The organism is Coleofasciculus sp. F4-SAH-05 (assembly GCF_040222985.1).
In the GTDB taxonomy this organism is placed as follows: Bacteria; Cyanobacteriota; Cyanobacteriia; order Cyanobacteriales; family Coleofasciculaceae; genus Coleofasciculus; species Coleofasciculus chthonoplastes.
In genome coordinates, this window is the sequence record NZ_JAVKBY010000250.1 from 1 (window position 1) to 54,864 (window position 54,864).

General features: G+C 45.9%; 43 protein-coding genes, 1 rRNA gene and 1 pseudogene. 24 read left to right on the forward strand and 21 right to left on the reverse strand.

Translation table 11 applies throughout. The features are described from left to right. Positions 1-266: 266 nt before the first annotated feature. On the forward strand, positions 267-2,030 hold the full coding sequence (locus tag RIG27_RS30435) for an ABC transporter substrate-binding protein (RefSeq protein WP_446350873.1): 1,764 nt from the start codon (positions 267-269) through the stop codon (positions 2,028-2,030). 281 nt (positions 2,031-2,311) lie between these two features. On the opposite strand, the gene clpX is transcribed toward RIG27_RS30435, so the two are convergent. Together clpX and RIG27_RS30445 are read right to left on the reverse strand one after the other, a co-directional pair. Beyond that, entirely contained in the window at positions 2,312-3,652 is a 1,341-nt protein-coding gene (gene clpX / locus RIG27_RS30440) for an ATP-dependent Clp protease ATP-binding subunit ClpX (protein ID WP_446350837.1), read from the reverse strand. Positions 3,653-3,724: 72 nt separating this feature from the next. After that, positions 3,725-3,874, reverse strand: coding sequence for a hypothetical protein (locus RIG27_RS30445; RefSeq protein ID WP_446350838.1), 150 nt, complete (start codon positions 3,872-3,874; stop codon positions 3,725-3,727). Between the two features lie 76 nt (positions 3,875-3,950). Between RIG27_RS30445 and RIG27_RS30450 the strand changes: the two genes are divergently transcribed. Further along, positions 3,951-4,460 (forward strand): transcriptional repressor, encoded by a 510-nt coding sequence (locus RIG27_RS30450; RefSeq protein WP_446347474.1) that lies wholly within the window; start codon positions 3,951-3,953, stop codon positions 4,458-4,460. 154 nt (positions 4,461-4,614) lie between these two features. Here RIG27_RS30450 and RIG27_RS30455 read toward each other — a convergent pair whose 3' ends face one another. Further along, complete coding sequence (locus RIG27_RS30455; protein ID WP_446350839.1) at positions 4,615-4,974, reverse strand: hypothetical protein; 360 nt, start codon at positions 4,972-4,974, stop codon at positions 4,615-4,617. On the opposite strand from RIG27_RS30455, the gene dxs reads away from it, so the two are divergent. Beyond that, entirely contained in the window at positions 4,969-6,876 is a 1,908-nt protein-coding gene (dxs, locus tag RIG27_RS30460; protein ID WP_446350840.1) for a 1-deoxy-D-xylulose-5-phosphate synthase, read from the forward strand. The genes RIG27_RS30455 and dxs overlap by 6 nt on opposite strands. Here the strand turns inward: dxs and RIG27_RS30465 are convergent. Continuing rightward, complete coding sequence (locus tag RIG27_RS30465) at positions 6,848-7,678, reverse strand: DUF3598 family protein (RefSeq protein ID WP_446350841.1); 831 nt, start codon at positions 7,676-7,678, stop codon at positions 6,848-6,850. The genes dxs and RIG27_RS30465 overlap by 29 nt on opposite strands. Continuing rightward, positions 7,636-8,418: an ABC transporter permease gene (locus RIG27_RS30470; RefSeq protein WP_446350842.1), complete on the reverse strand. Its 783-nt coding sequence runs from the start codon at positions 8,416-8,418 to the stop codon at positions 7,636-7,638. Before RIG27_RS30470 ends, RIG27_RS30465 begins: the two co-directional genes overlap by 43 nt. Positions 8,419-8,518: 100 nt before the next feature. Here RIG27_RS30470 and RIG27_RS30475 point away from each other — a divergent pair, with 100 nt between their 5' ends. The 4 genes from RIG27_RS30475 (at position 8,519) to RIG27_RS30490 (ending at position 15,214) form a co-directional block, all read left to right on the forward strand. Then, positions 8,519-8,878 carry a response regulator gene (locus RIG27_RS30475; RefSeq protein ID WP_446350843.1) on the forward strand — a complete coding sequence of 120 codons (360 nt, stop codon included), beginning with the start codon at positions 8,519-8,521 and terminating at the stop codon, positions 8,876-8,878. A 202-nt stretch (positions 8,879-9,080) separates the two neighbouring features. After that, the gene (locus RIG27_RS30480; RefSeq protein WP_446347466.1) at positions 9,081-9,983 is read left to right on the forward strand and encodes a tetratricopeptide repeat protein; all 903 of its coding nucleotides are present in this window, start codon (positions 9,081-9,083) and stop codon (positions 9,981-9,983) included. Between the two features lie 79 nt (positions 9,984-10,062). Then, positions 10,063-11,991: a GTPase family protein gene (locus RIG27_RS30485; protein WP_446350844.1), complete on the forward strand. Its 1,929-nt coding sequence runs from the start codon at positions 10,063-10,065 to the stop codon at positions 11,989-11,991. Beyond that, complete coding sequence (locus RIG27_RS30490; protein ID WP_446350845.1) at positions 11,930-15,214, forward strand: patatin-like protein; 3,285 nt, start codon at positions 11,930-11,932, stop codon at positions 15,212-15,214. Before RIG27_RS30485 ends, RIG27_RS30490 begins: the two co-directional genes overlap by 62 nt. A 138-nt stretch (positions 15,215-15,352) precedes the next feature. Here the strand turns inward: RIG27_RS30490 and RIG27_RS30495 are convergent. Together RIG27_RS30495 and RIG27_RS30500 are read right to left on the reverse strand one after the other, a co-directional pair. Next, positions 15,353-15,571: pseudogene (locus RIG27_RS30495) on the reverse strand (transposase); the annotation flags it as partial. Positions 15,572-15,584: 13 nt separating this feature from the next. Beyond that, on the reverse strand, positions 15,585-16,229 hold the full coding sequence (locus tag RIG27_RS30500; protein ID WP_446347458.1) for a hypothetical protein: 645 nt from the start codon (positions 16,227-16,229) through the stop codon (positions 15,585-15,587). Between the two features lie 323 nt (positions 16,230-16,552). Here RIG27_RS30500 and RIG27_RS30505 point away from each other — a divergent pair, with 323 nt between their 5' ends. Genes RIG27_RS30505 through RIG27_RS30520 form a run of 4 tightly spaced genes read left to right on the forward strand, consistent with a single transcriptional unit; the run spans position 16,553 to position 19,427 of the window. Then, positions 16,553-16,810 carry an RRXRR domain-containing protein gene (locus tag RIG27_RS30505; protein WP_446350846.1) on the forward strand — a complete coding sequence of 86 codons (258 nt, stop codon included), beginning with the start codon at positions 16,553-16,555 and terminating at the stop codon, positions 16,808-16,810. 19 nt (positions 16,811-16,829) lie between these two features. Next, complete coding sequence (locus tag RIG27_RS30510; RefSeq protein WP_446350847.1) at positions 16,830-17,282, forward strand: hypothetical protein; 453 nt, start codon at positions 16,830-16,832, stop codon at positions 17,280-17,282. 49 nt (positions 17,283-17,331) lie between these two features. Further along, a complete protein-coding gene (locus tag RIG27_RS30515) occupies positions 17,332-18,540 on the forward strand; it encodes a MarR family transcriptional regulator (protein ID WP_446350848.1) in 1,209 nt (402 codons plus the stop codon). A 44-nt stretch (positions 18,541-18,584) separates the two neighbouring features. Beyond that, positions 18,585-19,427: a mechanosensitive ion channel family protein gene (locus tag RIG27_RS30520; protein ID WP_446350874.1), complete on the forward strand. Its 843-nt coding sequence runs from the start codon at positions 18,585-18,587 to the stop codon at positions 19,425-19,427. 69 nt (positions 19,428-19,496) lie between these two features. On the opposite strand, the gene RIG27_RS30525 is transcribed toward RIG27_RS30520, so the two are convergent. After that, a complete protein-coding gene (locus RIG27_RS30525) occupies positions 19,497-20,609 on the reverse strand; it encodes an N-acetylmuramoyl-L-alanine amidase-like domain-containing protein (protein ID WP_446350849.1) in 1,113 nt (370 codons plus the stop codon). Between the two features lie 362 nt (positions 20,610-20,971). Here RIG27_RS30525 and tpiA point away from each other — a divergent pair, with 362 nt between their 5' ends. Then, entirely contained in the window at positions 20,972-21,697 is a 726-nt protein-coding gene (gene tpiA, locus RIG27_RS30530) for a triose-phosphate isomerase (protein WP_446350850.1), read from the forward strand. Between the two features lie 15 nt (positions 21,698-21,712). Here tpiA and RIG27_RS30535 read toward each other — a convergent pair whose 3' ends face one another. Then, positions 21,713-21,907, reverse strand: a complete 195-nt coding sequence (locus RIG27_RS30535) for a hypothetical protein (protein WP_446350851.1) — start codon at positions 21,905-21,907, stop codon at positions 21,713-21,715. Here RIG27_RS30535 and folP point away from each other — a divergent pair. Further along, positions 21,887-22,735, forward strand: a complete 849-nt coding sequence (folP, locus tag RIG27_RS30540) for a dihydropteroate synthase (protein ID WP_446350852.1) — start codon at positions 21,887-21,889, stop codon at positions 22,733-22,735. The genes RIG27_RS30535 and folP overlap by 21 nt on opposite strands. Before the next feature lie 353 nt (positions 22,736-23,088). Beyond that, positions 23,089-23,499, forward strand: a complete 411-nt coding sequence (locus tag RIG27_RS30545) for a hypothetical protein (RefSeq protein ID WP_446350853.1) — start codon at positions 23,089-23,091, stop codon at positions 23,497-23,499. Positions 23,500-23,552: 53 nt separating this feature from the next. Here RIG27_RS30545 and RIG27_RS30550 read toward each other — a convergent pair whose 3' ends face one another. From RIG27_RS30550 to RIG27_RS30575, 6 genes are all read right to left on the reverse strand, one after another. Next, a complete protein-coding gene (locus tag RIG27_RS30550) occupies positions 23,553-24,665 on the reverse strand; it encodes a tetratricopeptide repeat protein (protein ID WP_446350875.1) in 1,113 nt (370 codons plus the stop codon). 63 nt (positions 24,666-24,728) lie between these two features. Then, on the reverse strand, positions 24,729-25,646 hold the full coding sequence (locus tag RIG27_RS30555) for an RsmE family RNA methyltransferase (RefSeq protein WP_446350854.1): 918 nt from the start codon (positions 25,644-25,646) through the stop codon (positions 24,729-24,731). Positions 25,647-25,850: 204 nt separating this feature from the next. Then, on the reverse strand, positions 25,851-28,136 hold the full coding sequence (locus RIG27_RS30560) for an amylo-alpha-1,6-glucosidase (RefSeq protein WP_446350855.1): 2,286 nt from the start codon (positions 28,134-28,136) through the stop codon (positions 25,851-25,853). Between the two features lie 484 nt (positions 28,137-28,620). Continuing rightward, positions 28,621-29,919 carry an RNA-guided endonuclease InsQ/TnpB family protein gene (locus tag RIG27_RS30565; protein WP_446350856.1) on the reverse strand — a complete coding sequence of 433 codons (1,299 nt, stop codon included), beginning with the start codon at positions 29,917-29,919 and terminating at the stop codon, positions 28,621-28,623. A 527-nt stretch (positions 29,920-30,446) separates the two neighbouring features. Further along, the gene (locus RIG27_RS30570) at positions 30,447-31,526 is read right to left on the reverse strand and encodes a glycosyltransferase family 4 protein (RefSeq protein WP_446350857.1); all 1,080 of its coding nucleotides are present in this window, start codon (positions 31,524-31,526) and stop codon (positions 30,447-30,449) included. 364 nt (positions 31,527-31,890) lie between these two features. Next, positions 31,891-37,536 (reverse strand): CHAT domain-containing protein, encoded by a 5,646-nt coding sequence (locus RIG27_RS30575; RefSeq protein ID WP_446350858.1) that lies wholly within the window; start codon positions 37,534-37,536, stop codon positions 31,891-31,893. 514 nt (positions 37,537-38,050) lie between these two features. Here RIG27_RS30575 and RIG27_RS30580 point away from each other — a divergent pair. After that, on the forward strand, positions 38,051-38,353 hold the full coding sequence (locus RIG27_RS30580) for a hypothetical protein (protein WP_446350859.1): 303 nt from the start codon (positions 38,051-38,053) through the stop codon (positions 38,351-38,353). A 40-nt stretch (positions 38,354-38,393) separates the two neighbouring features. Here the strand turns inward: RIG27_RS30580 and RIG27_RS30585 are convergent, their stop codons facing one another. Continuing rightward, entirely contained in the window at positions 38,394-39,956 is a 1,563-nt protein-coding gene (locus RIG27_RS30585; RefSeq protein ID WP_446350860.1) for a DUF1565 domain-containing protein, read from the reverse strand. A 361-nt stretch (positions 39,957-40,317) separates the two neighbouring features. Here RIG27_RS30585 and RIG27_RS30590 point away from each other — a divergent pair, with 361 nt between their 5' ends. The 3 genes from RIG27_RS30590 to RIG27_RS30600 are packed head-to-tail and all read left to right on the forward strand — an operon-like array spanning position 40,318 to position 41,772. Next, positions 40,318-41,397 carry a thiamine phosphate synthase gene (locus tag RIG27_RS30590; RefSeq protein ID WP_446350861.1) on the forward strand — a complete coding sequence of 360 codons (1,080 nt, stop codon included), beginning with the start codon at positions 40,318-40,320 and terminating at the stop codon, positions 41,395-41,397. After that, a complete protein-coding gene (gene thiS, locus RIG27_RS30595) occupies positions 41,394-41,615 on the forward strand; it encodes a sulfur carrier protein ThiS (RefSeq protein WP_446347428.1) in 222 nt (73 codons plus the stop codon). Before RIG27_RS30590 ends, thiS begins: the two co-directional genes overlap by 4 nt. Then, positions 41,599-41,772, forward strand: coding sequence for a hypothetical protein (locus RIG27_RS30600; protein WP_446350862.1), 174 nt, complete (start codon positions 41,599-41,601; stop codon positions 41,770-41,772). Before thiS ends, RIG27_RS30600 begins: the two co-directional genes overlap by 17 nt. Here the strand turns inward: RIG27_RS30600 and RIG27_RS30605 are convergent. Beyond that, positions 41,758-41,907 carry a hypothetical protein gene (locus RIG27_RS30605; RefSeq protein WP_446350863.1) on the reverse strand — a complete coding sequence of 50 codons (150 nt, stop codon included), beginning with the start codon at positions 41,905-41,907 and terminating at the stop codon, positions 41,758-41,760. The two genes, RIG27_RS30600 and RIG27_RS30605, sit on opposite strands and share 15 nt — an antisense overlap. A 47-nt stretch (positions 41,908-41,954) precedes the next feature. Here RIG27_RS30605 and RIG27_RS30610 point away from each other — a divergent pair, with 47 nt between their 5' ends. Further along, positions 41,955-42,899, forward strand: coding sequence for a DUF1517 domain-containing protein (locus RIG27_RS30610; protein ID WP_446350864.1), 945 nt, complete (start codon positions 41,955-41,957; stop codon positions 42,897-42,899). 247 nt (positions 42,900-43,146) lie between these two features. On the opposite strand, the gene RIG27_RS30615 is transcribed toward RIG27_RS30610, so the two are convergent. After that, positions 43,147-43,743: a TetR/AcrR family transcriptional regulator gene (locus tag RIG27_RS30615; RefSeq protein ID WP_446350865.1), complete on the reverse strand. Its 597-nt coding sequence runs from the start codon at positions 43,741-43,743 to the stop codon at positions 43,147-43,149. Positions 43,744-44,059: 316 nt separating this feature from the next. On the opposite strand from RIG27_RS30615, the gene RIG27_RS30620 reads away from it, so the two are divergent. The 3 genes from RIG27_RS30620 to RIG27_RS30630 all read left to right on the forward strand — a co-directional run bounded on the left by RIG27_RS30620 (position 44,060) and on the right by RIG27_RS30630 (position 47,304). Next, positions 44,060-45,283, forward strand: a complete 1,224-nt coding sequence (locus RIG27_RS30620; protein WP_446350866.1) for an NAD(P)/FAD-dependent oxidoreductase — start codon at positions 44,060-44,062, stop codon at positions 45,281-45,283. A 173-nt stretch (positions 45,284-45,456) separates the two neighbouring features. Beyond that, positions 45,457-46,512, forward strand: coding sequence for an S-methyl-5-thioribose-1-phosphate isomerase (mtnA, locus tag RIG27_RS30625; protein WP_446350867.1), 1,056 nt, complete (start codon positions 45,457-45,459; stop codon positions 46,510-46,512). A 189-nt stretch (positions 46,513-46,701) separates the two neighbouring features. After that, positions 46,702-47,304 carry a Uma2 family endonuclease gene (locus RIG27_RS30630; RefSeq protein WP_446350868.1) on the forward strand — a complete coding sequence of 201 codons (603 nt, stop codon included), beginning with the start codon at positions 46,702-46,704 and terminating at the stop codon, positions 47,302-47,304. A 301-nt stretch (positions 47,305-47,605) separates the two neighbouring features. Here RIG27_RS30630 and RIG27_RS30635 read toward each other — a convergent pair whose 3' ends face one another. Beyond that, positions 47,606-50,785: a right-handed parallel beta-helix repeat-containing protein gene (locus RIG27_RS30635; RefSeq protein WP_446350869.1), complete on the reverse strand. Its 3,180-nt coding sequence runs from the start codon at positions 50,783-50,785 to the stop codon at positions 47,606-47,608. A 630-nt stretch (positions 50,786-51,415) separates the two neighbouring features. Between RIG27_RS30635 and RIG27_RS30640 the strand changes: the two genes are divergently transcribed. Then, positions 51,416-51,616, forward strand: a complete 201-nt coding sequence (locus RIG27_RS30640; RefSeq protein ID WP_446350870.1) for a hypothetical protein — start codon at positions 51,416-51,418, stop codon at positions 51,614-51,616. Positions 51,617-51,682: 66 nt separating this feature from the next. On the opposite strand, the gene argS is transcribed toward RIG27_RS30640, so the two are convergent. Both argS and nadC read right to left on the reverse strand, forming a co-directional pair. After that, complete coding sequence (gene argS, locus RIG27_RS30645) at positions 51,683-53,440, reverse strand: arginine--tRNA ligase (RefSeq protein ID WP_446350871.1); 1,758 nt, start codon at positions 53,438-53,440, stop codon at positions 51,683-51,685. Between the two features lie 83 nt (positions 53,441-53,523). Beyond that, positions 53,524-54,393: a carboxylating nicotinate-nucleotide diphosphorylase gene (gene nadC, locus RIG27_RS30650; RefSeq protein ID WP_446350872.1), complete on the reverse strand. Its 870-nt coding sequence runs from the start codon at positions 54,391-54,393 to the stop codon at positions 53,524-53,526. A 351-nt stretch (positions 54,394-54,744) separates the two neighbouring features. Here nadC and RIG27_RS30655 point away from each other — a divergent pair. After that, positions 54,745-54,864: ribosomal RNA gene (locus RIG27_RS30655) — 16S ribosomal RNA — on the forward strand; the annotation flags it as partial.

Sequence of the window (54,864 nt, forward strand, 5' to 3'; positions counted from 1 at the left end):
TAACTACAGTTTCTCTTGCAATAAGCAAGAAGTGGGCTCTTGCGTATTCCCCACTATAAAACGCCGGAAGCGTCGTTCTGAAACGGAACCCCAAAGGAAGCCTACAACCGTACCCGTAGGGTCGGTGTAGGAGGACGTCACTTGTCCTTTGTGATGCAGATGGCTCAAGCCTAACAGTTGTAGAGACGCGCCATGGCGCGTCTCTACTATCGTCTCTACAATTAGGTTGTAAGCATTGAATCGGATTCGTGACTATCTTGGCAAACATTCCTCTGCGTCGCTGGTGTCTAAGTCTACTGACCTGTATCGTCGCAATCGCACTGTCCGCCTGTAACCCTGCACTCTTTACCTCGCAAGCCGCCCAGGGTTCCCAACTGGTGACCAGTATTCTCAGTGACCCCAAAACCTTTAACTACGCCCTCTCTCAGGAGTCGCCGAATATTTTTGGCTACACTTACGAAGGACTGGTGACGGAAAATGGTATCACTGGAGAAATTGAACCCTCTCTGGCTGAGTCTTGGGATATCTCCGATAACCAACAGCGGATTGTTTTTACCCTGCGAGAGGGATTAAAGTGGTCTGATGGAGAACCCTTAACCGTTGATGATATTGTCTTTACCTATAACGATATCTATCTCAACGAAGACATTCCCACCGATATTCGCGACATTCTCAGAATTGGCGAAACACGCGGCTTTCCCACTGTACGGAAACTCGATGAGAGGCGAATTGAATTTACCACACCCGAACCGTTTGCGCCCTTTCTCCGCACCACAGGACTGGCAATTTTACCCGCCCACGCCCTTAAGGATACGATAACTGAGAAAGACCAAGAAGGAAGACCCAAGTTTATGACCACTTGGGGTGTGGATACTGACCCGGATAAAATTGTGGTCAATGGTCCTTATCAGCTTGATCTTTACAATACCAATCAACGCTTAGTCTTTCGCCGCAATCCCTATTACTGGCGTAAAGGATCTCAAGGTCAACCCCAACCTTATATTAATCGGCTGTTCTGGGAAGTTGTTGAATCTACGGATACTGCCTTTTTGCAATTTCGTTCTGGTGGTTTAGATGCGATTAGTGTCTCACCGGATTTTTATTCTCTACTCAAGCGGGAAGAGGAACGCAGTAACTTTAACATTTACGTTGGCGGTCCCACGCTAAGTTCTAGTTTTATTTCATTTAATCTTAACAAAGGCAGTCGAGACGGCGAACCCTTAATTGAACCGATGAAATCCCGTTGGTTCAATACCTTGGAATTTAGACAGGCGGTGGCGTATGCGATTGACCGCAGAACGATGATTGATAACTCGTTTCGGGGATTGGGTGAACCTCAGTATTCCAACCTTCCGGTACAAAGTCCTTATTATTTGTCTCCAGAAGAGGGACTGCCAATTTACGAATATAATCTGGACAAAGCTAAAGAATTACTGTTAAACGCGGGTTTCCAGTATAACGATGAAGGACAACTCCTGGATGATCAAGGGAATCGCGTGCGTTTCACTTTAATTACCAATGCGGGGAATAAACTGCGCGAAGCCATGGGATCGCAAATTAAACGAGATTTGGCGAAAGTTGGTATGCAAGTGGATTTTAATCCGATTGCTTTTAGTACTTTGGTGGAACAACTCAGTAATAGCTTAGATTGGGAATGTCATCTTCTGGGTTTTTCGGGTGGTGGATTAGAACCAAATAATAGTGCCAATGTCTGGTCTACGGAAGGTGGATTGCACAGTTTTAATCAAAAACCAACGGTTGGTCAACCGGAGATTCAGGGGTGGGACGTTGCACCTTGGGAGCAAGGGATCAGTGATCTCTATATTAAAGGGTCTCAAGAGTTAGATGAAGAAAAGCGTAAAGCTATTTATGGTGAAGCCCAACGCCTGATTAAAGAACACTTACCTTTTATTTATTTGGTGAATCCCCTATCGATGACGGCTGTGCGCGATCGCGTCGAGGGGATTGAGTATTCGGCTTTAGGGGGTGCGTTCTGGAATATTCACGAGTTGAGGATTTCTGAGGAGTAGGGGTAAGGGAGAAGGTTCAGAGTTATGTTTTTTTAACGCAGAGGGGCGCAGAGGTTTACGCAGAGGGCGCAGAGGGGGTTAAGGGATAGGGAGGACAAGTTTAGAAAATTTGGAAATAAGTAGTCGGATAAAAGAAAACGGCACTGTATTAACTTTTGTAAATAGCCCTCAAACCTTTACTGTTCCCTGTTCCCTGTTCCCTAATCTCAACAAATTAAATCATAGCGTCAGCTTCTTTGTATGACGGACGACTGATTGCTTTTCCCAGGGAATGATTAAACTTATGCCGATTCAGGATTAAGTAACCAAGAGGGATGGACTAACAATTCCGCCGCTGATCGCTTTTCCACCATCTCGCGGGTAATGGCGCAACGGGTAATATCTTGGCGCGAGGGAACCTCGTACATAACTTCTAACATCACCTCTTCTAAAATCCCCCGCAGCGCCCTAGCCCCTGTTTTGCGGCGAAAGGCTTCTTGCGCGATCGCACGTAGGGCTTCTGGGTGAAAGTCGAGGCGCACGTTATCCATTTTCAGCAGTTTTTGGTACTGTTTTACTAAGGCGTTGCGGGGTTGGGTTAAGATTGCCACTAAGGAGTCTTCATCTAGGGGTTCCACAGCGGTAATCACTGGTAACCGCCCAATGATTTCCGGAATTACCCCAAATTTGATCAAGTCGTCCGGTTCTAAGTGTTTTGACAATTCCGAGGAAGACAATTGGGGCGATTGCGTCTCACTGGGTTGAATGAAGCCCACCGAACGTTTCCCTAAACGTTGCTCAATAATTTGCTCTAGCCCAACAAACGCCCCGCCACAAATAAATAGAATATTACTCGTATCCAGTTGAATGAACTCTTGATAAGGATGCTTGCGCCCTCCTTGTGGCGGTACATTAACCACAGTTCCTTCTAAAATCTTCAGCAAGGCTTGCTGAACGCCTTCACCGGAAACATCCCGCGTCATCGAGGACTTTTCACTCTTGCGAGTAATTTTATCAATTTCATCAATATAAACAATACCTTGCTCGGCGACTTCTATATTGAAGTCAGCCATCTGTAAAAGTCGCAGCAGGATATTCTCAACATCATCTCCGACATAACCCGCTTCTGTTAGCGTTGTCGCATCCGCGATCGCAAAGGGAACCTGTAACAGATTGGCGAGAGTTTGAGCTAAAAGGGTTTTACCACAACCCGTTGGACCAATCAATAGGATGTTAGACTTTTGCAGGGTGATGCTGTCATCGAGTCCACTAGCGTCATAATCATCTTGAGCCAGGTTAAGCCGCTTGTAATGATTATAAACCGCAACGGAGAGGACTTTTTTGGCTTGGTCTTGACCAATAACATACTTGTCTAGCGCTTGTTTAATTTCAACGGGCTTGAGCAAGTGATATTGGGGGCGACGGGGAGAATCGTCAGGTTGTTGGTAAGGGGGTTCAGCCGTTAAGGGGGGATAATTCGGGCTTTCTGAGTGAGAAGTCAGCAGTTCTTCCTCTAAAATTTGGTTGCACAGTTCCAAACATTCATCACAGATGTAGACGCTAGGACCCGCAATCAATTTACTAACCTGTTCTGAGGATTTACCACAAAAAGAACATCTTAAATAGGAATCGTATTTGGACATATCAAAATCCGCGCTGTTGGTTTCAGTGACAGCAATCTGGCTTAAGAGGAGAGTTCGGCTATCCAAACCGCTCTATTTTAATTGTAGTTTCCTGCGATCGCAAAAGGGGATCTTCAGGTGATGGGCAGCTAGGGGAGCTGGGGGAGCTGGGGGAGCAGAGGAGCCAACCAATGACGAATGACGAATGACGAATGACAAATGACGACTGACATTAATTTTCAATTAACAGATTTTCTTGCAAATAGGTGGGAGCAGTAATTATCATTGTCAATAATCGGGTTTTTTTGAGAGGGTGATTATGCCTCCGTATACAGCCGCTTCGCTGAAAGCTGAACTTAATTCCCGGGGTTGGCGGTTGACGCCGCAGCGAGAAACGATACTCCACGTTTTTCAGAATCTGCCCCGAGGGAACCATCTCAGTGCTGAGGAACTCTTCCATTTGCTGGATAAGCGGGGAGAGCCAATTAGCTTATCTACAATTTATCGCAGCGTCAAGTTGATGGCTCGCATGGGTATTCTGCGAGAATTGGAGTTAGCCGAAGGGCATAAACACTACGAACTGAATCAACCGTTCCCGAATCATCACCATCATCTAGTTTGCATTCAGTGTAACCAGACCATTGAATTTAAGAACGATTCGATACTAAAACAGGCAATGAAGCAGGTAGACAAGGAAGGCTTCCAGCTCATCGACTGTCAGCTTACCATACACAGTATTTGTCCCGAAGCTCTCCGGATGGGATGGCCCTGTGCACTTCCCAGTAATTGGCGCTGCACTCGAGCGATCGCGGCAGAAGATCCCCAATAGACACTCAGCTTTAACACGTCATCAGGAATTTGTCCAATGGTTGAACTAAGGACAACCAAGCGGTGACATTCGATGAGTAAAACTTCAATCTATTGTGATTAAAATCACTGATAACGGTTCGGTTGAGTGGTAGCTATAACCGCACGGATTTAGCTTATCCGGCGATAGGTTCCCCACGCTCTAATCTTCGATTGAGCGTGGGATGAATCGCCAGTTTATTTGCTTGTTGTAAGCTAATATTAAGGGTAAACTGTTTTTGTATTTCATTGACAAAGCTGTAAAAGCTGGTAAATTGACAGCAAAAACTAAATTCCCTAACTACAGTTTCTCTTGCGATAAGCAAAAAGTGGGGATGGGCGTATTCCCCACTATAAAACGCCGGAAGCGTCGTTCTGAAACGACGACAAAGGAAGCCTACAACCGTACCCGTAGGGTCGGTGTAGGAGGACGTCACACTATCAAACAGACGAATAATATCCAGTAGCGATTTAAAGAAGATTACGGCGGTATGCATATCAGCGAAATTACCCATCCGAACCAGCTACACGGTTTGTCGATCCGTCAACTGGAAGAAATTGCCCGTCAAATTCGGGAACGGCATCTGCAAACAGTAGCCAAAAGCGGTGGTCATTTAGGTCCAGGGTTAGGGGTTGTCGAACTGACTTTGGGATTGTATCAGACGCTCGACTTGGATCGGGATAAGGTGATTTGGGATGTCGGTCACCAAGCCTATCCCCATAAGATGATTACGGGACGCTATAATCACTTCCACACCCTACGCCAAAAGGACGGGGTGGCTGGTTACATAAAGCGTTGTGAGAATAAGTTTGATCACTTCGGTGCGGGTCATGCGTCTACCAGTATTTCAGCCGCCTTGGGAATGGCGCTGGCGCGTGATGCGAAAGGGGAAAACTTCAAGACTGTAGCGGTGATTGGTGATGGGGCATTAACCGGGGGTATGGCATTAGAAGCGATTAACCATGCTGGACATTTACCCCATACCCGGCTGTTGGTGGTACTGAATGATAATGAAATGTCCATTTCGCCCAACGTGGGCGCGATTTCCCGGTCTTTGAACCGGGTACGCCTGAGTAAGCCGATGCAGTTCCTGGCGGATAATTTAGAGGAACAGTTCAAGCATTTTCCCTTGTTCGGGGAATCCTTGACTCCCGAATTACAACGGGTGAAAGAGGGGATGAAGCGGTTAGCTGTACCCAAAGTTGGGGCGGTGTTGGAAGAACTGGGCTTCACCTACATGGGACCGGTAGATGGTCATAATTTAGAAGACTTGATTACCACGTTCAACGCCGCACATACCTATTCCGGTCCAGTCTTAGTGCATGTGGTAACGACTAAAGGAAAAGGGTACGCGATCGCAGAACAAGACCAAGTCGGTTATCATGCTCAAAGTCCCTTTGATTTAACCACTGGCAAAGCGATTCCCTCCAACAAGCCGAAACCCCCTGGCTATTCCAAAGTCTTTGCCCACACCTTGGTTAAATTAGCCGAAAACAATCCCAAAATCATCGGCATTACCGCAGCCATGGCGACGGGAACCGGGTTGACTAAACTCCAGGAAAAACTGCCCAAACAATACATTGATGTGGGAATTGCTGAACAGCACGCCGTTACCCTAGCCGCAGGGCTGGCTTGCGAAGGAATGCGACCTGTAGCAGCAATTTACTCGACTTTCCTGCAACGGGCGTATGACCAGATCATTCACGATGTCTGCATCCAAAACCTACCCGTGTTCTTTTGCTTAGATCGCGCCGGGATTGTTGGTGCCGATGGTCCGACGCACCAAGGGATGTATGATATTGCCTATCTGCGCTGCATTCCCAACATGGTGATCATGGCACCCAAGGATGAAGCGGAACTGCAACGGATGCTGGTAACAGGTGTGAATTACACCGATGGACCGATTGCCATGCGTTATCCACGGGGGAATGGGTACGGCGTTCCCTTAATGGAGGAAGGATGGGAAGAACTACCTATCGGTAAAGGCGAAATTCTCCGCAATGGCGATGATATCCTGCTGATTGGCTATGGTTCCATGGTGTATCCTGCGATGCAAACGGCGGAGATTTTGAGCGAACACGGAATTGAAGCCACTGTGGTTAATGCCCGTTTTGTCAAGCCTTTGGATACCGAGTTGATTTTGCCCCTAGCCCAGCGCATTGGTAAGGTGGTTACTTTAGAAGAAGGGTGCTTGATGGGCGGTTTTGGGTCAGCCGTGACGGAAGCGTTATCGGATCATAATGTTTTGGTACCCGTGAAGCGGTTTGGTGTACCGGATAAGTTAGTAGACCATGCTAAACCTGATGAGTCGAAAGGCGATTTAGGGTTAACACCGTCCCAAATGGCGGAACAAGTACGCGCAGCGTTCTTTAATAAACAACCGTCGGTGGTGAGTTAATTTTCAATTGTGTAGAGACGTAGCATGCTACGTCTCTACGGGAGCCATCAATCCTCGCACTAGAAGTTAGGGTGCGGACGGATTCACCGACGCCAAAGGTTAGGTGTTGGACGAGGCGATTACTGTCTGGGCGTTCAATCGTGAGTTTAGTGGAATAGGTCTCTGATCGCCAGTCGGGATAGAGGGTGACTGCTTCGCCTTGCCATTCTCCCAATAATCGATCAACGGTTAGGGGGGGACGTTCTGGGGTATCGGTTCCGGCGCGTTTTTCCCGAATTAAGGTTAACTGAGACAATTGGGCGTCCTTATCGTAGAGTTGCACTAACCGTAGGCGGCGATTTCCGGCAATTAAGCCTAATTCAGCCCCAAACTCGGAAAAAGTACCCCACTGCATTGAGCCTTGAGAGAATGCGTCCGTCTCAAAAAATAGCACACTTCTGGCTAAGGTACTGTATTCTAAGACTGTTTCCTCAACATCGCGATTCGGGGGATAGCGACGAATCACCTGACGTACCGTTTTATTTTGATTAAGTCCCTCCAAGCTGACAACCGTTGGTGTATCCGTCAACATCTCGACTTCGCTCGGTGTCAACGGTTTTCTTTGCGGCGAGAAGCGGGTAAACGAACCTTGCCATTCGCCTAAATTTTCTAGTAAACACTCCCATTGCGATCGCATTGTTTTTCCTGTTGCCTGTTGCCTGTTGCCTGTTGCCTGTTGCCTGTTGCCTGTTGCCTGTTGCCTGTTGCCTGTTCCCCTTGTTAACTCGACGCACTGGTATAAAACCGGAGGGCAAACTGCCAAAAGACACCGGACACTAACAGTAATCCTAATGCCAGAATCGCCGCACCCACCACCCAGACGAACTCACCGCGACCTAATATTACCTCGGCGGGTATCGTGGTTAAGAACGCCACAGGAACAACAAACGTAAAGAAAAATCGATAAACGGTGGGATAAGCCACCATCGGGAAACGCCCTGCTTCCAACAACCCGCGCAGCACTTCAGTCACATTATAAATTTTGACAAACCAAATACTCGTGGCTCCCAGTATAAACCAGAGACTGTAAAGGCTGATTAAACCGAACAGCAGGGGAACAGCGCCCAAAAGGTAATTAACCCCACTAATGTTAAGGCGTTCACCTGCATAGGCTAAGAGTATTCCAGAAAAAATCACATCGGGCAATCCCCAAGGCGACAGGGTGCGAGACGACAGCCAAAACTGAGAACTAATCGGCTTCAGTAAGATAAAGTCCAGCGTACCCTGTTGGACATGCTGGACAATGCGATTAAGATTCGGACTCAGCAGTGTCGCCGCAAACCCTTGGAGAAAGGTAAAAATCCCCAGAATCACTAAGGCTTCTTCCCAACTCCAGCCCTGAAAGGTATAGCCCGTGCGGTAAAACAAGAATAACCCAAATAAACTGCCCACTAAGTTTCCGAGACTGCTTAAGGCAGCAATCAGAAAGTTGAGGCGATACTCAAGTTCAGCGGCAAGGGCAGTCCTCCAGAACAACTGGAGTACGTTCAGATATCGTTTCATCTTGATTATCTTGATTAAAATAGCAGAAATCACCGCTGAGGATGGCAGTTAGGCAGAGCAAAATTGTGACAAAATGTAAATTAAACTGTGAGGATCTCCCATGAGAAAAATTTTAGTGATTGAAGACGAAAGCTTAATCCGGGATAATCTCATCGAACTGCTGGAAATTGAAGGATTTGATGCCATCGGAGCAGACAATGGTCAGGCTGGGGTGGAAATAGCCAAAGAGTTTCATCCGGATTTAATTTTGTGTGATGTGATGATGCCTAAACTGGATGGTTATGGCGTTTTAGAGGCATTGCGTCAAGATTCTAGCACGGCTGACACTAAATTTGTCTTTCTCACAGCCAGTGCCGATCAAATTAATCTAATGAAAATTAGGGGGTTAGGTATTGATCATATTCTCAAACCCTTTAATGTGGACAAATTCTTGACATTGCTGGAGCATCAAAATGGTTAAATGACTTAGCCGAAAAATAACTCTCAACTGGGATGATTTATTGCAGTCGATTGTGGCGTTCAGCCCCAGTATTTTCTAGTCCTTGTCTTCCTTGTCCTGTCCATCTCCATCTACTCCAGCAATATCCTCCCCAAAAATGCAACCGTTGGCGCAAAAGACGCCTTGGCGTTCATAATGATCAGTAGAGTTCAAGGAATTTTTTGTGTCTCAAAAACGCAGAGTTTGGGTTATAGTCGTGCTAGTGTTAGCTGTGCTGGCATTTGTAGGTATATCAACGATTCCGTTGTTGAGGAGTGTCGTCGAGAGCAATAGTCAGCCGTCTGCTGTCGCTACACCGAATGCCCAACCCAGCCTATCTGCCGAACAGCAAGAGCAACTCGAAGAACAAGCGAAAGGGTACGAACTGGTTTTACAGCGAGAACCAGAAAATCAAACCGCGTTGCGGGGACTATTAGAGACAAAATTACAGTTAAGGGATATTGAAGGCGCGATCGCACCGTTAGAAACCTTAGCTGAACTGAATCCCGACCAACCCAAATTTGCAGTATTGCTCGCTCAAGCCAGAGAACAAACTGGCGATCGCGAAGGTGCAGCCCAAGCCTACCGTCAAATTTTAGCCTCACAGCCCGGAGATATCAATGCCTTACAGGGATTAGTCGCTCTGTATATTCAGCAAAACCGTCCAGAAGCAGCGATTGGTTTATTGCAAGAGACGATTAAAGACGCTGGACAACAGAATCAGACTCAACCGGGTAGAGTGGATGTGAGTTCTGTCCAATTGTTGTTAGGAGAAGTCTACCTGAGTCAACAGCGGTTTACCGAAGCCCTCACCATTTATGATGAACTGATCGAAGAAAACCCCCAAGATTTTCGCCCCGTATTGGCTAAAGCCCTAATTCTCCGCCAACAAGGGAAAACCGCAGAAGCCAAGCCTCTATTTACCACAGCAGTTTCTCTCGCACCGCAGGAGTACAAAGATCAAGTCAAGCAACTTGCCACATTAAGCGAACAGCCTACACCTGCACCAACCGCATCCCCTGATAATAACGAGACACCTGATTTTCCCGAACCGCTTCCGGAAGGGGATGAAAATCCTGAACAGTAAGGTTTGGTAACCAAACCCCTACATTGGTTGTCAATTACGATAGGTATAACGGAGGCTTTTCTGTGGCAGGTATCAGACAATGGTGCGATTAAAACGGTGGCAGTGGATCGTATCGGCAATGCCGATCGCGTTCATCATTATCTTCTTACTCTTATCTGCGGGTTGGCAAATCCACGAGTGGGGAATTAATTGGATCTGGGGTATCTTTATCCTGATCTTCGCGGGTTGGCGTTGGTTGCTAGTAAAATGGACGCGGACAACAGTCGATCAGGTAGAAGCGGCGGTAGCGGAGGTTAGCGATCAACTCGACGCCACCACAGAGGAAACAACTGCCTTACCCGCCACAGATGAGGCGACTCAAAACGCCGAAGCCGCCCTGCAAACGGTGCTGAAAAAAGCACAGGATGATCCGCCCATCTGGGAAGACTGGCAAACCTTTTGGCAACGATGTCAGGAACTTGTTATTGCCATCGCCCATATCTATCAGCCGGCGGCGAAATATCCCTTACTCAATATCTACATTCCCCAAGCTTATGGGCTGATTCGGGGGACGGTGGATGACTTAGATCAGTGGATGCAGAAGTTATCGCCAGCGTTAAGTCAGGTGACAGTGGGACAGGGATTGCAAGCCTACGAAGTGTACCAGAAACTCGAACCCTCCGCCCGCAAACTCTGGCAAGCGTGGAGTTGGGCGCAGTGGATAGTCAATCCGGTGGCGGCGCTAGCCAAACAAGCGAGTAAGCGTTCGAGTAACCAAGCTACCCAGCAACTGTTGATGAATTTGGCACAGATGCTGCGCGAAGCGGCGTTAAAGAATTTATCTCGACAAGCGATCGCGCTTTATAGTGGAAGTACCCCACCGGGTTCAGCTACCGTCTCCCCACCCAAACCGCAACTCCCCCAGGTAAAAACCCAAACCCTGCGCGATATCCTCGAACAAGCTGAACCGGTAGAAGCGGTTGAACAAAAGCCTGTAAGTATTTTGCTGGTGGGGCGTACTGGATCGGGTAAAAGTAGCCTAATTAATACATTATTTCAGGCAGAACGAGCCGAAGTCGATGTCTTACCCAGTACCGAAACGATACAGAATTACCACTGGCAAACTCCAACTGGAGAAACGCTGACGCTGTGGGATACGCCGGGATATGAACAAGTCAACCGATCCGATTTGCGGGACTTAGTACTGGATTATGCCACGAACGCCGATTTACTGCTACTGGTAACCCCCGCCCTCGATCCGGCGCTACATATTGATGCGGAGTTTCTCAAGGAAATCCAAGCAGATATTGAAGACTTACCCGCCATTACAATAGTCACCCAAGTCGATCGCCTGCGCCCGATCCGGGAATGGCAACCTCCTTATGACTGGCAATGGGGTGAACTTACCAAAGAAAAAGCGATTCGGGAAGCGACAGAATATCGCGCCGAAAGTTTAGGGGAATGGTGCGATCGCGTGTTACCTGTGGTGACGGCGGATGGGAAAACCGGGCGCACCCCTTGGAATATCGAGGCGCTATCCTTCGCCTTAATCGACGCGATCGCACCTGCTAAACAACTGCGTCTTGCCCGCTTTTTGCGAAACCGAGAAGCCCGTACAGCGGAAGCGGCTAAAATTATTGACCACTATACGTTTCAGATGGCAACGACTCAGGGGTTGGCAGCGTTTCTGAAAAGTCCTGTGCTACAGTTTGTATCCACATTAACAACCGGATCTCCCACGTTAGCGTTTGCCCTGGCTGAACAAATTCCCGTCGAACAGTTACCCCTAGTCATTGGCAAATTACAGATGGCGTATGACTTATTCTCCTTGCTGAGTGCAGGGGATACTCAGATGCAATTCGACTTGCGATCGCTGTGGTCATTATTGCTGGACAATTCATCTTCACCTGATCGCAATGCTTGGGCATTTGGTCACGCTTTGGTAGAATATTGGACACAGAATATGAGTGTTCAACAATTACGCCAGACGTTTAAGTTTTATCTTAATTCAGCATCGCACGATGTCTAACCCCAGTCACCCCCTCGAAAAACCTGAATTTCGTCGCGAACATCGCTTAGGACTTGTCCTGTATGGTGGTGTTTCTCTCGCCATCTATATGAATGGCATCTGCCGCGAATTCTATAATGCTGTACGGGGTCGAGGTATCTATAAACTGATTAAAGCCCTAACAGATTCGGATATTGTTGTGGATATCCTCTCCGGAACCTCAGCCGGCGGTATTAATGGCGTGTTGCTGAGTTACGCTCTTGCCAATAGCACCAAAGACACAATTGTTGACTTTAAAGAATTTGCCCAAATTTGGCGTGAGAGTGGGAATATCCGCGAATTAATGCATCAACCCTCAACCCAGGAAACCCAACAGGAGTCGGTTTTGGATGGTGCAGGCTATTATCAAACTGCCCTAGCCGAAGCGTTTGAAAAAGGCATTTATAATCGCACGGATGCCCCAGATGGAGAGTGGGTATCTGAGTTGAATGAACTAGATTTATTTGTCACAGGAACTGACATCCTGGGACGAATTTATAAAGTATTTGATGATACAGGTCAAGTCATTGAAGTTAAAAATCACCGCCAGATTTTTCACCTCAAGCATCGTCAGGGACGTGACGAACCCTTTAATCCGGATAGTGACCCAGCGGATTTAAATCGAACGCCGGAACAAACCTATCAATCCCTGGCAAAACTATGCCGAATTACCTCATGCTTTCCGGTGGCATTTCCAGCGGTTAATGTTGGCTTAAAGGAAGATGCCAATCACATTGATCAGCGACTGATTCGATGGGGGCAAATGGAAAATCGTGATTTACCCAAACAACGACCGTCAGAAGGTTATCAACTCCATTTTATTGATGGTGGGGTGTTAGATAATCGACCATTTAGTTACACGATTAAAGATATCTATTTTCGCACCGCTAACCGTCCCATTGATCGCAAGCTGATTTATATTGATCCCAATCCCGATCGCTTGTTGAGAAATCCCAAATTTAATGCCATGGCGAAGCCTAGCACCTGGGATGTGCTTCAGGAGGCGTTAGTTGGACTCCCGACGTATGAAAGCATTAGCAACGATTTGGAGTTAATCCAAGCCCAAAACGATAAAATCAGCCGCTATAACAACATACTCGCTAGTGTGGAAACACCCGATCCATCAACTCCTGGTATTTCCCACAAAATTACCGTTAGTGAAGAGATTTACCTCCGCAGCCGCCTGATTGGTTTGCGCGATCGCATCCTCCCCCTGATTTTACGCATGGATCGAGAGCAAACCACGGCTTCAGGGACTGATAAAAAAGTCATTTTAGATAAAACCGGACAACGGTTAATTGCAGGTATCACCAGCCCGACCGACAGTCAAGATAAAGATATAATTCTTCAACAAGCTAGTCAGCATATTCGTAATCTGGATATAGACTATGCGTTGAGGAAGCATTTCTATATTACTGATAAGCTATTTCAGCAGCTTGAGCAAACAACCGATATCGTTGAATATAATAAGCAGCGATTACTTGTCAGTCGGTTAAATCGACAACTTAAACTGCTAGAAGTTATTCGCTTTACTTTAGATACATTACTAAGTCATCCGCAGGTTAGTGAATCCTTCTACAGTTTACTGGAGCAAAGTTTAGAAAATTCTGATGTGGAATTTCAACAGCAGTGGCGCAAGCAAGTTTATGAGCGTCTTTTGCGTTTGCACCGCTTCTTCTTTGATGCGGATGGTTTAAATGACCTCTCTCCATCTGGCTTAGACCAAAATCGCCTGGAGTTCGTTACCGCCAACTTTTTTAATACATTACCCACCGCTGCGGAACAGTTAGGAGTAGAGTTAAACCAGCTTCAAGACAAACAAAGTAACTGGTTACCGCAAAAACAGATTTCTAGTATTATTGCCCAATTCCAGCAAAAAATTCGCCAACTTGATGATGATCCATCACTGCTCGACCGTATTTGGTCGGAGCAAAAATACCAGGATAGTGATCCGGACAACTGTAGTCAACTGTTTTGCTCCATTCTCCATCAAATTAATCAGGCATCAGAACGGTTAATTCAAACCAGTAAACTCAACGATTATGATGATATTCTCAATCGTTACCAACAGTTTTGTGACTTAGATCAGGTACTCTATCCCTTTGAATATTTAACCAATCTTTCTGAAAAAGATATAATTGAGACAATTCGCTTTAGTCCAGATGATGCTCAGCTAGGGTTAGGGAAGGGAAAAACATTAGATGATAAATTGGCTGGGGATACCTTACAAGCTTTTGGCGGATTTTTTAAGAAATCCTGGCGTTCCAATGATATGTTGTGGGGGCGATTGGATGGACTCAATCGCATTGTTGAAGCCTTAGTTACTCGTGAATCGCTGCAAAATTTTCCAATTTTTTTGGCGCGACAAACCCAAGCACAAGGATGTACAGAAGATGAATACTTAGAACAACTGGTTCAAGACTGTTTCCCCGATACCACAACCAACACTCGTCAGAAACTCAAATCCCATCTTCGCTTATTAGCTGATCCAAATCTGTCTGATGCAGCGATGCATATTATTTTAGACGATCTGGTTTTAGAAGGTCATCGCTCAATTTTAATGACCGACTTAGAAACAGTGATTGAAGATGAAATCAGCGAACAACTAACCTGGAATCGCCAGCGGGTTAAACCCACTGATCCTAATGATGTGGAACGATTGCTGGCTCAACTTGGTGATGAACCACCCAACTATCAACCCGTTCCCGGTTATTTTGAGAAAACGGTGAATACTCTAGCGGCGGGTAAATTAGCCAAAGATGCTATTGGTAGGTTCTCTCCCCAAGCCAAAGAAGACTTCTTTCGCAATCAATACCGGATTGGTAAAGAAACCATTTTAAAAGATATTCCCGGAATTGTGCTGGCAAATCTTGCTACTCGTGCAGCTTTAATCCTGCGAGATATTATGATTACGACTCTAGGAAAAGAACGTGCAAAGAAACTTCAAGGGCTTTTAAGTTATCAATTTGTGAATAAGTCATTACAACTTGTTTATTGGTGGTTACAATTAAAAAGTCCCGCCGCGTTTCAGAGTCCCAATTTTATCGGTAAGCGACCGCTAATATTAGTTCTACAGGTACTCTTATTACTCATGGCGATTATCAGTGTTGTGATTACTGTCTCTAATTCGCCTATACCTACCGCCGTCGCCCTCATTGCTACAGTTTTGTTTTGGCTACTCGGCTATGCTTTCAAAAAGTCTTAGTCATTCGTCATTCGTCATTCGTCAACGTATCGCGGGAGTCCCCACCCTCCTGAGCCTGCGAAGGATCTGCTGAGGGTGGGGAGGGATAGCGGATTGCCGGAGGAACGAAGGCAATCAACCCTTCGACTTGGCTCAGGGTTAATCTTGAGATGCTTCTTGGGATTTAATGTAAGCTTTGACTCTCTCAATGGGAGCGCCACCAGTAGAGGCAATATAATAAGAGCCTGACCAAAATGCCGACTTAGTATAAGTTTTTGATAGTTCCACGGCAAAATCTTTTCTGATGATTCGACTGGAAGCAGACTTCATGCTGCCAATTAGAGATGAAAGTTTGTTGTCAGGATGAAAGTCTACCAATTCAAAATTTATTTTATAAGTGCCGATTTTGTAATGCTTTCATTTCCTGTCGCACATCTACAACAATCTGTAACGCTTCATTAAGTAAACGTCCATGTTCCGTGGCTTGATCGCTAACTTGTAAAGCTGTCAATGCCATGAGATTATTATCAAATAATTCAGAATTGCATTTGATAAACTTGTCATTTTCCCTAAGAATTCGTTCAGTTTTTAAGGCTCGAATAATATCGTCACGGGTTAGCCGAAGTGCCTGAATAACTTGTCCGCGATTTGTTAACGCCACACCAGGATTACCAACGGCTTCAATTTTGTCATTAATATTAATGGCTTGAATCACTCGATTAAATCGGTTTACATCTTCAAATAGTCGGATTAAATTCTTGCATTTGCGGCTAATGGCAATTTTGCGAATATCGTTGAAGAATAAGGTGATGGCAAGAATGGAAGGGATAGCAATTAACAACTTAATATGTTCCGGAAAAACCTGGAGAAGTACAAACCCGGTTAAACTAATCAGGATAATAATCAAAAGGGTTTTAGTAATCTCCGCGATAAATTTGGGCAGAGTCGGTGGTTTCAGGACAGTATCAACACTTACTCCACTCAAATGTTTGAGTTCTCCTTTGGTGATTTTGAGTCCCTGTAAGTCAGGTTGCATTTTAGGTATGATAGTTTGACTCTAGCGATTCGGGCTTGGCTTAATCGGTGATACACTTAATTGTATCTTTCCCTGTATTAGCACAAATGAGGACAAGGGAACAGGGAACTTGTTAATGAAACAGCCTTCTTATGAATCACGTCAACGACCCGCGCTTCATCCGTAAGGATAGAAGCGGGGCGTGAAAACGTCCATAGTTGACCAGCCTGAGTCTTAAATGACTACGCTATTGAAGCCATCACACCTATAAATGCGTTGAGCCAGTTTATAGCTCTGTGGCTTGTCATTAAACATCCGAGTTGGGTTTAGGAAGTGTGGCAATCATGACAAACTTCAATAGCATTGGCGAGGCTCACATTACCCGTTTAACGGAGGACAAATTGTCTAATTTTGTTTTCGTTATCGATACCAACAAACAGCCACTTGACCCAATACATCCAGGACAAGCTAGACGGTTACTCGGTAGTGGAAAAGCTGCCGTGTATCGTAGATATCCATTCACGATCATTCTCAAATACGCTATTCCCGAACCCAATCCTGGATGGTGTCAAATCAAGATAGACCCGATATGCATTGCTTGATGCCTTGAAAAAGTTAGGCTTGCCTGTTGTTACAGGAACGGGTGGACAAACGAAGTACAACCGAGCCATTCAGGGTGTCACTAAAACCCATTGGCACGATGCCGCTCTTGTGAGAGAAACACCACCATTGCAGTTTTTAACCCACATCCCTTTGCTGATTACTGCCAAAGGTCATGGGGTCAGACAGCGAGTGGTAACAGACAAATACGGGTTTCCAAAACAGTATCGGGGTAGATTTAAGCTGTCTCACGGCTTTAAAACTGGGGACATTGTTAGGGCAGATATCCCCAAGGGTAAATATGCAGGGCGCTATGACGGACTGCGGATAGCTGTTAGAACCAAGCCAACTTTTGCCCTGTATCCAAAAAATGGAGGTAAACAATTTGATGCTCACTGCAAATATCTCACCACCATTCATAAAGCGGATGGCTTCGCCTTTTCTTATCTTGGCGGCGATTCCTCCGACGCTTGACTTTCAGTACAAGCGCGGGACCCTCGCCGCATTCTGATGGAGAAACCTGATGACTCATTCTTTAGTTCACTCAATTCAGCAAAAATTTCAGTCGTGGTTTACCCAGGCGCAAGTATCAGTAGCAATCGAGAATGAAGAGGTTGAGTTGTCAGATGGGATTCAGACTCAACTGTGGCAAAAAATCCAGGCACTCCCCTGTTGTCAGGCTTATCAAACCACAGTGCAAGAGGCGATCACCGCTGCGGTTGAAAACTGGCAACATCACCTGGATGCCGCCAATAGTTTGATCATTTTGGGCAGCCCCGTAGAACCCATTGCCAAAATTTTGAGCGATAGTCTGCAAACCTGGCACAATGCCTCCGTAGAGGTATTCACACCTCTACCTTGCCGAATGCGCCCTCATGATCCATTAATCATGTCTCAACAAATTCAGCAAGCCCTGCAAGCCTACCCACAGATTGATATTAAAAACCCTAAGGATAGTGGCGATCTGCTTGAGGCAAACTCCCTGGCTGATCGAAAAACATTGATGATGATTCCCTGTCTGGATCAATGTTTTCTGCGCTGTATTGGGGGTTGGAATAGCATTGAATACTTACGAGACATGGTCATTCATAATCGCAATTGCTTTTGGGTTATAGGATGTAACCATTGGGCTTGGGATTTTCTGGATTTTGTGTGCCAGATTAGCGCCTATTTTAGCGAGGTGAAACCGTTACCGGAACTAGATGGAGCGATGATTCAAACCTGGTTAAACCCGATTGCCAAAACGATGGTTGAACCAGAAGTGATAGAAGACTCAGAAGATAATCTTGATCAGGCATATTGGAAGACTCTTGCCAGTCAATCCTCTGGTGTCAGTAGTATTGCCTTTGGCGTATGGCTAAATAGCTTACGAATCAAGCGCGATCAACTAGAGGATGGTAATTTATCTCAATTGAACTTGAGCGAGACAGCGACAACCAACAAAACCCATTCTACCTTACGTCAAACTAAACCCACATTGCCTAGTTTGCCATCATTAACGGGGATTGACCGCTATTTACTTCATTCGTTGCTAATTCATGGGCAGATGAGCCATGTCCATCTTGCCCTGAGCTTGGGTGAACCCGAAAGCCAAATCCAAGCTCGAATTCAGGGGTTATTGCTAGTCGGGGTACTAGCTAGCAGCAATGGCATGCTATCAGTACGTGCTGCCCATTATGCCAAGCTGAAGATTGAATTGACGAATAATAACTTTTTTGTTGGCGAGGATTAACCATGAGTGTATCGGGTTTTGATATGATCAGTTTTGTTCAGGCAATGCCGGCGTTGTTGGCACAAATCGAGGCATCGGAAACCTTACCGCAACGAGTTCTTACCAATATTACGCTGCAAAAAATTTTTCGTTCTCTCGTCGTTATTTTGATCGCTTATGGGAGCATATTTGTCATTCAGTCGCTCACTAGCTGGAGTTCAGAACGAGTTCCCCGCCGCTTTCGATTATTGATCAAACAATCTTTGCCCTTTTTGAAAGGGCTGATTTTGATCCTAACGTTTTCCTATCTCCTGAATCTGTTTCTGAACTTGTCTCAGGAGAACCTCCTCGCATTGACAGGTACGATCGCTATTGCCCTGGGATTTGCCTTTAAGGATTACGTGAGTTCGATTATTGCAGGAGTAGTTGCACTGTTTGAAGCTCCTTATCGAGTGGGCGATCGCATTCAAATTGAAGATCATTACGGTGAAGTGGTGGACTATGGTTTGCGTGGAATTCGACTCAAGACTCCTGACGACAACATTGTCACTATTCCCCACAACAAAACCTGGACTGAAGCTGTCTCCAATGCCAACAGCGGACAGCTAGAAGCTCAGGTCCTCACTGATTTTTATTTTGCTCATACTGTAGATGCTGAACAAGTCATCCAGATTCTGTACCAGGCAGCTTACAGTAGCAAATATACGCAGCTAAAGCTCCCAATTGTAGTTGTCATGCAAGAACAAATTTGGGGTACTCAGTTCAAGCTGCGGTCTTACCCAATGGATGCCCGCGATGAATTTATCTATAAAACCGATCTGATTCGCCGTGCCAAGCAAGCCTTTGCTCGCCAAAATTTACCTTACCCAAGGTTATCAGATATCCAAAACAATGACAGTTGCCCCTGATCAGCTAAAGTTTAAATTTGTCCGGTGATGGCTCCTGATATTCATCCTAGGAAGAGGTTGGCTCACTCACTAACGCAAATCATTCGGACGAATGACTAAAATACCGATCGCGTGCTTGATATTGCCCACATACTGCTGTAAGTCTTGGGACGTTGTTACTTCTCCCGCTGGTGACGCATGAATCAAACGAATTCTGCCATCTGGCTGGCGATCAATGAATCCGGTATGGGTGACATCTAATCCGGCAATATTCGTAGCGACACCAATAATATCTCCCGATTGTAACCGATTATAGCTGTGGTGAATCTGATCGGTGGGAATATAGTTTAAGGGAACAGCATTAAGCTGATCTTCCATCTCTAAAATACACTGGTAATTTGCCTGATTATTAACCAGTTGAGGATAACGGTGGCGGTGGGTACTCATGAAATTGAGCCGCTTATTTAACGAGATTCCTCCCAGCGCCTGGGTAATATTGGCTACGGTTCCCCGTTGCTCGTTGTCATGAATCCAGGCGGAGAAATAATGCAAACGGCTACAATAGCCATTGAGTTGACCATTCTGGTAACGCTGATCGCGAAGATGATTAACAAAGGTGGGATAGGAATAATCCTGTTGCGCCAAACTGCGTGCGATCGCGAGTACCGTTTCCACAAATAGCACACAGTCAAATGCCTGAAGCGTTACCACCAAGGTTTCGTCTGACGATTGGTCTAATAAGCCTGCCTTATAGGGTGTCCCCACAAATTGGTGTGCGATCGCCTGTATGATATCCGTCATTGGTTGCTCATGCAGACGCTGGGCAATTGCCCAGTTTATGACGTGCTGGAACTGTTCCCTCTCGTCTGATACAGGATTCATGGATGCTGAGACGGTAACATTTGAAGTATCGGTCAGTAACGTCTGAGAAGGGGGAAAAATCAAAGCTTCTGTTCTGGTAGGAGAGAAATTTTCTACATCTCGTGACAAGTAAGAATAATCTATCAGTTCCTCGTCCTCTGTTTCCCAGAGGTAGCAAGCGGCGTTTTTACAGACTTCCCCTCCTCCAGGAGTATCCTCAGCACGAGTTGCCGCTTGACTAACTGGGATAGAATCATACTCCTGAGCTTGAAAGGCAAGATCTGACGTAAAACCGCCAGAAATTGCCAATCCCACAAAAGCCCAGCCAAACATTTTTCTCATTATTCCTCCTACTTCCCCAGCTTAGAAGGGCGAGTTTAGTCAAGTTATCGGTTTTCTCAATTAAGGTTATCGGTAAAATCCGCCCCTACCCCCCTCCAGACGCGCCTGCCCATAGTTTGCCACAGCGCGATCGCGAGTTCTATATAGTAGGTTGGGTAGAGCGTAAGCGTTACCCAACAGGTTCTCTTCTATAGTTGGGTGACTCTTCATTGGACTTTACCACAGCGCGATCGCTAGACCATTGATGCAGTAGGAGTTAGACAAGGATTGTCGCCCTAAAACAGCTAACTTGGGTCTGTCAATTGCGCCTCAAGGCTATAAACTGAAGGATGCATCAAGATTGAGACAATTTTATTTAAGCTGTGCGAAAAATAGTCATTGCCGGTAACTGGAAAATGTTCAAAACTCAAAGGGAGTCCTCTGAGTTTTTGCAAGAATTTATGCCCAAGCTGGAGCAAACGCCCCCAGAGCGGGAAGTTGTTCTGTGTGTTCCCTTTACAGACTTGGGAGTGATGTCCAAAAATCTGCACAATAGCCGGGTGCAGTTAGGGGCGCAGAATATCCACTGGGCAGATGAAGGCGCTTTCACCGGGGAAATTTCTGGTCCGATGTTGACCGAACTCGGCTTGCGTTATGTCGTTGTCGGTCACAGTGAACGGCGTCAGTACTTTGGTGAAACCAACGAAACTGTGAACCAGCGCCTCCTCGCCGCCCAGCGTCACGGGTTAATTCCGATTCTTTGTGTCGGTGAAACGAAGCAACAACGGGATAACGGAGAAACAGAATCTCACATCAGTCAGCAACTCGAAAAGGGTTTGGTGGACGTGGATCAGCAGCAACTCGTGATCGCGTATGAACCGATCTGGGCAATTGGTACAGGAGATACCTGTGAAGCCGCAGAAGCCAATCGGATAATGGGTTTGATTCGCTCTCAACTGAAAGTTGCCGATGTGCCAATTCAGTACGGGGGTTCGGTCAAGTCGGCGAATATTGATCAGATTATGAAGCAATCTGAAATTGATGGGGTGCTAGTTGGCGGAGCCAGTCTTGATCCTGGGGGGTTTGCCCGAATTGTCAATTATCAGTAGTTCAGGGGTCATGGTTCATTGTTGATGGTTCATTTGTCGAAAAAAACGGATAAATAACATAGCTTGCTTGCTTGAGGATTCGCGAGTATGACGTAGTGTGCTTCTCCAAGAGCGAGTATGACAAATAGCGAGTATGACAAATGACGAATGACGAATGACGAATGACAAATGACAAATGACAAATGACAAATGACAAATGACAAAAGACAACTAACCATCCGAGACTATTCATTCCCCTGGGGAGAACGTACCTATCTCATGGGCGTTTTAAATGTGACGCCGGATAGTTTTAGTGATGGGGGGGAGTTTAATACCCCAGAGGCGTCGCTGGCACAGGCTCAACGGCTGGTCGAGGCGGGTGTTGATATTCTGGACATCGGCGGACAATCAACCCGACCAGGGGCTGAGGAGGTTTCAGACACTGTAGAACTTGAGCGTGTACTCCCGGTGATCAAGGCGGTGCGTTCCTCCTTATCCGTTCCAATCTCCGTGGATACCACGAGAGCTTCTGTCGCGAAAGCAGGGGTAGCGGTGGGGGCGGATATTGTCAATGATATTTCCGGTGGCACGTTTGACCCGGATATGTTTCCTGTGGTTGCCCAATTGGGTGTGCCAATCATTTTGATGCATATCCGGGGAACCCCCAAAACCATGCAAAAGCTGACCGATTATCATGACCTCATCGGCGAAATCTACGAGTTCCTAGAGGGTCAAGTTCAGGTGGCTATCAACGCGGGAATTGTGCGATCGCGTCTGATCATTGATCCAGGTATTGGGTTTGCCAAAACCGCTGAGCAAAATATACAACTGCTGCGACAACTTGCTGCTTTTCGTTCCCTCGGTGTGCCTATTTTAGTCGGTGTGTCTCGCAAAAGTTTTATCGGTCACATTCTTAACCAACCTGACCCCAAGCAACGAGTCTGGGGAACGGCGGCGGCTTGCTGTGCGGCGATTGCGGCAGGATCTGATATTCTCCGGGTTCACGACGTTGCCGAAATGCACGATGTCTGTCGGGTAGCTGATGCCATCTGGCGGTAGTATGTTTGAACTTAAGCTACAGCCCTCACCCCCAGCCCCTCTCGTTCCCTCCCTACCAGTAGAGTATGTGTTTTGGCTGATTGTGAATTTTTGTAAATAAATTTAGCGAAACCTTGCAATAATTTCTCTAAAAACTCATAATTCTAATCTGACGGGGATGTGATGTATAGAGCAGCGTTATCCCAGAAGAGTCGGGATCGCCTGATGTCTTATCGATTGCTGTCAAGTCATCAAAAGCCGTATTTGAGTTAGTGAAAAAGTACCACCAAACGGTAAAATAAAAATAGTTATTGACCTATCTTTCTTTGGCAAATTTGTTAAGTTTTCTCTCTAAGAGACAGGAGTATCGCTAAATGTTCAGTTTTTTAAAATCTAAAGACAAATCGTCAGAAGCTCCGAAAACAAAAAAAAGTAAAGACTACTTTTTGGAGCTAGACGATACGGGAGCGGTCAAATCGGAACCGGAAGCGAAGAAACCGGAACCCGCTCAAGCAACCAAAGCTCCAGAAGCAGAAGCGAAAAAGCCAGCAGCGAAGAAGCCAGCAGCTAAAGCGGCTCAAGCACCAGCCGCCAAACCGCAAAAAGCTGCACCTCAAGCGACACCAGCGGCGGCTAGCAATGGCAAAGCCGAGCCTCAACCGGGACTCACCTTTGCACCAAACAACTTATTGCCACTCAAAACCAATAGTAGTCGGCGGCGTCCAGGTCCTTCTATGAATAGTTTCCTAGAGATGGCACGTCAGGTGCAGCCGCCTCGCTCCTAAGTAATTTTATTATATGGTGTCGATGTAGAGACGCGCCATGGCGCGTCTCTACATTAATTATTTTTCAGAAAAACCAGTCCACTATATAGTTCAAAAGCAGAATCCCAGAGGCTTTCTTGACGGCGAAACAAGTCAATGTGAGCGGGTAAACGAGTCAGCATTTCTTTGTAATCGAGAGCAGTTTCAGCAAAATTGGTGAAATCTGACCAAACAGGGGTTTGAGGAAGTTGGCGGTTGAGAAAATCCCGCAAGTTATTCCAGTTGATTCGATTGGTTGTCTGGCTTAGGGGAGACGGGGATTTTCCCTGAGTTGGGTGGTTCTTTGGCTGGGGGAATAACTCAATGCCCTGGTGAAATTGATAATCGCGATCGCATAAACGCAGGATAGTTTTCAAGGTCGGTAAATGCAAGTCGCAAAACTGGGCGTAGTCTTGAGTTTGAGTCTTACGCTGTAATTTACCACGAGCGTCAACATCCACCACTTGTTCAAAAATAGGTAAGCGCCCCTCCACCAGTTGACTCACTTGGGACCACTGGAAGGGGAGGGAACCCAGTTGACCTTGATCATTTTCGCAGACAACGGTAGCTTCCTGAGAACTGACTTGGGAAAAATAATGAACCCTAAACACATTGAGGGATTGAATCTCCGCCAAAATTGCCCAAAAACAAGGAACTGAACCCTGCTTGAGGGATGACGCATAAAATTTTAATTCGCCAATGGGTCCAACTCGATACAACCGCCATCCCCGTGTCGGGAGTTGTAGGCGGGCGGTATAGGGATCGATTTGCATAATCTTCGCCAAGGTTTGGGCGGCGGTGGGTTTGGCTTGGGGTTCAATGGGTTCGAGGACTAAAATACCAAATTGAGTATTTTCGGGGTCAGCCGTGGCTTGGGCTAAGGCTTGGCGGCGTTTTTCCTGTTCCATGGCTTCTAAACGCCCCAATCCCTGACGCGCTTGGGTCATAATTTTAGGATGCGTTGTATTTTTAAGTAACTTGCGGTAAGCGGTTTCTGCTGCTTCTGGCTTACCTGTGGCTTCGTGTAAACGTCCGATATAGAGTTGCACCCACGGGTTATTAGGTTCTTCCTTGGCTAACTGTTTAAGTAACCGAGCCGCTGTGCGGTAGTCTTTTTGTTTAAGGGCATCAGTAACTTGGTCAAGCATAATCTTGTCATTTGTCATTTGTCATTTGTCATTTGTCATTTGTCATTTGTCATTTGTCATTTGTCATTTGTCATTTGTAAAAGATTGTCGCTTTTGTGTTTCTAAACTAGCAGCAATTAACGAAAGAGCCATGAGGGGGGCGGTAACAGCGCGTAAAATTCTATGTCCGAGGGAAACGGGTTGAAATCCAGCCGCGATCGCTTGTTCGATTTCTGCGGGAGTCCAGCCACCTTCGGGTCCTGTAGCAATGGCGATGATCGGGCGTGTTGAGTGTTGAGTGTTGAGTGTTGAGTTAATTTCCCCATCAATAACCTCTAGCTTAGGTAGAATGCCACTGACTTTAGAGTTTGTAGTAAGCGCTTTAGCGCTTGCACTAAAGTGCCTACTACGAACCCAGCTTAAGTCAGTGACATTCAGCTTAGGTAAGCAATTTAACAGATGAGGAACGTTTCCCCGTGCGACACAAATATAGCGGTGGGTGGTGGAGTCGATAACTTGTTCAATGGCTGAGGTAAAGTCCAAGGGATCGAGAATTGTGGGTACAATTTGACGTTCCGATTGTTCAGCGGCTTCTTGGGCGATACGCCGCCAGCGTTCCAGTTTGCGGGGACTGGGATTAAGAATTGTGCGATCGCTCTTGATCGGTATGATATAAGTGACACCGAGTTCGGTTGCAGCGGAGATAATATCCTCAAATCCACTCCCCTTGGGCATCGCGGCGATTAGGGTAATTGCACAAGGTAATTCGGTTTGAATCGGAATAGATTCAATAATTGTAGCTTCAGTCAGGTTAGCCGCTAACTCACTCAACCACCAGTTTCCCTCTCCATCCATAGCAATAAAGCGATCGCCTTCAGTCAGTCGCAAGACTCGCACCAGGTAATGCTGTTGGCTTTCGGTGAGGAGAATCTGTTGGTTTTGTCGTTGCGTGGGTGAGATGACTAACCGTTGCAGGTTTATAGTTGATTGGTCATGGTTCATAGTAGATGTAGCAAACTAAAGACGCGGAGTTTCCTGCGACGGAGGATGTCTTTAGCCCAGAGTTTGAACTCCGGGTTCCGGATAGGTTTTAGGCTTATATTTTGTTGGGTTTCCTTGCGTCAACCCAACCTACAACCTATTTTAGCTGTTTCGCTTTCATCAGACAGGTTAGAACGTCACTTGGCATGAGATACTCCCTGGCTATCAAACTTCAATGACAACTCGTAAATTGCCGCGTTTCCGCATAACTCGACAGGCAGTTGCTCCACTAGAGCGCTCAAATTCTAAATCTAATACAGTTTGCCCAATTTTTAGGTTTTGCAGTGACAAATACTGGACGGATTCAGGGAGGGTGGGATGAATAATTCGCAGATAATTACTGGGCGTATCGGGTACTAAATTAACCATCACCTGTAGGAGTTGAAAAATCGTTCCTGTTGCCCAGGCTTGCGGCGAACAAGCCACAGGATATCGCACGGGTGTGCTATTGGGGGTGCGTTCATAGCCACAGAAGAGTTCGGGTGGACGATAATAGGGTTGTTGGGTGGTCATGTCGATAATACCTTGAGCCACTTCCAACGCCTGATCCACTAATCCTAGCGATCGCAATCCGGCAATAATCATCCCATTATCGTGATGCCATACTGATCCGAGGTGATAGCCCATGGGATTATACGCCGGAGATAAGCTACTCAAGGTGCGAATTCCCCAGCCACTAAACATATCCGGCGCTTGCAATCGTTCGGCGACATTGTGTGCCTTGTCTTTTGATAAAATATCTAGTCCTAGACAATGCCCCGGATTAGAGGTGATACTATCCACAGGCTTGCCCTTACCATCCAACGCCAAGGCACAATAACCGCGATCGGGGAGCCAAAAGTCGCGATTGAAGCGGGTTTTCAAGTCTTGGGCTTCCTCATACCAACGATTTGCCACATCTAACTGCTTTTTGCTACGAGCAAGCTGGCTTAAGCGCATCTTCGCCGCATAAACATACCCTTGCACTTCCGCCAGAGTAATCGCCCCTTCCGCTAACTGCCCTTTGGCATCAACGATACAGTCTCCTGAGTCTTTCCATCCCTGATTCCGGAGTCCCCCCTTGGACTTGCATTCATAGCTAATATAGCCCGTCTGCTGACAACGGCGATCAATCCAATCCATCGCCGCTAAAGCATTATCCCACAACCGATCCAACAGTTCCTGATCATACGTCCAAGCATAATAATCCCCATAGAGCATCAACCACAATGGCGTAGCATCAACCGTACCATAGTAAGGTCTGTGGGGGAGTTCGCCACAACGAGCCATTTCACCCAGGCGCAACTCGTGCAGAATCTTACCCGGTTCTTCTTCCCGCCACTTGTCCTCAACCTTACCCTGATACTCAGCCAGGGTAATCAAGGTTTGGCGAGCAATCCCCGGATCGAGAATCAGCGTTTGGTATGCAGCAATCAAAGAATCCCGTCCAAATAACGTAGAAAACCAAGGAATCCCAGCACAGAGAATCTTACCCTTGCCAAAGGTTTGACCTAAAAGATAGATATCCTGTTCAGCGCGTTCAATAATCTGGTTTAAGGCTCGATTATCCGTGCGAATCCGAGTCACACCCTCTCGCCAATCGCTCTCCTCCATCGCCTCCGCCGCGATCGCTTGTTTTAGAGTTGTCGGCGCTTCTACCACAGAAGCTGGACTATTGTCAACGAATGGCTGTACGCGATACCCAAATTGCTGGGTTTCGTGAGATTTCAAGTTCAACCGCCAAATTGCCGTATATCCCCTAAATTCATCAGGCTGACGGTGATAAAACTGAATTCGAGACTCCATCAACACCTGATCCAATCCCTGATAGGCTAAGGTGAGTTCGCCCGTTGCCTCAACCAAAGACTGCACATCTGGGTTTAAGGCATTGTCCCCTGGAGGTATAACCCGTCGCATTAGCGTCCCCACCTGCTGACGCACATAACCGCGAATTTGGAATAAATCCGCAAAATCGGCATCAAAACTTAAACTTAGGTCAAAGCTAACGGGTTGGGTGCTGTAGTTGGTAATCTTCAGGTCTTCAAATAGTCCACCCTGTAGTACAATATCGCGTTGAATGCCGATCGTTTCCGCCTGAATACGCCCCTCAACATAAGGATTCGCACAGAGAACCGAAAGGGCAAAACCTCGTCCGGCTGTACTGCTAAGTAAAATCGGAGAGAGTCCCTCAATTTGTAACTCTAGGCGACTGAGAAATCGAGTATCTTGACAAAATAAGCCTAAGCTTTTGTCCGATTTATCATCAAGACATCCAGCAATATTGCCGAGGGGATCGGTAATTAAAAATAGATCATTATCTTTGAGCGTCAATGTAGATTGCAGTCGTTTTTTTGTCGTGCCTTGCCACTCTGGAATTGGCACTTGTTCAGCCGGCGCAAAGGTTCTACCGTTGAGTTCAACGATATTCAGATCCGTTCCAGTTTTTTGGTTGAGGGTATTTGTATCAGACATCGTTCATAGTTCCTCTATTTCTCGTTCCCAGGCGAAAGCCCCTTCTGCCTATCTTCCAGGCTCTGTCTCCCCTATTCCCCAACAAGGGCGGGTTTTGTTGCTCAGCTATCAGTTGCAAACTCTCGTGAACTACCCACACTTATCTGACGAGTAAGTGTGGGCTTATAGTTTCACCGCCCGTTGCCCTTTCACCTTACGGTTATCCAGTCTTACACAGGATCCACTAGCAGGAACGGGGTTCCCTCCGTTCATAGCGAGTATCCGAATACCTTCTGCTCTGATGTTCGATGATGCATTATCGTCACAGTCATGATCAGTGCCACAGGAGGGGCAATCCCACTCTCTGATATCTAGCGGCAATTTGTCAATTTACAATATGAACATTTTTTAGAACTTGGGAAAAATCTGTCAATTTCTATCAACTTACCTTCGGAGCTTTCTAGTTTGTAGTTGACTTCTCCCCTGGTTAAAAACGCAGGGGATTCTAAGAGGATACTGCGGGACGGGCTAAAGCCGCGTCCCTCCGTTTCATCTTCTTAGAGTTCCAGAGGAAAACCCTGGATGGCGCAGTCAAAAACGCCCTACTGACCTTGGCTAGATCAAGACCTAGCTGTATCTCTACTTTGCGGAGGATATTGGCAGCCCCGTTAGCATCGGCGTTGACAAATTCTCCGTTTTTGGTGCGGTACATTCCTCGTTTTACTCGCTTCCCGCTCGGCATCCACCCTTTCGGCTTGGAGCCGAATACAGGCAGAGGGTCATTGTCAAGAAAACTAGCTTTAGAGGTATAGCTTTCTTCAGTTTCTACAAACTGAATCCCGTATTGCTCACACAGTTGCTCAATCCTATGTTTAAGACGAGCAGTAGGAATTTGAACAAACTCCTGGTTCGTCTTTTTCCCTAACTCAATCCCATTTTTATGGCGTCGATTCCAACCGAAAACGACTGTTCCAATTCGATGTTGGAGGCAATGGTTGATAACGATACGAGCGGCTTGGTTAACCGCATCTCTTACTTGCCTATTGCGCCTTTCTGCAAGAGAGGCTAATTCTTCATTCCAAAATCCTTGAGATTTCCCCACCTTAATGGTTGCCACCCGTTTGTTGTAGAGCTGATTAAGACTCTTTAGTTTACGTCCATCAACAATGAAGCTGGTTCCTACATTAGAAACACAGGTCATCCAGTTGTTGAGTCCGGGGTCGATTCCTAGTACCCGTGAGGAGTCTACATCTGCTGTTATAGAAGGCAGGAGGTAGACAAACTCAGCATAGAAGCAGCCGTTGCGGGGAAGGATTCTCAGCTCTTTGATGTCTTTGAAGGCAAGATTAGATGGCTTATGAATGAAGAAATCCGCTATCTTGAACCATGTCTTGACTAGCGTTCCTAGCGGTATTCTGATTTGACCATCTTTAATCTTCAAAGCTTGTTTGGGATAACTGACAACAGAAAGACCGCCCTTCTTTAAATACTTAGGTAATCTAGGATTGTCCGCTATTTTTTCTTTTCTGAACGCCTTCATTAACCCATCAAACGATTTGAAAGATTCGCTAACTGTTCTTAGCGCTTGTTGAGCTGCTTGAGAGTAGAGGGCTTGGAAGTGTTTGTTGTTTTTGTACTCCTTTTCTAAGTCATATTTACCGATAATCCGCCGACACTTAAACCAGACTTGACGAGCATAATAAATACCGCAGTTCATTAAGTTATTCGCTTCGGTGCAAATAAACTCTAGAACGGCGGCTAGCTCTTGATCTGGATTTAATAGTAATTGCTGACAACCGTACAAGAACATTCCCTCCTTGTTGATTTTTATATTATATCACTTGAGGGAATTATTGCGGGATAAATCCCGCTGTCTTTACGACTTGCTCGGTTTCATCCCCCGACTGAAGTGCGGGGGCTTTCACCATCGCTTATACTGTAAGGAAATCGATAAACATACCCCAACCGACAAGAGGTTCTGTACATCTGGCACAATTGTACTAATTAAACCCGCCAATCGACGACAATAGAGATCGCTAAGATGCATCGATTTGCCAGCCGAGTTTTGCCAGCGCTTAGCTAAGCTGATGAACAGGAGTTAGGCGTTTATTTTGCCCACCTTGACGCGGCTTATCGACAACATTCTGACCCATGGAAAGCAAAGCCAGGGGTTGTCTATTAACGGTTTGGTTCATGATTCACCTCATTCAATTTTATCTGATGTCTGATGTCGGGTGCAGAAGGTTTAACGTATGTCTTGAAACCTTCTGCCTTCTGCCTTCTGCCTTCTGCCTTCTGCCTTCTGCCTTCTGCCTTCTGCCTTCTATAAACTTAGCTGGCTAGAAGCGTGGGGACATGCAGATGACCATTGCGAGCAAACCATTCTGCTAAAACTTGGTTGTAGACGGCTTCATATCCATTAACCATGCGTTTCACCGTGAAGTTGGTTTCAACATGTTCCCGACAGGCGTGTCGATTCAGTTGGGGTATTTTCGCGATCGCATCCACGCACTCCTCAATTGTATCACAGAGGAACCCTGTCTTTCCGTGAACGATAATTTCTGGGGCTGATCCTAACGCCATAGCAATCACCGGAGTGCCAGATGCCATAGATTCAATCATCACCAGTCCAAAGGGTTCACGCCAGGTAATCGGGAATAGCGTCGCCACTGCACCTCCCATCAATTCATTTTTCTTTTCGTGATTGGCTTCACCCCAAAACTCAATTTGTTTACCATCAATTAAAGGTTCCACTTCAGCCTCAAAAAAGGCTCGCTCTTTGGGATCAACCTTACCCGCCATTTTCAAATGCCATCCGGAACGCTTGGCAATTTCAATCGCTAACGTGGGTCCTTTTTCCGGGGACATACGCCCAACAAACGCCAGATAGGGTGGCTCTTTGGGCTGAGAGTAAAACGTAAACCGTTCGTGTGCGATCGCGTTATAAACCGTTGCCACATAATTCAGTCCCAACTCAGGGCGCTGCTGGGCATTGGAAATACTGACAAAATGTTGCTGACGATGCTTGGTAAAAATCTGCTCAACTAATGGCGAAAATGTACCATGAACTGTATGCACAACTGGCGTTTTTGTCAAGTTCGTGTATGGAAGCGCTGGGTAATCCACATGAGCATGAATCACATCAAACTGATTGGCTCGTTCAAAGACTTTGCTCAACTGCATTTGTTCATAAACGGCGTATTCTTGATGGGTTACGTCGAGAGAACGCAGGGCTTTTTCACATCCGGGTTCCAGTTTTGCCAGTGTCTCTGAATCACCGGATGCAAACAATGTTACCTCATGACCCCGACGGACAAGTTCATCAGTGAGTAAACTCATCACTAATTCCGTACCACCATAAGCTGGGGGAGGTAAACGCTCCCACAACGGTGCGATTTGTGCAATCCGCATTTTGAAATCTCCAGTTTAGTTAAAATGAGATGGAATAAAGAAACGTTAGTAATTGAGGGTTAATTAACGTAGCGCTGGTCACTTCGTACAAGCGTGATTTTCGTACTCGCCGTCCTGTTTGTTAAGGTGTTTTTTGTTAAAGTGTGTGTAAACTTATCCCAAAATTTACTAAAGGTGAGCTAGTCTTGCCAATTCGTGAAATCCACCCCTGATTGGTAGGGAAAACCGTATAGCCGTTTTGTTCATCGTTTTTCTTCCTTGGCTGTTATTCTCCACACCCGACACCCTATTCTACACATATCAGTATCCTGCGATCGCACACCCTTTAAACCCACTATTAAGAGTTCCCCCAAAACCTGTTAGACTACCAGGGACTCCCCACTAAGGTAAATGCACTCCAATAATAAGGATGGGTAAGTTCCTGATCCGGTAATTCTGCTAACTGGGGAGGTAACAGAAATGTACCATTCGGCGTCACAATTTGACCATTTTCTAATCGCACGTTTCCCTGAATCATTGCTAATTGTACCTGTCGCAAAGCTTCAGCTTTAATCGGGGCTTGCTTCAACTGTTCATAGAATCCCGTCATTAACCCTAATGTCCCCTCATCACTCACATACCAGAGACTCCCCAACGCCGATTTCACCCCAGCTTGTATCGCCAATCCTGTAAAACCTAACTCTGCTTCTTCATCTCCTAACGCCGTGCGACAAGCACTTAATACCATCAATTCAACAGGAGGATTATTCAATCCCAATTCACGGATTTGATCCAAAGGTAGCCTCTGATTCCAAAACTGGATGTAGGAATTTTCCGGCTTACCCGGTTTAAACTCCCCATGAGTGGCTAAATGAACAATTCCAAAGGGTTGATTCGCCCGTGCTTGCTTAAGTGTATCCGGAGTAAACCGAGAATTAAGGAAGGATTGACCCTGCCATAGTTTATCTGCGATCGCGTCTAATTCCACAGGCACAGCAGGTAAAGGATTTTGGTCAGTAAATTCCGACGCCCCCATCGCCAACACTTGTAGATTTCTCACATCCACATAGCGCGTATCCGTCAGAGAAAGACTCGGCATAAAACCAACACTATACCGTTCAATAATAAACCCATTCCCATCATGCAGCACCGCCATAGGTAAGGAACGCAATCCCTGATCCATAATAAATGCCAAATTATTAATCTCTCGCAGTTCTAACTCCGCTTCCAACGGAGAAATTAACCACTGATACAATTGCTGTGCAGCCGGAAGATAAGGGCGAGGAATACGAGTATCCGTCACCGCACGGCGTAATTCCTGAGTCATTTTCAGAACCTTCCCCCTTGTCGCCCCCGGAACCGAATAACTCATCGTTTCCCCCTCAGCCGTAACCAAAATTAATGCCAACTGATCACTCTCTTGAGGCTCTGAATTAGCCAAATCCATTACCTCAAAACCGCCACCCCCCTCTGCGCCCCTCTGCGCTTCCCTCTGCGCCCCTCTGCGTTTTAATAAAAACTCCGATTTTGCCCCATTCAATGAACCTTCTTCTCGAACAGAAGTTGGCACAAAAATCGCATAAATCAAAGCCGGTTTAACCCCCGTCGCTTGTTCAATTTGATGTAACGTTGCCCTTGCTTGAATCAGAGTTGTTAGGGCAGTATCCTCTAAATTCAGATAATTTTCAAACCTTAGAGTAAAACGTTCTTCAATCGGTGCAATTACATCAACCTCTAGGGATGGAATAACTTGCTCAACTGTAGATGGGACAGATTCTTTTTCCTCTTCCTCTTGAACTTGGGTAATATCAACCGGATTAATCGGTAGCTCAGTAAAATTCGGCGTTGTGTCGATAGGAATAATTGGGGGTTCAATTGGAACAATTGGCGGTTCAATCGGAATAATTGGGGGTTCTATCGGAGTGATGGGTTCATCAACACTGATAATCTGAATATTGCCCTCAACATGGGTAAACAAAAACGATTCAGAGGGAGAAATTGTAATATCGCCACTGGTAATTGCTCCAACTGTACCATTAACACTGGCATCACCAATCTGAAACGGAGTCTCTCCATTTCCACCATGGCGAATAATAATCTCTCCTCCTCCTAAATTACCCGCCGTAGAAAGACTCGCCTCTCTTCCATTATTATCAGTAAAACTACCAGTGGCTCGGAAAAATTGCCCCGCCGTAATATCAACAGTTCCACCTGTGCCACTATTACCGCCTTGAGCATTAATCGAGGTTACTTCAATATCGCCAATGGGGTCAAGTATGACATCGCCACCATCACTACTATTGCCACGGGTATTAATTTCACCTGTAGTTATTGCCGTTAAAGCACGAATGGTGATATCTCCACCACTCGCCCCAAAACTATTGAGATTATTCGTTGTAATCGCCCCATCACTACTTTCTACGGTAATCATTCCCCCTTGAGCATTACCACTAGAACTCGAATCAATATCATTGGTGGTAATATTACCAGGAGCCGTGAGTTCAATTGCTCCGCCATTACCTGTTTCATTACTGCTATCAATGATTCCCGCACGAGTATCAATAGTGCCAAGGGTACTGGTGAGAGTAATCGCCCGACCTGGATTAATAATATCACCAGTGATAATATCTTGGTTAGCTTGTAATATTAGGGTAGCGTCATCGGCTCCAGTTATTGTGCCACCGGTAGTATTGATAGAACCCGAACCAACAGGCACTTGGAATGTAACAGAATCATTAAACGTGACATCGCCCGCCACTGTAATTAAACCACTACTGTCGCTTCCTCCAATTGCGATCGCACTAAACCCATTTTGCAGTAAACTCAGTTCTGTTGCCGTTATATCTAAAATACTGGTATTTCCACTATCAGTACCCCCAATTTGAATTGATTGCGTCGGTGTCAAGGGTTGAATAGTTAAATTACCTGTTCCCGAAACATTGCCAGCCAGATTAATTTCATCTCCGGTAAGGGTTAAACTCCCCGCCGCACCATTAATATTGCCATTGAAGTTATCACTCGTGTTAAAGATAAAGGTGTCATCTGAGTTACCACCCGTGAGGTTTAATATATTACTGAATGTTAGACGACTATTAACTGTACCGCTGTTATTTCCCGTAATCGTCCAACTATTAGGTGTATTCTCTCCCACTAGGGTAATGTCATTATTGCCAATCAACGCTTCAACATTTTCTATTGTTTCTAAATCCAAAGTCACTGAATTTACAGCCTTTGAATAATCAAGACTATCAGTCCCAAGTCCTCCTCCTCCGTCAATTGTGCCACTAATTATTCCGTTGTTATTGAAAACGAACGTATCAGCAGCCGTTCCACCGATTAAGTTTTCAATAGAGGTGAACCCTAAACCATTACTAAACCCTGATAAATCCCCGCTATCCGTACCGTTAATTGTCCACGTCGTATCTTGATCAGAACCAACTAATGTTGAACCTCCAGAAATAATCACAATATCCTGGAAAGGAGTTGTACCTGTATTCGTCACTGTATCAAACAGAGTTACCGTACCCGTACCATCAGCACGCCCTATATTAATTCTCAGAAAACCATCTTGCCAGCCAGCAATTTCCGTAGTGGTTAAATCCAGAGTATCTCCTCCCGTGTCACTGGCTGTACCAATAGTAATGTTTTGATTAGCTGTTGCTGGTTCAATGTTTAAATTGCCTGTGCTGATAACAGATACAATGCCATCAACTCCGCCTGTAAAGTCAATTTCATCGCCAATTAAAGTAATATTTCCACCATCGGGAGAACCACTCGCATCTAGATCCCCAGCAATAATATTACTGCCAGCTTCAAGGGTAATATTGCCGCCATTTTCACTTTCAGAAGAAGCATCAATTAAACCACCTTCACTAAAACCACCAAGAGTAAAGAAGGCACTCGTGTCGATAGTTCCACCTGCTTTGAGGCTAATATTGTCATTGGCAGCGATACCAGCTGTAGTAATGTTACCTGTCGCTTCCAGGGTAATATTGCCACCCCGAATATCGCAGAAACTAACACTACCACAGAGAGTGCTAGCCAACATATTTATATTCCCACCTGTACTGGTAATGGAAATATCTCCGCCGCCAATATTAACAAGTTCAATGTCACCATCAGCTACAAAAGTGATATTTCCCGCCTGATTATCACCCGATGAACTGACAGAACCTTGTGATGTCATATCAATTTTGCCACCACTGGTTACATTAATATTTCCACCATTGCCAAATTCAGTGTCGGCGCTAAGATTCTTAACGGAAATATCGCCAGCCGCCTCCAGGGTAATATCACCCGCATCACTTGTATCAGTACCGTCAGTCGATATCGTACCTGTGGAGATAGAACCGCCGCTACTGGTAATTTCAATATCACCCCCACTATCATTAGTTAATCTCTCTCCGGTTTGAATATTAAAGGTGCTGATATCACCGGTAGCCGATAAGATAATCGTGCCATCATTCGTAGCCGTTGTGCTAATTTCTCCGACTGAAATACTGCCAGTATTTGTCGTTGTACCTGCGGAATTAAAGGGAGGTATTGCTGGCGGAAGATTGACCGGATTATCTAAGGATGTTTTTCCTGCCTGCAAAATAACAGCGGCGGTACTGCTTAAAATTGGAATATCTGGATCTGTCCCCACTAAAGTCGTATCGGGTCCAGTAATTGTAATATCTCCACCTGTAATACTTCCTCTCGTCTCAATCTTGAGAGATACGCCCGTATAATCACCAAATGTGACATCTTCATTTGAGCTAATAATCGGGTCAAACTCACTAATATAGTTTCCTGGTTTACCTGACAAATTGAGGACAGAAAAACGCCCACCACTGCTAAAGTGAGCATCCCCAGAAATATTACCATCACTGACTAAACTCAGATTCCCACCACTGACAAACGGTGTTTGCGGATGATTGAGCGCCAAAATATCAATGGCATGATTCCCTTGAATATAAAGATTACCGCCAGCTTGCGCTAAAAAGGGATTCGTTACACTATCTCGCACGAACACTGTATTTCCGGCTAGCAGAGTTAAATCATTGGTCGTATTGAGTTGGCTTTCTACTAATGTTAAATTATTAATAGCTGATAGAATGACTGTCTGTGCAGTCACATTCTGAGATACGACATCACCGTTCTCTATCGGAAAATTAGAATTAGCTAGTTGTACCTCTCCCTCTGTGGTAACATCAACCCCTGTCTCCCCATTTTCCCCTGTCCCCGTTAACAATGTGGCTAAATCTAAAGGTGTAAATGGTTGCAGTAATTCTTGATCATCCCTGGGAAGTTCCACCTCTAAACTTAATAACTGACCCTCCTGAGAAATTCTCACCAAATTAGAACCCGATACCGCCGCTACGGTAATTTGTCCTCCTGAGGCTGTCAGTTGACCAGTGTTAATCACAGAACCTCCCAACAAGGTTAAATCCTGTCCCGGAGAAACGGCTAAATTTCCGGCATTAACAATGCTTCCTCCGGGAGAAACATCAAATGCAAATTGATTAGGATTCCCCACTAACTGCTGATAATTATTTTCACCAAACCCATTAAACCAATAATTATTATCAAATCCAATAGCCGTCGTCGTTGTTGCGGTAAAATCAGCCGGAACATTTAAACTTGCATTGGCGCCAAAAATAATTCCCGCCGGATTCATTAAATATAGATTAGGACTTCCCCCAGTTACCTGAATTAATCCATTAATCATGGAAGGATTTCCGCCAATTACTCGCCCCAGAATATTTTGCAGGTTAGGATTCGCCAGAAAGTTGGCAATTTGCTCTGTGTTTAAGCCAAACTCTTGGAAACTGTGAAATAGGTTGGCTCTATCTCCCGACAAACTCCCCCCAGAAATATCAAACTGATTCCCGTTGGGTGTAATCACGGTTGCTGTGCTATCTGAGGCTGAAGTAATCGGTTCAGCTAGGGCGGGAGAACTGATTATTAGCGTGGTGATCATGCCAAGAATCCCTTGGATGATCGAAAGAATGGTAAAAAGCCAAAACCAGCGTAACCGAGTATATTTCATAGCAGTACTCCCTTCCCTGAAAGCTGATGTGATGGAATTGATTTTAACTCCAAGGGGTGATTGATTCCGCTGAAAGTAATAAAACTATAGAAAAAAATACGATGATTTAGATGACTTTAAGCTGGGGAAATTAAATGGGGTTCGTAGTCAGGGCTTTAGCCTAAAATTATTTTGGGTTTCCTTGCGTCAACCCCATCTAAGCTGTTATGCATTTAAATTGCGATGCTCCCCGGTAACTCCGACTTTTGCCTTCAAGAATCAAAGGGAATACCGACAACGTTAATCAGGGCGGGTTTTGTTTTTGGTTTATCGGTGAAAAAGGGCGGGTTTTGTTTTTGATTTACAGCGCTTTGCGCTCTCTAGGACTTACGCACAGCCTCTATTCGTAGGGTGTGTTAGCGCAGCGTAACGCACCTTTACCTCCATCAGTGGTGTGTCTGCGTAAGTCCTGGCTCTCCATAAAGTACAGTAGATAAAAGTCCCCCTTTTTAAGGGGGATTTAGGGGTATCGATAATGTACCGCATAGCAGAGCAAACTGCTGTATCGGTGAAAAAGGGCGGGTTTTGTTGTTCCGTTAGTGGTGAGGAGGGCGGGTTTTGTTGTTCCGTTAGTGGTGAGGAGGGCGGGTTTTGTTGTTCCGTTATCGGTGAGGAGGGCGGGTTTTGTTGTTCCGTTATCGGTGAGGAGGGCGGGTTTTGTTTTTCCGTTATCGGTGAGGAGGGCGGGTTTTGTTTTTCCGTTATCGGTGACTATCTAATTGAATCCCTAAACCCGCCCCGACAAATTTTCCCTAAACCCGCCCCGACAATTGACTGATCTAAATCTGGGTTATCGACTTCTTTAAACAGCAGTGATTCTAGTCCTGAAGTGTTTCTATGGTAACGGTTAATCCTTGCTCCTGAAGTAAATTCAGAATTTCTTGGGCATTCTCGCGACTACTAAATAATCCCACTTGCATCATTAATTTCCCATTGTAAGATGTACGAAATGCTCCAGGAATTAGCGATCGCACTAAGGTTTGCTGATCGTCAGTTGCGGCGGCGACTAATACCCGATAACGCCCTTCCGGTGCGGTTTCTAGGGGCGGTTCCTGGGGGGTGGCGGATTGGTTGTTGCTACTGAGTACAGGAATAGAATCCCGGCTGGGGAACTCTTGTGCATTAACCGTGATATCTCCCATCTCGGCTTCAGGTGTCGAGGTGGCTGGTGTGGATGTATCAGGTATCGCCGTCTCGGTGGGCGAGGGAACGGAAATATCGATGATCTGGGGAACGGTTGCGGCTGGTGTCGCTGGGTTAGTTGGGTTCGGTTGAGACTGGAGACTGGCGGGAACCGGAAAAGACGCGGCGGAAATGGTAGATGTTGAGGCGGATTCGCCTGTCTGATCTCCGGCGGCGGGTTGAGTCTCAGTTGATCCTGAGGGATTCGCCACTGATAGGGAGATGTTTCTCCAGTCTGAGGGAAACGCCGTGGGAAGTGTTTCTAACTGGGAGATAGTCGTCTGGGGTTCAATGATGGGGGCAACACTTTCGGGAGTCGGGGAAGGATTCGCGGTAGTTTCAACGGGTTCGGATACTGATTCGGTTTCAGGAATACTCGTATTCGTGGGGGATTCAGCCGAGGTTGAAGGAATGTTGCTATCTGCGCTTCGCAGGGGCGCTTCGCGATCGCGACTTAATTCCAAAGTAGCGTTTTCCCGGTCAATAAACACATTTTCCCGCACATCTGCCTGTAATGTCCCCGCCACGAGAATACCGTCACCACCATTGTTATAAAAGTAATTGCTGCGAATGGTTGGCGCACTATTTCCCTTAATCACAATTCCGGCGTTGGTATTTTCCGTAAATGTATTATCCACGACTACGGGGGAACTGGATTCAATCCATAACCCATAGCCTTGAGGATTGGGATTAGTAATCGTCACACCGGTTACTGTGGCGGGGTTTGCTGCCAGAATGGTAATATTCTGCTGGGCGGCGGTGGGACTCTCGAACAGTCCCCCCCCTTGGATGATAATATTCTCCCCTCTGGTTCGGGGATTCCCTTGCAACGTGACGCCATCGGGCAAAATTAAGGGAAAGGTTTCACCGGTTTGGAAACTATAGATACCAGGCGCTAATACAATTACGGTATTCGGTAGCGCGACTTCTAAGGCTTTGGCAATGGTTTTGAACGGGGAATCCATATTACCATTACCATTAATATCATCCCCAGTTATGGGGTTGACCAATAACACTTGGGTGTCTTGCTGATTTTGGGCAACAAGTCGCTGGGGAGTCGGGCTTAACTGTGCTACAGCTTTTGGTAAACCTTGAGGAGTCAGGGTTAGACAGCCGATAGAAACCACTGCGATCGCCCCTATCCTACATCGGATCAGGGGTTGGTGGTGGAACCATTGAATTGGGTAGGGCTTAACCATCTCCTGGGGGGTTTGAAACTGTAATTTGATTTCTATGCATATCTAGGACACTTGTGGTCAAAATGCATAGCTATAGCCGTCTTTACGGTGAATCGGGGTGCAGTAATCCAGTCTGATTGACCTCCTTTTTTTGTTCTGCATAGGTTTTTCAGGACGGTGAATCTCAACCTAATGCTTTGAGTTTACATGAAGGTGATGCTGAAAGCCCTCGCGTTTTCAACCGAGGGATGAAACCGAGCGAAACGTTCAGTGGTTCTACAACATCTAAATAATTCCCAATAGTTTATGAGTTACTCAAAACTCGGTCAACAATTAAAGTCACTACCCTGTTACGATAAAAAATCATGTGGAGCAGTTGGCGATGAGTGGGTACAACGGTTGGATAGGGCAAGAGCCAGCAGTTTGCCGGATTTTAGATGCGAATTTAGACCGAGCCAGAGAAGGTTTACGGATTATCGAGGAGTGGTGTCGCTTTGGTCTAAATAGCGTGCAGATGGCGAGTGAATGCAAACAGATGCGCCAAGAACTTGCCCGTTGGCACAGTCGAGATATTCGCGCCGAACGGGATACGCCTGGTGATTTGGGGACGGCACTCTCTCATCCCCAGGAAGAACAACGCGCCAATATCCAACAAGTTTTGCAAGCCAATCTTTGTCGGGTTCAGGAAGCCTTACGGGTACTCGAAGAATATGGTAAGCTTTATAGTCCCAGTATGGGAGCCGCTTGTAAGCAAATGCGCTATCGGGTCTATACCCTAGAAAGTCAGTTGCTCATCTACCACCGCTATCAACTGCTGAAGCGATCGCAGCTTTATTTAGTCACCTCACCCTCAGACCAACTCTTCCCCACGGTAGAAGCAGCGCTACAAGGGGGATTGACATTAGTCCAGTATCGGGAAAAGGGGGCTGAAGATTTGGTCAGACTCGCTCAAGCCCAGAAACTGAGCCAGATGTGCCACCATTACGGGGCATTATTTATTATGAACGATCGCGTGGATTTGGCTCTGGCAATTGATGCCGATGGCGTTCATTTAGGACAGCAGGATATGCCCATTGCTGTAGCCCGAAAACTCCTTGGACCTCATCGAATTATTGGTCGCTCTACCACAAATTCTGACGAAATGCAACGGGCAATTACAGAAGGCGCCGATTATATTGGCGTAGGACCTGTTTATGAAACCCCGACCAAAGTGGGCAAAGCGGCGGCGGGGTTAGACTATGTGCAGTATGCGGCACAAAAGGCATCAGTTCCCTGGTTTGCGATCGGTGGCATTGATCCGAATAATATTCATGAGGTCTTAGGGGCGGGAGCAAAACGAGTCGCGATCGTTCGTGCAATCATGCAGGCTGAACAACCGACATTGGTGACTCAGTATTTTCTCTCTCAACTGACCAAAGAACAAAACCTGCGTCGTATTGAAGCTGGTACTCCTCAATCATGACCAACAATAGTAATCAAATTACTCTACAAGTGAATGGTGAATCCCGTACCTGTGCGGCTGACACCAAATTGCCTCAGCTTTTAGAACAGCTTGACTTAAATCCACGCTTAGTGGCGGTTGAGTACAATGGCGAGATTCTTCACCGTCAGTTTTGGTCAGATACTCAGATGAAGGATGGGGATCAGTTAGAGGTGGTAACGATTGTCGGTGGTGGGTAGGGGAGATGGGGGAGATGAGGGAGATGGGGGAGATGGGGAAGATGGGGAAGATGGGGAAGATGGGGAAGATGGGGGAGTTGTAGGGGCGGGTTTGACAGCTAACGGGAAGGTTTTAACCCAGATATCCCTAAACCCGCCCCGACTAAATGACGAATGACGAATGACGAATGACAAATGACAAATGACAAATAACGAATCGGTAATCTCGACTCTTGGAATGTTTCAGCTTATGAAGGGGAGCGGTACAGTAAAAGTGTAACCAGTGATACCCGTTTGGCTGGAGATGACTCATGGTAGCCGTGGGAAAATCACTGAAGTTGGAATAATCCTTATTAACGTATGCGTAACCATCCTTTTGCAAAAATCCAACCCTTTTTAAAGTCTCTGCTTGTTGTTGGTCTCATTTTTACCTTAGTCCTGGGAAATGCCAGTGACGCTTTAGCCGCTCGTAGTGGTGGGAGAATTGGTGGCGGTTCCTTCCGCGCTCCCAGTCGTACCTATTCTCGCCCTGGTGGGGGGTATCGCGCTCCCGGTGGCGGTTATGGATATGGTGGGAGAGGAATTGGCTTTCCTTTCCTCTTACCCTTCTTCGGCTTCGGTGGTATGGGGAGTCTGTTCGGAATTTTGATCTTCTTTGCGATCGCGAATTTCTTGGTACAGTCTTTCCGTCGTCTGGGTGAAGGAGGCGGAAATGATATCCCAAACACGATCAATCCCAAGGTTTCCGTGGGACGCTTGCAAGTGGGTTTACTTGCCAGTGCGCGTAATCTTCAGCATGAACTTGACGAGTTAGCTCAACAAGCGAATACTGATTTACCTCAAGGACGAGCGCAAGTGCTGCAAGAGTCTACTTTAGCCTTACTTCGTCATCCCGAATATTGGGTGTATGGTGCAACCCAATCCCAGCAGATTGCTTTAAACGCCGCTGAAGCCCGATTTAATCAGCTTTCCCTAGCCGAACGCAGTAAATTTGCTGAAGAAACCTTATCGAATTATCAGGGTCAACTGCGCCAAGGTAAAGCTGCTGAAGGGGATGGAGCCTTGGTTGAATCTCAAGATCCAGGTGAATACATTATCGTCACCCTTTTAGTTGGTGTGCAAGGGAAGCTGGAATTACCCACCATCAATAGTTCCGATGACTTGCGTCAAGCCTTGAGTCAGATGGGTGGTGTGTCAAGCGATCGCTTATTGGCAATTGAAGTCCTCTGGACACCTCAAGCCGAAGGCGATACGTTAACCTCAGATGATGTATTAGCCGAATATCCAGATCTGAAGCTGGTTTAACTCACCCGCGATCGCACGCCAAAGATGTAGGGGCGGGTTTAGGGGAAGATGTAGGGGCGGGTTTAGGGAAAGATGTAGGGGCGGGTTTAGGGATTTAATTAGTAAACCAACCTCATACTCAACAACGAAACCCGCCCTACTCTCAACTGCTAAATTAGTAAACCAACCTCACACTCAACAACGAAACCCGCCCTAATCTCAACCGCTAATTTGACCAATGATAAACTTATCACCGAAACCATTCGTCTCAGGGCGGTGATAAAAATTGGACAGCCGAGTTCGATAAAACCAAGTCAACTAACTGGTCAATTAAACGGTCTTGTTCGATTGACAAAATTAACTTTCCGTGCATAACCTCTTGAAAAAGTACCAAGGAAGACATAGAACTCAAAAAAATATAAGCCGTCAACTCCGGATCACGAATGTGCCAGTCTGGATGGGACTCAAAATACTGCTTCAGACTATGACGTTCTTCCCCAATAACCCGGCGGATAAACAATTGTGCTAAGTGCGGAAAATGACCCGATTCGGCAATCAATAAACGTAGAAACGCCGCGTACTCTGGATTATTCAGTTTCGCTAGAAATGCCTCTGCCAATCTTCGTAACCCTACGGCTGGCTCATCCGACAGGTCAGAATTAAACTCAGGCTGAAACGGCTCACAGATGAACTGTTCCACCAATTCAATAAATAATCGTTCTTTTGATTGAAAATGATTGTAAATGGTATGCTTAGATACGTCTGCTTCGGCGGCGACCTGATCCATACTTGTTTCCCTATAGCCATGCTGGATAAAAAGTTGCATAGCAGCTTGGGCAATTTGCTCGCGTTTAGATGGTTTCATAAATAATTCTGGAATGGTTTATTTGATACTCAGTTGTGTTTCGCAGTCCAAACGTCTCTCTCCTGCTTAAAAGAAGGAGAGAGTACGTTAGTCATTCAGGACGGAGTAATGTTGCAACTGATAATCGAGGATGTAACCTGTCTTTACCCCCGATTCCCAATCCTCTTTAAGTGCAGTAACAGATGGACAGGGTAAAGGAGCAGAATGGAAAAGAAGCAAGTTTTCTTTACCCTTTGCCAAAAAAATTGAACGGTTACTACTAAACTGGCAACCTGGTATGAGAGACTGGAATCATGACACCCTTTACTAATATAGTATGCGAAAATTCGATGTTGTTGTAGTTGGCGCAGGTCCAGCCGGGGGACAATGTGCAAGGTGGTTAGCGAAATCCGGTTATCAGGTTTTGTTGGTCGAGCAGCATGAAACCTTTGAAAAAAATGATTTTTCCAGTGCAGCTACGCCATTAGAAACCTTAGAAAAATTTGACTTGCCTGAGGATGTTGTCGGTAGTTTTTGGCATAATTTGGTGATTGTAACCACCAATTTAACCCGAAATTGGGATGCTCCGCAAACTCTAGGCGCTGTCTTAAATTTCGCCAAGTTGAAAAAATTCCTGGCTGATCAGATTAAATCTTGTGGCGGCGAGGTTTGGCTGGGATGTCGATATGTCAGATATGTCCAAACAGAAGGTGAGACGCGGGTTGAACTGAAGCCGCGAGGGAGGGAAGCCATTACTGTCACCACCCAAGTGCTAGTGGATGCGACAGGACCCGCTAGAGCGGTTATGTATCCGAAGGAAAGCGAGAAACCTGCGTTCTTAAAGCCGTCTGGGATTGAATATTTAATTGAAGTCTCAGATGATGATTATGATAAATATGCCCATTCCCTCTGGTTTTTCTTGGGACATAAATGGATGCCAAAAGGCTATTCTTGGATATTTCCCATGGAGAAGCCTCGGTTAAAGGTAGGGGCGGCATCGTATCGATTAGACCATAAAATTATTAAGCAGACGGAATCGATTCGATATTATATTGATTTACTGATTCACGAGCATATACAAGCCAAAGACTATAGGATAATCGATACTCATGGGTCAACGCTGCACTATTCCAGTGGACTGAGGGATATTTACTATCGCGATAATATTATTGCCATTGGGGATGCCGTATCCATGGTGAACCTTTTGGGCGGTGAAGGGATTCGCCATGCCATGCATTGTGCCGAAATCGCTGGCAAGCATATTCAGCAGTACTTAAAGGGTCAATCAGCCAGTTTTCAAGATTATCAACAAGAAATTTATCAGAAATTTCACCGAACCTGGAATCTATCAGAAAAAATTGGTATGAAACGCTATTTAATTGAAAGTGACAAAAAAATTGATGAAGGCGTCTCTTATCTGACCCATCTAGAGACTCAAGAGATGATGGATATTCTCTTTTACTATAAATTTAATAAGCTGTCCAAGAGTTTAATCGTTTACCTGATCCGAAAAATTCGCTCATGGTTGAAAGCCAAATATGTAATGAAGTATAAATTATGACTTATGAGGTGGCGTTACTGAAGGGATGTATCCAAGGTGACAAAAGAAAAAGGACATAGCTTGCTTCTTTTCGGGAAGCGAGAATGACAAAAGACAAAGGACAAAGGACGAATGACAAATAACCAAAGCAAGTTAAACTATATGCAGTTTTCCACATTAGCCCTTAAGTAACCATGCCCAGCAATCCGGTGTATCCCATCGTTTGGCGCGACGATCGCGTGCTACTGATTGACCAAACCCGTTTACCCCACAACTATACAGTGGTTGAAATTAAGTGCTGTGAGGATATGGCGCGGGCAATTAGAACCATGATAGTCCGAGGGGCGCCCGCGATTGGTGTGGCGGCGGCTTACGGGATGTACTTGGGGGCGCGAGAAATTCAAACAGACGATCGCGAGACGTTTGTCACTGAACTCGAAGAGGTAGCCAAACTCCTGCGCCAGACGCGCCCGACGGCGGTAAATTTATTTTGGGCGATCGCGCGGATGTTGAAAACTGCCCATGAAACCATTGGTTCGGTGGATCAGTTAAAAACGGCACTGTTAGTAACCGCCCAAGGGATTCAGGTTGAAGATTTAGAGATCTGTAAAGCGATCGGGGATAATGGGTTGGCAGCTATGCCTGCTACTCCAGAAAAATTATGTATTCTTACTTATTGCAATGCGGGTTCCCTCGCCACAGCCGGCTACGGTACAGCCTTGGGGGTTGTACGTTCAACCTGGCGCCAGCATCGGTTAGCCAGAATCTATGCGTGTGAAACTCGTCCCCGGTTGCAAGGAGCAAAATTGACGGCTTGGGAATGTGTGCAAGAAGGAATCCCGGTAACATTGATTACCGATAATATGGCAGCCCATTGTATGAATCGGGGATTGATTGATGCGGTGGTGGTGGGTGCAGACAGAATTGCGGCAAATGGGGATACGGCGAATAAAATTGGCACCTATAGTGTGGCATTACTCGCCAAAGCCCATAATATTCCCTTCTTTGTCGCCGCCCCCCTATCTACAGTAGATTTTGACTTACCCACAGGGGATTTAATTCCGATTGAAGAACGCCATCCCTCCGAAATTTATCAAATCGGTGAAACGATGATCTGTCCCACGGGGGTTGAGTTTTATAATCCAGGATTTGATGTCACGCCAGCAGAGTTAATTTCTGCAATTATTACCGAAAAAGGGGCGATGCGTCCAGAGGAGTTGCAGCAATTTCGCGTGAAGCAATTGGCGTGATGGTTGGGTTAACCGGGATTTACTGGAAATGGTGCAAGATCATTGGTACGCTTGAGAACTTGCCACACTGAGAATAAATCCTAAGTAACCTTGAGGTAGGCAAGGGCAACAAACAATAACACGACTCGTTTTAAGCATTATAAATCTTGCCTACCCTACCTAAAATTACCTTGTTTGCCAGAAACAGCCATGAACGTCTCCCTTTTAGACAAACAACCCCAGCCACCATTAGCCGAAAAATTGGTGACTTTGCATGATATTACCTGGGAACAGTTCAAAGCGATCGAAACCCAATTACAGAATAATCAAGGCGTCAGGCTGACTTACTTATCCGGGGTAATGGAAATTATGTCTCCGATTGGGGCATTTCATGAAAATATTAAAAGCACTCTTAGCTTGCTGTTAGAAGCTTACATGAGAGAAAAGCGCATCCGATTTTACAGGCGTGGTGGATTTACGCTGGAATCGCCTGGATATGCCTCCGGTACACCTGATGAATCTTACTGCATTGGCAGTAATAAGGAAACGCCTGATATTGTGATCGAGATTATCGTTACTAGCGGAACTATCGACAGACGGGATTTGTATAAACCTAGACGAGTGCCTGAAGTCTGGTTCTGGAAATCTGATCAGATGAGGATATTCTCTCTGGACACTGCTTTGGAGTATGAAGAAGTGAATCGTAGTCAATTTTTCCCCGATTTAGATAAGGCGCTGTTGTTACGCTACATTGCCTATCCCGATCAGTACGATGCCGTAAACGAATTTATTCAAGCAATCCGCAGTCGTTAAAGTGGCAACATACGAAAAACCTCAGCGCTTTCTGTGAAAGGCTGAGGACAAGTATCAGGGTGTATGCTTTTCTCCTTCAGGCAGAGTTATTTGGTTGATGACTGCATCTGGAGTCTTGCTACTTATTATATTGGCTCATAAGCTAGACGATCTTCTAGATCAGTTCTGACGCAGTTTTATTCTGATCCAAAACTGATCTTGACAAAATAGTCTCAAATCTAAACGACCAGAGGGCGGGTTTTGTTGATCAGTTATCGGTATACCCGTCAATTAAATGGCTAAACCCGCCCCTACAATACCCTCAATTACACTGAGAAACGTTAGTAAAGTCTTCCAGGGTGGGGGCAAAATTAACGGTTCCTGTATTAGTTTGAGGGAGATTATCGAGATTAACGACCTTGAATGTGCCATCATTGCGCTGAAGCTGGAACTCTGTCGTGCTGGTATTCTCAGTTAGGGCTAGGCAGAACGTGCGATCGCTATTGAGTACGGCATTAAATCCTGGGATAGCATTTTTGTCCAAAATTGTCAACTCAACATCAGCAAGAGTTTGAGCATTGCCATTCGTTTGCAAAAAGATACCTTGACCAGCATTATCGGTAATCGTAGTATTATTAATCCGATAATCCTGCACCGCGACAGTATTTCCCTGGACAAAAATGCCTTGACCCCCATCAGTTCCACTGGTAGGAGTAGTACCCCTAATTGTACTGGTTTCAATCTCAAACTCTTGTCTGCTATTATTATTCGCGGATATAAAAATCCCCTGCCCAGTGCTATTACTAATCTGAACATTGTTAATCTGAAACCGTTGCTGAGATTGCTGTTCTAGATTCTCTTCATCCCCATTCGCCGCGACAAAAATACCTTGACCCTGACTATCATTGATTTGGACATTATCAATCGTGAAGTCTTGTTGAGCGATACTATTAGCTTGGACAAAAACAGCTTGACCACCACTGTCTATAGCATTCAATTTCGTACCATCAATTGTACTATCTTTAATCTCAAAGTTTTGAGAGCCATTGTTATTAGCACTCATAAAAATTCCCTGACCTGTACTATTGGCAATCTGGGCATCTGTGATGCCAAACTCTTGCCGCGACTGAACGCTGAGGTCGTTTGCATCCCCATTCGTGGCAACAAAAATACCCTGTCCAGCATTATTGGTTATCCTGGGACTATTAATCTGAAACTCCTGGACTGCCAAACGGTTACCTTGGACAAAAATCCCCTGTCCGCCTTCGCCTTGGGCATCGAGTCCAACATTGCTAATCGTGCTGCTGTCGATATTAAAGACTTGTTCACTGTTATTGTTCGCGGCAATAAAAATACCCTGACCCACGGTATCACTAACTTGAGTGTTATTGAGTTGAAACTCCTGTCTTGATTGGGCAGTTAAGTCATTTTCATCGCCATTGGTAGCAATTAAAATACCTTGTCCAGCGCTATTTGTGACTGTGGTATCGTTGAGGGTTAAATTTTGAACGGCGACGCGATTTACCTGGATAAAGACGCCTTGACCCCCATCTCCATTACTGTCGAGGCGAGTCTGGTTAATTGTACTGGCATCAATATTAAAGGTTTGTTGACTATTATTATTAGCGGCGATGAAAATCCCCTGTCCTGTACTCTCACTAACCGTGGCATTACTGAGGTTGAAATCTTGGACAGATTGCTGCGTCAGGTCATTTTCGTTACTATTGGCGGCGATAAAGATGCCTTGACCTGCACTTTCCGTAACCGTTAAGGTATCTATAGTTAAGATTTGCTGGGCGCTGGCATTGGCTTGCAGAAAAAGACCTTGACCCCCATCCCCATTTTTATCAAGAACGGTGTTACTGATGCTGGTGTTGAAAACATCCAACGTTTGACGACTATTATTATTAGCAGCCAGATAAAATCCTTGACCGACACTATTACTAATTTGATTATTGGTTGCCGTTAATTGCTGTTCCACCTCGCCAGATGCTTGAAGAAAAATTCCTTGACTGCCACTGTCACTGATTTGGTTACTATCGAGGGTGAGTTCTTGTTGAGTGGTTCCCGATGCTTGAAGAAAAATGCCCTGCTGACCGCTATTTGTGATAACATTACGAGCGATCGCACTGGTTCCAGTTACATCGATGAGACTAATCCCTTGTCCTGTGGCGTTGGTGATGCGGTTATCTTGAATCGTCACATTCTCAATAGCCGCGCCTTGGATACCATTTCCCGTGGCATTCGCGATCGCAAACCCAGTCAGGGTCGTATTATTGGCTAGGGTTACTGTTCCTGTAATCGTGGGAAACTCACCGCTTCCCGATAAGGGTAACTGAAGCGTACCTAGTTGCTGAGTATCAATGTATTGGGGTAATGCTGCTGAGAGTACCGTTACTCCATCAGCAAACTGAAACCCTTCTGTCTCAAATGTCGTACCCACTTGCACATAAACAATATCATCAGCTTGTGCCACACTCAATGCATCTTGCACTGTCCCAAACGGTGTTTCAAACGTACCATTTCCGGTACTCCTCCCCAACGTGACCTGTTGAAACTGCCAAGGTTGACCCGTTTGGGGATTTATCGCCGCAACTTGCTCATTTTCGGTTTGTTCATCAACAACAATGGTGGCGATACGTCCCACCGATTCCCCCATACGCGCAAAAGCGCTACCTGATTCAACCCCACGGGGACGAGTTCCAGGAAAGGTTGCGCCTAAACTGAGGACAATCCGAGTGTCAAAGATTTGGTCAGTTTGCACCGATAAACCCAGATTCAGATAATCCATGGGATGTGCTTCCAATCGCCCTCGAATCCCAATCGCATTATCCGTTCCCTCCCCACCATAGTAATAAAACCCTGCATATCCCCGTAAATCTCCCGCCCCTAATCGCAATAACCGTCCCCCCGCTTCAATATCAAATCCCGCCATTGCTGCTTCAAAGCGCTGGCGATGATTGAGAAGTAAATTATTCTCCTGAAATCCGCGCAGGGAGAACGACTCATCCACCTCTGGGCGGCGTTCACCAACTGGCAAATACGCATTCACCCGCAAATCCCAATCGTCTCCTAGTCGTTCAAACCCTGCACCAATTTGGTGAAACAAGCTGTTTCCGGTATCGCGGGTATCGTAGGAAAGATAGCCTCCGAGAATCCGGTTTTGCGTGGAATTGTAAAATCGTTGTCCCAGAAGAATCGTTCCGCCCATCGTGGAGTCGGTGAACAGGCGTAATTGCCCTTCCAGAAATGTCACGGTACTTCCGGGATTCTGAGTAATCGGAACAAAGCCTTCCAGACTAAAAAATGGGTCTTGATAGCCGGCTCCTTCGCTGGTAAACTGGCCGCCTATACGGGGTAAGACTCTCAAATCTGTGGCAGTTCCCTCAGTCAGTGAACGGGGCGTATCGGTTTCCGACTCAAGGGTTTGGGCAATGACAGGCGAAGTTAACCCTCCAGAAACAAGTAATCCAACACAGAGGGCTTGAGCTGAGATTTTCATTAATCAGAGGGTGAGTACAATCGTCACCCCCTCTTACAGTTATCGCTTTCGGGAATCCGGCAAAGGGGATTATCGGTTGAAGTTTTGTTAAGTTATGTCGCCAAAAAAAAATCCCCTTTCGGGGACTTTTCCAAGGGTGGGAAAAAGATTTCATCTATATTTTTATTATCTACCCAAGTGGCAGGAGTTGTGTGTAGCTACGATGAAGTTTATATGAAAAATCGATGAAGTTTCTGTAAAGTTGGGTCTGGTCGTTGGTCATGGCTTCTTTGTCCGTTGTTATTGATCCCGATACTTTATCCCTTTTTATTTATCAAAATGGTACCACCCAATAATGGAAAATCCCGTTCTCGATCCACTGAGAACGGGATAAGGAGTGAGATACACTAATTGCAACTTGGGAGTAAGCGATGTATATCGTCTTACCTAGTAGCTTAACCGTTCTACAGAGGCTTTTGGGATAAGCGTTGATGAAGAATGGCTCGATTTATGTGAAAATTCCGTGAATATGACCAGTAAGTGGGTGGACACAATTAAAGTTAACGGTTGAGATTAGGGAACAGGGAACGGGGAACAGGGAACAGTAAGGGTTTGAGGGTGATTTACTTGCACTTGATACAGTACCGTTTTATGCCAGTCCGACTACTTATCACAATTCGCATTCCTGAAGATGTGGTCGAGGATCTCAAGCCTTACTTTTCACGGCATCTGGCTGAATGTAGGTGGGGGAAGATGGGGAAGATGGGGAAGATGGGGAAGATGGGGAAGATGGGGAAGGTGGCAACCGATAGAAGATTTACCACCAAACTGGCAAAATTTGGCTCGTTCTAAGTTATCTTCCTTGAACCAGCGGTTGATCAGACTGAAAGGTTATCCTTTGGCAAACAGGTATGTTTTCTACATCCGTTCGAGTATCGAAATACCGAGTAACGATAATCCCAGTTTCAATGTTTGAGCTGTTAAGTCACACAATATTAATCGTGATAGTCTCACGGATTCCTCCGCTTTAAGCACAGGACATTGGTCATAAAATTGACTGAATTTCTCGCTCAGTTCATACAAATACTGACAAAGACGATTAGGCAATAACTCTTGCTCAACTTCTTTAATTACCTCGTTGACTTGTAGTAGATGTTTAGCTAGTGTTGCTTCTTGGTCTTCTTTTAATGAGACTTGAGTAGATGTTCTTAACTGCTCAAAATCAATGCCACCTTTGCGACCAATACTTTGAATCCGGGCATAAGCATACAGCAGATACGGTGCTGTATTTCCTTTGAGCGATAGCATTTTATCGAAGCTAAACACATAGTTGCTGGTGCGATTTTGACTGAGGTCAGCATATTTGACCGCCGCCATACCAACCACTTGAGCCACATGTTCAATGAACTCCTCGGTTTCCTGGCGTTCCTCCTCTTTGATGCGAGTTTCCAGATCAGCACGCGCACGCGCGATCGCTTGATCTAATAAATCCCGCAATCGTACTGTCTCTCCAGACCGAGTTTTTAGCTTTTTCCCGTCTTCCCCTAGTACCAATCCAAAGGGAACATGCACGATTTCAACAGTCTCCGGTAACCAACCTGCTCGTTGTGCAACCTGAAATACTTGGGCAAAATGATTCGCTTGTCCAGCATCAGTAACATAAATAATCCGATTTGCCCCATTTTGATCAATCCGGTAGCGTAGTGCGGCTAAGTCAGTTGTAGCATAGTTATAACCCCCATCCGACTTTTGCACAATTAAGGGTAAAGGTTCACCTTTTTTATTCGTAAATCCTTCTAAAAAAACGCATTTAGCACCTTGGTCTTCCACTAATAAGCCTGATTGTTCTAAATCTTTTACGACATCGGGAAGTAAGGGGTTATAGAATGATTCACCCCGTTCGGTGATGTGCACATCCAGTAAATCATAAATGACCTGAAATTCCCGCCGGGATTGCTCACACAGCAACTGCCAAGCTCGTTTGGTATCTTCAGCCCCAGCTTGCAGTTTCACGACTTCCTGTCGTGCGGCTTCTTGGAAGACTTCATCGGTATCAAATCGTTTTTTAGCTTGTCGATAAAAGCTGACTAAATCTCCTAAATCAACTGCCTCAGCCGTGGTTAATGCCTCTGGGCAAACTTCCCGAAGATAGGTAATTAACATGCCAAATTGAGTTCCCCAATCTCCGACATGATTGAGGCGCATAACCTCATGATCTCGAAATTCCAAAATACGGGCAATGCAGTCCCCAATAATAGTGGAGCGCAGATGACCGACATGCATTTCTTTGGCAATGTTTGGACTGGAAAAATCCACAACAACGCGCTGGGGCTGTTTGGTGGGTTCTACACCTAAACGGGGATGGGTGAGACTCCTATTCAGCTTGGCTTCTAAATAGGCGGGTTTAAGTGTGAAATTAATAAAACCGGGTCCAGCGACTGTGGGGGGGTGGCAGATATCAGCAACATTGAGATGGTTAATCAGCATCTCTGCGATCGCTCGTGGGGGTTGACCTAGCGGTTTTGCCAGAGAGAGTGCTGCATTCGATTGATAATCCCCAAATTTGGGGTTACTGGCAGGAACTAACATTGGATCTGTACCCGCCATCGTTTCACCAAAGGCAGCAATCAATGCTTGCTCACATTTGGCTTTTAGTTGTTCCAAGGTTGAAGTCATTGCGCTAGGTAAAGAATTGAAACGATAAGAGGTTGCCAAGAATCAGGGAGAAATGGCTTACTCAAAACATTAGGGAATGAACTTTAAATGCGATTCTCGTGCAGTAAGTTCATACTTAAATCCAGCCAAGTGGAACGAGTTATGGGGGCACTCGTGGAAATATAGTCTACACCGGTTTGGGCTACAGCACGAATGGTGTCCAGGGTGATATTCCCAGAGGCTTCAATTTTCAGTCGGTCATTTTTGCCGCGAATCTTATGTACCGCCTGTCGCATCCTCTCCAAAGGCATATTGTCCAGCATGATAATGTCAGCCCCCTGATCTAAGGCTTCTGTCACTTGCTCCAGGGTTTCGGTTTCGACTTCAATCCTTAGGGGGTAGGGCATTTGTTCCCGGATACGAGCGATCGCGTCTTTGATGCTACCTGCTGCCACTATATGATTGTCTTTAATCATCACGGCATCATCTAAGCCAAAACGATGATTAATGGCACCACCAACTTGAGTGGCATATTTTTCCAGCAGTCTCAGCCCAGGGGTAGTTTTACGGGTATCGACGAGTTGAGTCGGAAGATCAGCGAGTTGATCGGCATATTCGCGGGTAAGGGTAGAAATCCCGCTTAAGTGCATCGCCAGGTTGAGAGCCACTCGTTCTCCCATCAATAGAGTATCTAGAGCGCCATGTAAACGAGCAATTACCTGTCCAGGATGACAGTCTTCCCCCTCAGCCACAGCCGCCACAAAACTGGTTTGATCACTTAAAAGTTGAAAGATCCGTTTCGCGATCGGCAATCCAGCAATCACTCCCTCTGCTTTAGCCGTCCATTCGGCTTGGACAATTTTGTCCGGGGCTTCCCACAAGCCTTGAGTAGTGCGATCGCCTCGACCGATATCCTCTAACAACCAGTTCTGGAGGATCGGATCTAGCAGGATCAATGGCGGTAAAGCTCTCATCTGACAAACAGGGGTAATTTTCTCAAGCTGGTCGGGTTAGCTCTAGATTTAACATAGCTCAGATCGCCCTCTGGGAAAGGGTTTTTGACTTCTCCAAAAAAAATTTAAAAAAAAGGTTGACAACTCTAGAAATAGCCACTACATTGGTAAATGCGCTTGAAACGGAGTTCACTCCACATCCAAGCGTCCGAACCAAGACAAATCAATAGTTTGAAAGCCAAGCATACAAAACTCCTTGTCAAAAAACTTCGAGGGGAATCAGGAAACTGAGACTCTCTCAACTAATAAGGATAACTTGGAAATGTCCCCTATTTAATAGGTGATGTTTCAGAGCCTAGAAAAAAACACTCTAACATGGAGAGTTTGATCCTGGCTCAGGATGAACGCTGGCGGTCTGCTTAACACATGCAAGTCGAACGCAACCTTCGGGTTGAGTGGCGGACGGGTGAGTAACGCGTGAGAATCTGCCTT

What these genes read in the sequence shown, in the direction of transcription:
- folP (WP_446350852.1), top strand. Translation starts at nt 21,887, where the DNA reads ATGACAAATGACAAAAGACAACTAACCATCCGAGACTATTCATTCCCC.
- RIG27_RS30615 (WP_446350865.1), bottom strand. Translation starts at nt 43,743, where the DNA reads ATGAAACCATCTAAACGCGAGCAAATTGCCCAAGCTGCTATGCAACTT.
- RIG27_RS30520 (WP_446350874.1), top strand. Translation starts at nt 18,585, where the DNA reads ATGCCGGCGTTGTTGGCACAAATCGAGGCATCGGAAACCTTACCGCAA.
- dxs (WP_446350840.1), top strand. Translation starts at nt 4,969, where the DNA reads ATGCATATCAGCGAAATTACCCATCCGAACCAGCTACACGGTTTGTCG.
- RIG27_RS30575 (WP_446350858.1), bottom strand. Translation starts at nt 37,536, where the DNA reads ATGAAATATACTCGGTTACGCTGGTTTTGGCTTTTTACCATTCTTTCG.
- RIG27_RS30620 (WP_446350866.1), top strand. Translation starts at nt 44,060, where the DNA reads ATGCGAAAATTCGATGTTGTTGTAGTTGGCGCAGGTCCAGCCGGGGGA.
- RIG27_RS30455 (WP_446350839.1), bottom strand. Translation starts at nt 4,974, where the DNA reads ATGCATACCGCCGTAATCTTCTTTAAATCGCTACTGGATATTATTCGT.
- RIG27_RS30485 (WP_446350844.1), top strand. Translation starts at nt 10,063, where the DNA reads ATGGTGCGATTAAAACGGTGGCAGTGGATCGTATCGGCAATGCCGATC.
- RIG27_RS30605 (WP_446350863.1), bottom strand. Translation starts at nt 41,907, where the DNA reads ATGAGTCATCTCCAGCCAAACGGGTATCACTGGTTACACTTTTACTGT.
- mtnA (WP_446350867.1), top strand. Translation starts at nt 45,457, where the DNA reads ATGCCCAGCAATCCGGTGTATCCCATCGTTTGGCGCGACGATCGCGTG.
- RIG27_RS30590 (WP_446350861.1), top strand. Translation starts at nt 40,318, where the DNA reads ATGAGTGGGTACAACGGTTGGATAGGGCAAGAGCCAGCAGTTTGCCGG.
- thiS (WP_446347428.1), top strand. Translation starts at nt 41,394, where the DNA reads ATGACCAACAATAGTAATCAAATTACTCTACAAGTGAATGGTGAATCC.
- RIG27_RS30580 (WP_446350859.1), top strand. Translation starts at nt 38,051, where the DNA reads ATGTACCGCATAGCAGAGCAAACTGCTGTATCGGTGAAAAAGGGCGGG.
- RIG27_RS30515 (WP_446350848.1), top strand. Translation starts at nt 17,332, where the DNA reads ATGACTCATTCTTTAGTTCACTCAATTCAGCAAAAATTTCAGTCGTGG.
- argS (WP_446350871.1), bottom strand. Translation starts at nt 53,440, where the DNA reads ATGACTTCAACCTTGGAACAACTAAAAGCCAAATGTGAGCAAGCATTG.
- RIG27_RS30475 (WP_446350843.1), top strand. Translation starts at nt 8,519, where the DNA reads ATGAGAAAAATTTTAGTGATTGAAGACGAAAGCTTAATCCGGGATAAT.
- RIG27_RS30545 (WP_446350853.1), top strand. Translation starts at nt 23,089, where the DNA reads ATGTTCAGTTTTTTAAAATCTAAAGACAAATCGTCAGAAGCTCCGAAA.
- RIG27_RS30550 (WP_446350875.1), bottom strand. Translation starts at nt 24,665, where the DNA reads ATGCTTGACCAAGTTACTGATGCCCTTAAACAAAAAGACTACCGCACA.
- RIG27_RS30610 (WP_446350864.1), top strand. Translation starts at nt 41,955, where the DNA reads ATGCGTAACCATCCTTTTGCAAAAATCCAACCCTTTTTAAAGTCTCTG.
- RIG27_RS30555 (WP_446350854.1), bottom strand. Translation starts at nt 25,646, where the DNA reads ATGAACCATGACCAATCAACTATAAACCTGCAACGGTTAGTCATCTCA.
- RIG27_RS30585 (WP_446350860.1), bottom strand. Translation starts at nt 39,956, where the DNA reads ATGGTTAAGCCCTACCCAATTCAATGGTTCCACCACCAACCCCTGATC.
- RIG27_RS30570 (WP_446350857.1), bottom strand. Translation starts at nt 31,526, where the DNA reads ATGCGGATTGCACAAATCGCACCGTTGTGGGAGCGTTTACCTCCCCCA.
- RIG27_RS30635 (WP_446350869.1), bottom strand. Translation starts at nt 50,785, where the DNA reads ATGAAAATCTCAGCTCAAGCCCTCTGTGTTGGATTACTTGTTTCTGGA.
- RIG27_RS30505 (WP_446350846.1), top strand. Translation starts at nt 16,553, where the DNA reads ATGACAAACTTCAATAGCATTGGCGAGGCTCACATTACCCGTTTAACG.
- RIG27_RS30450 (WP_446347474.1), top strand. Translation starts at nt 3,951, where the DNA reads ATGCCTCCGTATACAGCCGCTTCGCTGAAAGCTGAACTTAATTCCCGG.
- RIG27_RS30560 (WP_446350855.1), bottom strand. Translation starts at nt 28,136, where the DNA reads ATGTCTGATACAAATACCCTCAACCAAAAAACTGGAACGGATCTGAAT.
- nadC (WP_446350872.1), bottom strand. Translation starts at nt 54,393, where the DNA reads ATGAGAGCTTTACCGCCATTGATCCTGCTAGATCCGATCCTCCAGAAC.
- clpX (WP_446350837.1), bottom strand. Translation starts at nt 3,652, where the DNA reads ATGTCCAAATACGATTCCTATTTAAGATGTTCTTTTTGTGGTAAATCC.
- RIG27_RS30470 (WP_446350842.1), bottom strand. Translation starts at nt 8,418, where the DNA reads ATGAAACGATATCTGAACGTACTCCAGTTGTTCTGGAGGACTGCCCTT.
- RIG27_RS30630 (WP_446350868.1), top strand. Translation starts at nt 46,702, where the DNA reads ATGAACGTCTCCCTTTTAGACAAACAACCCCAGCCACCATTAGCCGAA.
- RIG27_RS30500 (WP_446347458.1), bottom strand. Translation starts at nt 16,229, where the DNA reads ATGCAACCTGACTTACAGGGACTCAAAATCACCAAAGGAGAACTCAAA.
- RIG27_RS30525 (WP_446350849.1), bottom strand. Translation starts at nt 20,609, where the DNA reads ATGAGAAAAATGTTTGGCTGGGCTTTTGTGGGATTGGCAATTTCTGGC.
- RIG27_RS30640 (WP_446350870.1), top strand. Translation starts at nt 51,416, where the DNA reads ATGCCAGTCCGACTACTTATCACAATTCGCATTCCTGAAGATGTGGTC.